This is a genomic window from Streptosporangium sp. NPDC048047 (assembly GCF_040653115.1).
Lineage (GTDB): Bacteria > Actinomycetota > Actinomycetes > Streptosporangiales > Streptosporangiaceae > Streptosporangium.
This window is the reverse complement of sequence record NZ_JBEZNH010000019.1, coordinates 1-54,622: the sequence shown is the minus strand read 5'-3', so window position 1 is coordinate 54,622 and position 54,622 is coordinate 1. Positions and strand designations below refer to the sequence as shown.

Annotated in this window: 56 protein-coding genes and 2 tRNA genes (1 of these 58 cut by a window edge); 31 read left to right on the top strand and 27 right to left on the bottom strand. The window is 71.8% G+C overall.

Annotation, left to right across the window (positions count from 1 at the left end):
- Both AB0D67_RS18590 and AB0D67_RS18585 read left to right on the top strand, forming a co-directional pair.
- A protein-coding gene (locus AB0D67_RS18590) for an amidase family protein (protein WP_362936532.1) crosses the window boundary here: on the top strand, positions 1-544 show its 3' end. It extends 863 nt beyond the left edge of the window; the window shows 544 of its 1,407 coding nt (coding positions 864-1,407); the start codon falls outside the window, past its left edge; it ends in the stop codon at positions 542-544.
- A gap of 119 nt (positions 545-663) precedes the next feature.
- Complete coding sequence (locus AB0D67_RS18585; protein WP_362936529.1) at positions 664-1,053, top strand: hypothetical protein; 390 nt, start codon at positions 664-666, stop codon at positions 1,051-1,053.
- A gap of 145 nt (positions 1,054-1,198) precedes the next feature.
- Here the strand turns inward: AB0D67_RS18585 and AB0D67_RS18580 are convergent, their stop codons facing one another.
- The 3 genes from AB0D67_RS18580 to deoC form a co-directional block, all read right to left on the bottom strand.
- Complete coding sequence (locus tag AB0D67_RS18580) at positions 1,199-2,077, bottom strand: aldehyde dehydrogenase family protein (protein ID WP_362936526.1); 879 nt, start codon at positions 2,075-2,077, stop codon at positions 1,199-1,201.
- 182 nt (positions 2,078-2,259) lie between these two features.
- Positions 2,260-3,684, bottom strand: coding sequence for an aldehyde dehydrogenase family protein (locus tag AB0D67_RS18575; protein WP_362936523.1), 1,425 nt, complete (start codon positions 3,682-3,684; stop codon positions 2,260-2,262).
- 2 nt (positions 3,685-3,686) lie between these two features.
- The gene (deoC, locus tag AB0D67_RS18570) at positions 3,687-4,625 is read right to left on the bottom strand and encodes a deoxyribose-phosphate aldolase (RefSeq protein ID WP_362936751.1); all 939 of its coding nucleotides are present in this window, start codon (positions 4,623-4,625) and stop codon (positions 3,687-3,689) included.
- A gap of 391 nt (positions 4,626-5,016) precedes the next feature.
- On the opposite strand from deoC, the gene AB0D67_RS18565 reads away from it, so the two are divergent.
- A complete protein-coding gene (locus AB0D67_RS18565) occupies positions 5,017-5,178 on the top strand; it encodes a hypothetical protein (protein ID WP_362936520.1) in 162 nt (53 codons plus the stop codon).
- A 133-nt stretch (positions 5,179-5,311) separates the two neighbouring features.
- A complete protein-coding gene (locus tag AB0D67_RS18560; RefSeq protein ID WP_362936517.1) occupies positions 5,312-8,197 on the top strand; it encodes an AAA family ATPase in 2,886 nt (961 codons plus the stop codon).
- A 93-nt stretch (positions 8,198-8,290) separates the two neighbouring features.
- On the opposite strand, the gene AB0D67_RS18555 is transcribed toward AB0D67_RS18560, so the two are convergent.
- From AB0D67_RS18555 to AB0D67_RS18545, 3 genes are all read right to left on the bottom strand, one after another.
- The gene (locus AB0D67_RS18555) at positions 8,291-9,517 is read right to left on the bottom strand and encodes a cytochrome P450 (protein WP_362936514.1); all 1,227 of its coding nucleotides are present in this window, start codon (positions 9,515-9,517) and stop codon (positions 8,291-8,293) included.
- A 301-nt stretch (positions 9,518-9,818) separates the two neighbouring features.
- Positions 9,819-10,784 (bottom strand): MerR family transcriptional regulator, encoded by a 966-nt coding sequence (locus AB0D67_RS18550; protein WP_362936510.1) that lies wholly within the window; start codon positions 10,782-10,784, stop codon positions 9,819-9,821.
- Positions 10,785-10,904: 120 nt separating this feature from the next.
- Positions 10,905-11,333 carry a protein-tyrosine phosphatase family protein gene (locus tag AB0D67_RS18545; RefSeq protein WP_362936507.1) on the bottom strand — a complete coding sequence of 143 codons (429 nt, stop codon included), beginning with the start codon at positions 11,331-11,333 and terminating at the stop codon, positions 10,905-10,907.
- Between the two features lie 794 nt (positions 11,334-12,127).
- Between AB0D67_RS18545 and AB0D67_RS18540 the strand changes: the two genes are divergently transcribed.
- Positions 12,128-14,386, top strand: coding sequence for a cellulose binding domain-containing protein (locus AB0D67_RS18540; protein WP_362936505.1), 2,259 nt, complete (start codon positions 12,128-12,130; stop codon positions 14,384-14,386).
- 127 nt (positions 14,387-14,513) lie between these two features.
- Here AB0D67_RS18540 and AB0D67_RS18535 read toward each other — a convergent pair whose 3' ends face one another.
- Positions 14,514-15,083, bottom strand: coding sequence for a TMEM165/GDT1 family protein (locus tag AB0D67_RS18535; RefSeq protein ID WP_362936503.1), 570 nt, complete (start codon positions 15,081-15,083; stop codon positions 14,514-14,516).
- Between the two features lie 354 nt (positions 15,084-15,437).
- Between AB0D67_RS18535 and AB0D67_RS18530 the strand changes: the two genes are divergently transcribed.
- Positions 15,438-16,742: a hypothetical protein gene (locus AB0D67_RS18530; protein WP_362936501.1), complete on the top strand. Its 1,305-nt coding sequence runs from the start codon at positions 15,438-15,440 to the stop codon at positions 16,740-16,742.
- Positions 16,743-16,926: 184 nt separating this feature from the next.
- On the opposite strand, the gene AB0D67_RS18525 is transcribed toward AB0D67_RS18530, so the two are convergent.
- From AB0D67_RS18525 to AB0D67_RS18500, 6 genes are all read right to left on the bottom strand, one after another.
- Positions 16,927-17,967 carry a UDP-N-acetylmuramate dehydrogenase gene (locus AB0D67_RS18525; RefSeq protein WP_362936498.1) on the bottom strand — a complete coding sequence of 347 codons (1,041 nt, stop codon included), beginning with the start codon at positions 17,965-17,967 and terminating at the stop codon, positions 16,927-16,929.
- A gap of 43 nt (positions 17,968-18,010) precedes the next feature.
- On the bottom strand, positions 18,011-19,363 hold the full coding sequence (locus AB0D67_RS18520) for a glycosyltransferase family A protein (RefSeq protein WP_362936495.1): 1,353 nt from the start codon (positions 19,361-19,363) through the stop codon (positions 18,011-18,013).
- A 134-nt stretch (positions 19,364-19,497) separates the two neighbouring features.
- On the bottom strand, positions 19,498-19,926 hold the full coding sequence (locus AB0D67_RS18515) for a MaoC family dehydratase (RefSeq protein ID WP_362936492.1): 429 nt from the start codon (positions 19,924-19,926) through the stop codon (positions 19,498-19,500).
- 1 nt (position 19,927) lies between these two features.
- Complete coding sequence (locus AB0D67_RS18510; RefSeq protein WP_362936748.1) at positions 19,928-20,374, bottom strand: MaoC family dehydratase N-terminal domain-containing protein; 447 nt, start codon at positions 20,372-20,374, stop codon at positions 19,928-19,930.
- A gap of 471 nt (positions 20,375-20,845) precedes the next feature.
- A complete protein-coding gene (rpmG, locus tag AB0D67_RS18505; protein ID WP_350957462.1) occupies positions 20,846-21,010 on the bottom strand; it encodes a 50S ribosomal protein L33 in 165 nt (54 codons plus the stop codon).
- A 73-nt stretch (positions 21,011-21,083) separates the two neighbouring features.
- Positions 21,084-21,157 (bottom strand) — tRNA-Met (locus AB0D67_RS18500).
- Between the two features lie 433 nt (positions 21,158-21,590).
- Between AB0D67_RS18500 and AB0D67_RS18495 the strand changes: the two genes are divergently transcribed.
- Positions 21,591-22,070, top strand: coding sequence for a nucleoside deaminase (locus AB0D67_RS18495; protein ID WP_362936489.1), 480 nt, complete (start codon positions 21,591-21,593; stop codon positions 22,068-22,070).
- A gap of 39 nt (positions 22,071-22,109) precedes the next feature.
- Here AB0D67_RS18495 and AB0D67_RS18490 read toward each other — a convergent pair whose 3' ends face one another.
- Positions 22,110-22,484 carry a UTRA domain-containing protein gene (locus AB0D67_RS18490; protein ID WP_362936486.1) on the bottom strand — a complete coding sequence of 125 codons (375 nt, stop codon included), beginning with the start codon at positions 22,482-22,484 and terminating at the stop codon, positions 22,110-22,112.
- A gap of 62 nt (positions 22,485-22,546) precedes the next feature.
- On the opposite strand from AB0D67_RS18490, the gene AB0D67_RS18485 reads away from it, so the two are divergent.
- Both AB0D67_RS18485 and AB0D67_RS18480 read left to right on the top strand, forming a co-directional pair.
- Entirely contained in the window at positions 22,547-22,729 is a 183-nt protein-coding gene (locus tag AB0D67_RS18485) for a hypothetical protein (protein ID WP_362936483.1), read from the top strand.
- Positions 22,726-22,917: a hypothetical protein gene (locus AB0D67_RS18480; protein WP_362936480.1), complete on the top strand. Its 192-nt coding sequence runs from the start codon at positions 22,726-22,728 to the stop codon at positions 22,915-22,917. The genes AB0D67_RS18485 and AB0D67_RS18480 overlap by 4 nt, the downstream gene beginning before the upstream one ends.
- A 405-nt stretch (positions 22,918-23,322) precedes the next feature.
- Here AB0D67_RS18480 and AB0D67_RS18475 read toward each other — a convergent pair.
- A tRNA-Thr gene (locus AB0D67_RS18475) sits at positions 23,323-23,398 on the bottom strand.
- Between the two features lie 234 nt (positions 23,399-23,632).
- Between AB0D67_RS18475 and AB0D67_RS18470 the strand changes: the two genes are divergently transcribed.
- A complete protein-coding gene (locus AB0D67_RS18470; RefSeq protein WP_362936477.1) occupies positions 23,633-24,286 on the top strand; it encodes a hemerythrin domain-containing protein in 654 nt (217 codons plus the stop codon).
- A 34-nt stretch (positions 24,287-24,320) separates the two neighbouring features.
- On the opposite strand, the gene AB0D67_RS18465 is transcribed toward AB0D67_RS18470, so the two are convergent.
- Positions 24,321-27,731, bottom strand: a complete 3,411-nt coding sequence (locus tag AB0D67_RS18465; RefSeq protein ID WP_362936473.1) for a BTAD domain-containing putative transcriptional regulator — start codon at positions 27,729-27,731, stop codon at positions 24,321-24,323.
- A gap of 122 nt (positions 27,732-27,853) precedes the next feature.
- Here AB0D67_RS18465 and AB0D67_RS18460 point away from each other — a divergent pair, with 122 nt between their 5' ends.
- Positions 27,854-28,165: a hypothetical protein gene (locus AB0D67_RS18460; RefSeq protein ID WP_362936470.1), complete on the top strand. Its 312-nt coding sequence runs from the start codon at positions 27,854-27,856 to the stop codon at positions 28,163-28,165.
- Positions 28,166-28,351: 186 nt separating this feature from the next.
- Here AB0D67_RS18460 and AB0D67_RS18455 read toward each other — a convergent pair whose 3' ends face one another.
- Complete coding sequence (locus tag AB0D67_RS18455; protein WP_362936468.1) at positions 28,352-28,933, bottom strand: TetR/AcrR family transcriptional regulator; 582 nt, start codon at positions 28,931-28,933, stop codon at positions 28,352-28,354.
- Between the two features lie 59 nt (positions 28,934-28,992).
- On the opposite strand from AB0D67_RS18455, the gene AB0D67_RS18450 reads away from it, so the two are divergent.
- Positions 28,993-30,018, top strand: coding sequence for an ATP-binding cassette domain-containing protein (locus AB0D67_RS18450; protein ID WP_362936465.1), 1,026 nt, complete (start codon positions 28,993-28,995; stop codon positions 30,016-30,018).
- Positions 30,015-30,845, top strand: a complete 831-nt coding sequence (locus AB0D67_RS18445) for an ABC transporter permease (protein WP_362936462.1) — start codon at positions 30,015-30,017, stop codon at positions 30,843-30,845. Before AB0D67_RS18450 ends, AB0D67_RS18445 begins: the two co-directional genes overlap by 4 nt.
- 127 nt (positions 30,846-30,972) lie before the next feature.
- On the opposite strand, the gene AB0D67_RS18440 is transcribed toward AB0D67_RS18445, so the two are convergent.
- On the bottom strand, positions 30,973-31,374 hold the full coding sequence (locus AB0D67_RS18440) for a helix-turn-helix domain-containing protein (protein WP_362936459.1): 402 nt from the start codon (positions 31,372-31,374) through the stop codon (positions 30,973-30,975).
- 92 nt (positions 31,375-31,466) lie between these two features.
- Here AB0D67_RS18440 and AB0D67_RS18435 point away from each other — a divergent pair, with 92 nt between their 5' ends.
- The 5 genes from AB0D67_RS18435 (at position 31,467) to AB0D67_RS18415 (ending at position 35,860) form a co-directional block, all read left to right on the top strand.
- Positions 31,467-32,288, top strand: coding sequence for an NAD(P)H-binding protein (locus AB0D67_RS18435; protein WP_362936456.1), 822 nt, complete (start codon positions 31,467-31,469; stop codon positions 32,286-32,288).
- A gap of 185 nt (positions 32,289-32,473) precedes the next feature.
- Entirely contained in the window at positions 32,474-33,352 is an 879-nt protein-coding gene (locus AB0D67_RS18430; RefSeq protein WP_362936453.1) for a haloalkane dehalogenase, read from the top strand.
- A 125-nt stretch (positions 33,353-33,477) separates the two neighbouring features.
- On the top strand, positions 33,478-34,170 hold the full coding sequence (locus tag AB0D67_RS18425; RefSeq protein WP_362936450.1) for a DUF429 domain-containing protein: 693 nt from the start codon (positions 33,478-33,480) through the stop codon (positions 34,168-34,170).
- Positions 34,171-34,311: 141 nt separating this feature from the next.
- Entirely contained in the window at positions 34,312-34,851 is a 540-nt protein-coding gene (locus AB0D67_RS18420) for a DinB family protein (RefSeq protein ID WP_362936447.1), read from the top strand.
- A 526-nt stretch (positions 34,852-35,377) separates the two neighbouring features.
- Positions 35,378-35,860: a GNAT family N-acetyltransferase gene (locus AB0D67_RS18415; RefSeq protein ID WP_362936445.1), complete on the top strand. Its 483-nt coding sequence runs from the start codon at positions 35,378-35,380 to the stop codon at positions 35,858-35,860.
- 119 nt (positions 35,861-35,979) lie between these two features.
- Here AB0D67_RS18415 and AB0D67_RS18410 read toward each other — a convergent pair whose 3' ends face one another.
- Positions 35,980-36,453, bottom strand: coding sequence for a MarR family transcriptional regulator (locus tag AB0D67_RS18410; RefSeq protein WP_362936442.1), 474 nt, complete (start codon positions 36,451-36,453; stop codon positions 35,980-35,982).
- Positions 36,454-36,504: 51 nt separating this feature from the next.
- On the opposite strand from AB0D67_RS18410, the gene AB0D67_RS18405 reads away from it, so the two are divergent.
- Positions 36,505-37,326, top strand: a complete 822-nt coding sequence (locus AB0D67_RS18405; protein WP_362936439.1) for an alpha/beta hydrolase — start codon at positions 36,505-36,507, stop codon at positions 37,324-37,326.
- 45 nt (positions 37,327-37,371) lie between these two features.
- Here AB0D67_RS18405 and AB0D67_RS18400 read toward each other — a convergent pair whose 3' ends face one another.
- Complete coding sequence (locus AB0D67_RS18400) at positions 37,372-38,013, bottom strand: response regulator transcription factor (RefSeq protein ID WP_362936436.1); 642 nt, start codon at positions 38,011-38,013, stop codon at positions 37,372-37,374.
- Positions 38,010-39,092 carry a histidine kinase gene (locus AB0D67_RS18395; RefSeq protein WP_362936433.1) on the bottom strand — a complete coding sequence of 361 codons (1,083 nt, stop codon included), beginning with the start codon at positions 39,090-39,092 and terminating at the stop codon, positions 38,010-38,012. Before AB0D67_RS18395 ends, AB0D67_RS18400 begins: the two co-directional genes overlap by 4 nt.
- Positions 39,093-39,179: 87 nt before the next feature.
- Between AB0D67_RS18395 and AB0D67_RS18390 the strand changes: the two genes are divergently transcribed.
- Together AB0D67_RS18390 and AB0D67_RS18385 are read left to right on the top strand one after the other, a co-directional pair.
- The gene (locus tag AB0D67_RS18390) at positions 39,180-39,953 is read left to right on the top strand and encodes a hypothetical protein (protein ID WP_362936430.1); all 774 of its coding nucleotides are present in this window, start codon (positions 39,180-39,182) and stop codon (positions 39,951-39,953) included.
- Positions 39,947-40,249 carry a hypothetical protein gene (locus AB0D67_RS18385; protein WP_362936427.1) on the top strand — a complete coding sequence of 101 codons (303 nt, stop codon included), beginning with the start codon at positions 39,947-39,949 and terminating at the stop codon, positions 40,247-40,249. Before AB0D67_RS18390 ends, AB0D67_RS18385 begins: the two co-directional genes overlap by 7 nt.
- 454 nt (positions 40,250-40,703) lie before the next feature.
- Here the strand turns inward: AB0D67_RS18385 and AB0D67_RS18380 are convergent, their stop codons facing one another.
- Positions 40,704-41,483 carry a DUF4352 domain-containing protein gene (locus tag AB0D67_RS18380; RefSeq protein ID WP_362936424.1) on the bottom strand — a complete coding sequence of 260 codons (780 nt, stop codon included), beginning with the start codon at positions 41,481-41,483 and terminating at the stop codon, positions 40,704-40,706.
- Between the two features lie 167 nt (positions 41,484-41,650).
- A complete protein-coding gene (locus tag AB0D67_RS18375; RefSeq protein ID WP_362936421.1) occupies positions 41,651-42,271 on the bottom strand; it encodes a TetR/AcrR family transcriptional regulator C-terminal domain-containing protein in 621 nt (206 codons plus the stop codon).
- A gap of 71 nt (positions 42,272-42,342) precedes the next feature.
- On the opposite strand from AB0D67_RS18375, the gene AB0D67_RS18370 reads away from it, so the two are divergent.
- Positions 42,343-42,948: a peroxiredoxin-like family protein gene (locus AB0D67_RS18370; protein ID WP_362936418.1), complete on the top strand. Its 606-nt coding sequence runs from the start codon at positions 42,343-42,345 to the stop codon at positions 42,946-42,948.
- A 50-nt stretch (positions 42,949-42,998) separates the two neighbouring features.
- Here the strand turns inward: AB0D67_RS18370 and AB0D67_RS18365 are convergent, their stop codons facing one another.
- The gene (locus AB0D67_RS18365; protein WP_362936415.1) at positions 42,999-43,985 is read right to left on the bottom strand and encodes an NAD(P)-dependent alcohol dehydrogenase; all 987 of its coding nucleotides are present in this window, start codon (positions 43,983-43,985) and stop codon (positions 42,999-43,001) included.
- Between the two features lie 165 nt (positions 43,986-44,150).
- Here AB0D67_RS18365 and AB0D67_RS18360 point away from each other — a divergent pair, with 165 nt between their 5' ends.
- Positions 44,151-44,822 (top strand): DUF2306 domain-containing protein, encoded by a 672-nt coding sequence (locus AB0D67_RS18360; RefSeq protein ID WP_362936412.1) that lies wholly within the window; start codon positions 44,151-44,153, stop codon positions 44,820-44,822.
- Positions 44,823-44,979: 157 nt separating this feature from the next.
- Here the strand turns inward: AB0D67_RS18360 and AB0D67_RS18355 are convergent, their stop codons facing one another.
- Together AB0D67_RS18355 and AB0D67_RS18350 are read right to left on the bottom strand one after the other, a co-directional pair.
- Positions 44,980-45,636 (bottom strand): response regulator transcription factor, encoded by a 657-nt coding sequence (locus AB0D67_RS18355; protein WP_362936409.1) that lies wholly within the window; start codon positions 45,634-45,636, stop codon positions 44,980-44,982.
- Positions 45,633-46,766: a histidine kinase gene (locus AB0D67_RS18350; RefSeq protein WP_362936406.1), complete on the bottom strand. Its 1,134-nt coding sequence runs from the start codon at positions 46,764-46,766 to the stop codon at positions 45,633-45,635. The genes AB0D67_RS18355 and AB0D67_RS18350 overlap by 4 nt, the downstream gene beginning before the upstream one ends.
- A gap of 227 nt (positions 46,767-46,993) precedes the next feature.
- Between AB0D67_RS18350 and AB0D67_RS18345 the strand changes: the two genes are divergently transcribed.
- The 8 genes from AB0D67_RS18345 (at position 46,994) to AB0D67_RS18310 (ending at position 54,054) form a co-directional block, all read left to right on the top strand.
- Positions 46,994-47,491, top strand: a complete 498-nt coding sequence (locus AB0D67_RS18345; RefSeq protein ID WP_362936404.1) for a hypothetical protein — start codon at positions 46,994-46,996, stop codon at positions 47,489-47,491.
- Positions 47,492-47,727: 236 nt separating this feature from the next.
- Positions 47,728-48,468 carry a hypothetical protein gene (locus AB0D67_RS18340; protein ID WP_362936401.1) on the top strand — a complete coding sequence of 247 codons (741 nt, stop codon included), beginning with the start codon at positions 47,728-47,730 and terminating at the stop codon, positions 48,466-48,468.
- Between the two features lie 208 nt (positions 48,469-48,676).
- Positions 48,677-49,594 carry a hypothetical protein gene (locus AB0D67_RS18335; RefSeq protein WP_362936397.1) on the top strand — a complete coding sequence of 306 codons (918 nt, stop codon included), beginning with the start codon at positions 48,677-48,679 and terminating at the stop codon, positions 49,592-49,594.
- 286 nt (positions 49,595-49,880) lie between these two features.
- Complete coding sequence (locus AB0D67_RS18330) at positions 49,881-50,687, top strand: phytanoyl-CoA dioxygenase family protein (protein ID WP_362936393.1); 807 nt, start codon at positions 49,881-49,883, stop codon at positions 50,685-50,687.
- A 126-nt stretch (positions 50,688-50,813) separates the two neighbouring features.
- Positions 50,814-51,626 carry a TrmH family RNA methyltransferase gene (locus tag AB0D67_RS18325; RefSeq protein WP_362936390.1) on the top strand — a complete coding sequence of 271 codons (813 nt, stop codon included), beginning with the start codon at positions 50,814-50,816 and terminating at the stop codon, positions 51,624-51,626.
- Positions 51,627-52,062: 436 nt separating this feature from the next.
- Entirely contained in the window at positions 52,063-52,533 is a 471-nt protein-coding gene (locus tag AB0D67_RS18320) for a hypothetical protein (RefSeq protein ID WP_362936387.1), read from the top strand.
- Between the two features lie 177 nt (positions 52,534-52,710).
- Positions 52,711-53,292: a DUF6461 domain-containing protein gene (locus AB0D67_RS18315; RefSeq protein WP_362936383.1), complete on the top strand. Its 582-nt coding sequence runs from the start codon at positions 52,711-52,713 to the stop codon at positions 53,290-53,292.
- A 396-nt stretch (positions 53,293-53,688) separates the two neighbouring features.
- Positions 53,689-54,054, top strand: coding sequence for a hypothetical protein (locus AB0D67_RS18310; RefSeq protein WP_362936380.1), 366 nt, complete (start codon positions 53,689-53,691; stop codon positions 54,052-54,054).
- Between the two features lie 113 nt (positions 54,055-54,167).
- On the opposite strand, the gene AB0D67_RS18305 is transcribed toward AB0D67_RS18310, so the two are convergent.
- Positions 54,168-54,371: a hypothetical protein gene (locus AB0D67_RS18305; protein WP_362936376.1), complete on the bottom strand. Its 204-nt coding sequence runs from the start codon at positions 54,369-54,371 to the stop codon at positions 54,168-54,170.
- Positions 54,372-54,622 lie beyond the last annotated feature (251 nt).

Genomic DNA, 54,622 nt, shown 5'->3' with positions numbered 1-54,622 from the left:
CCACACGCTCGCCGCCGCCGGGCACACCGTGGTGGAGCACGAGCCGAGGATGCCGAGCTGGGTCGGGGCCGCCGCGATCGCCGGCTGGTTCGCGTGCGCCCGTGAGGACACCGAGGACCTGGACCCGCGCCGGCTGGAGCGCCGCACCCGGGCGCTGGCCAAGGCCGGCCGGCTGCTCGCCCGATTCAGGCTGGACGGCTCGGCGGGCCGCGACCGCTGGCGCGCCCACGGCGCCGACCAGTGGTTCGGCAACGCCGATGTGCTGATCACCCCGACGCTCGCCGCCGTCCCGCCGCCCGCCGACCGCTGGGGCGACCGCGGGCTGCTGGCCAACGTGCGGGCCAACGTCACGTACGCCCCGGTCACCGCGGCCTGGAACATGGCCGGCTGGCCCGCCATGAACGTCCCGTACGGCTGGCACTCCACGGGCATGCCCATCGGGGTGCAGCTCGTCGCGCCCCCCGGAGGCGAGTCGCAGCTGCTGGCCCTGGCCGCCTGTCTGGAGACCGCCCACCCCTGGCTGCGCCACGCGCCGATGGACTGACGTTCCCATCCGTTCCTGCCCTTTTCCGGTCATACCCCCGGCCGGGGCCCGCACCGCGAACGATGCGCTGAAGCCGTTCGTCCAACAGATGTCGGACGAAGCGTTCAAAAGGGAGAGACATGCAGCCTTCCCGGCGGTTCACTGAGAAGGCCGCCCTGGCCGGGGCGGGTGTGCTGGCGGCGGGAGCCCTCGTCCTGGGAGGCACCGCCTGGTGGAACGGGCTCCGCGGGCCGGAGGTGACCACCGTGAAGGAGACGCGGAAGATCGCGAAGAGGGGGACCATGCTCACCAACGTGGTGTGCGGGGAAGGCAGGCGCGCCGTGGGCGGCGGCCACGCCTTCCACGGCACCTACAACGTGAGCGAACCGGTGTCCTTCCCGGTGAGCGCCCCCGAGAGCACGAGCGACCGCCCCGGCGCCGTCCAGAACGCGTGGGAGTTCGTCGTGCAGAACCCGACGGCCGAGGAGATCGACGTCGAGCTCTACGCGATCTGCGTCCCCGCCCGCTGACCCGCGTGCGGCCCGGCACGCGCGTGCCCGGAGGGGCCACCGCCCGCGCGGCCCGCGGCGCCGTACCGCCCGCCATGGACGGGACCGCCGGGGCGCGGCGCCGTTACCGGCCCCGGGGCGGACCCCGGAGCCGGTGCGCGGCCCGTCAGACGCCGGTGGGATGCCAGACGGTCTTGGTCTCCAGGAACGCCGTCAGGCGCCGGGTGCCCGGGTCGGCGGCCCAGTCGTCCGCCTGTCCGGCGGGCGCGGGGCGCAGGACCCGCTTGAGGTTCTCGGCCGCCGCCTCCTCGCACGCGACCGCGAGACCGGGGTCGGAGACGCCGGTGAGGTCGAGGGCGTTGACGTCCATGTGCCCGGCCAGCCAGGGCGCGATCTCCTTCGCCGAGCCGGTGAGGATGTTGACCACACCGCCCGGCAGGTCGGAGGTGGCGAGCACCTCGGCCAGGGTGACGGCCGGCAGCGGGGCCCGCTCGCTCGCGACGACCACGCAGGTGTTGCCGGTGACGATCACCGGGGCGATCACCGAGACGAGGCCCAGCAGCGGGTCGTCGGGGGCGACGACCGCCACCACCCCGGTCGGCTCCGGCGAGGAGACGTTGAAGTACGGCCCGGCGACCGGGTTGGCCGACCCCGCCACCGCGGCGATCTTGTCGGACCAGCCTGCGTACCAGACGAGCCGGTCCACGGCCGCGTCCACGACGTCCCCCGGTCGCTTGACCCCGGCGTCGGCCAGCTCGGCGGCGAACTGCGCCCGGCGGCCCTCCAGCATCTCGGCGATCCGGTAGAGGATCTGCCCCCGGTTGTACGGCGTCGCCCCGGACCAGCCGCCGAACGCCTTGCGCGCGGCGGCCACCGCGTCGCGGGCGTCCTTGCGGGACGCCCTGGAGGCGTTGGCCAGGAACTCGCCCTTGGAGGAGGTCACCGCGTAGGACCTTCCGCTCTCCGAACGCGGGAACGCCCCGCCGATGTACAGCTTGTACGTCTTGCGCACGGCCAGCCGTGCGGGCGACTCGGTCCTACTCATCTCCGCGCCCTCTCCGCGAGCTCTCCTGCTGTGCCAGCCTGGCCGGCACGAAGATCTGTCCGCACCGGCTCACCCCGCACCGGTGGGCGAACCAGCCGCGCGGCTCCGGGCGGCCGGCGCGGGCGAAACCGTGGCCCCGCGTCGCCTGGTCGCGACGGGTACGGCGCCGCTTCCGATCGTGGTCACACATCGAGGTACGCCTCCAGCCCATGCCTGCCGCCCTCCCGGCCGTAGCCGGACTCCTTGTAGCCGCCGAACGGGGAGGTCGGGTCGAACCGGTTGAAGGTGTTGGCCCACACGACGCCCGCGCGGAGCCGGTCGGCCATCCACAGGATGCGCGAGCCCTTCTCCGTCCACACGCCCGCCGACAGGCCGTAGGGGGTGTTGTTGGCCTTCTCCACCGCCTCGGCCGGGGTGCGGAAGGTCAGCACGGACAGCACCGGGCCGAACACCTCCTCCCGGGCGATGCGGTGCGACTGCGCGACGCCGGTGAAGATCGTCGGCGGGAACCAGAAGCCCCGCTCGGGCAGCTCGCACGCCGGGGACCAGCGCTCGGCGCCCTCCAGCTCACCGTGGTCGGACAGCTCGCGGATCCTCGCGAGCTGCGCGGCGGAGTTGATCGCGCCGATGTCGGTGTTCTTGTCCAGCGGGTCGCCCAGACGCAGCGTGGACAGGCGCCGCTTGAGCGCCTCCAGCAGCTCCTCGGCGATCGACTCCTGCACCAGCAGCCGGGAGCCCGCGCAGCAGACGTGCCCCTGGTTGAAGAAGATGCCGTTGACGATGCCCTCGACCGCCTGGTCGAGGGCGGCGTCGTCGAAGACGATGTTGGCGGCCTTGCCGCCGAGCTCCAGGGTGACCTTCTTGCGCGTCCCGGCGACGGACCGGGCGATCATCCGGCCGACCTCGGTGGAGCCGGTGAAGGCGACCTTGTCGACGTCCGGGTGGTTCACCAGCGCCGCGCCGGTCTCGCCCGCGCCGGTCACGATGTTGACCACGCCCGGCGGCAGGTCGGCCTGGCGGCAGATCTCGGCGAACAGCAGCGCGGTCAGCGGGGTGGTCTCGGCGGGCTTCAGCACGACCGTGTTGCCGCAGGCCAGCGCCGGGGCGATCTTCCACGCCAGCATCAGCAGCGGGAAGTTCCACGGGATGACCTGGCCGGCCACGCCCAGCGGCCGGGGGCTGGGACCGTACCCGGCGTAGGGGAGCTTGTCGGCCCAGCCGGCGTAGTAGAAGAAGTGCGCCGCGACCAGGGGGAGGTCCACGTCGCGCGACTCCCGGATCGGCTTGCCGTTGTCCAGCGACTCCAGCACGGCCAGCTCGCGGGAGCGCTCCTGGATGATGCGGGCGATCCGGAAGAGGTACTTGGCCCGTTCGGAGCCGGGCATCGCCGACCAGGCGCCGAACGCCTCGCGCGCGGCCCGGACGGCCCGGTCCACGTCGTCGGCGGACGCGGACGCCACCTCGGCCAGGACCTCCTCGGAGGCGGGGTTGACCGTCTTGAACGACGGGCCCGCGCCGTCGGTGAACTCGCCGCCGATGAACAGCCCGTAGGACGGCTTGATGTCGACGACGTCGCGGGACTCGGGGGCCGGTGCGTATTCGAACATCGTCAGTCCAGGGTGAAGTAGTCGGGGCCCGCGTACCGGCCGGTGGCCATCTTCTGGCGCTGCATCAGCAGGTCGTTGAGCAGGGAGGAGGCGCCGAGGCGGAACAGGTCCGGGGTGAGCCAGCCGTCGCCGGCGACCTCGTTGACCAGGACGAGCATCTTGATCGCGTCCTTGGTGGTGCGGATGCCGCCCGCGGGCTTGACGCCGACCGTGCGGCCGGTGGCGGCCAGGAAGTCGCGGACCGCCTCCAGCATGACCATCGTCACGGGATAGGTCGCGGCCGGCTGCACCTTGCCGGTGGAGGTCTTGATGAAGTCGCCGCCGGCCATCATGGCCAGCCAGGACGCCCGCCGTACGTTGTCGTAGGTCGCGAGCTCGCCGGTCTCCAGGATCACCTTCAGGTGCGCCTCGCCACAGGCTTCCTTGATCGCGACGATCTCCTCGAAGACCTTGACGTAGTCGCCGGACAGGAACGCGCCGCGGTCGATCACCATGTCGATCTCGTCGGCGCCCGCCTCGACGGCCAGCCGGGTGTCGGCCACCTTGACGTCGAGGGAGGAACGCCCGCTGGGGAACGCCGTGGCGACGCTGGCCACCTTCACACCCGACCCGGCGAGCGCGCCGACGGCCCCCGCCACCATGTCGGGGTAGACGCACACCGCGGCCACCTTGGGGACGGCCGGGTCGGCCGGATCGGGGTGGACCGCCTTGGCGCACATCGCGCGGACCTTGCCCGGCGTGTCGGCGCCTTCGAGGGTGGTCAGGTCCACCATGCGGATGGCCAGGTCGATGGCCTCCGCCTTGGCGGTCGTCTTGATGGAGCGGGTGCCGAGCATCGCGGCCCGCTGGTCGGCGCCGACACGGTCGACACCGGGCAGGCCGTGGAGGAAGGTTCGCAGCGCGACGTTGGACGAGGCCACGTCGGCGAACGAGGTAGTCACAGTTGACACCTCTACAGCATGCCGACTGGCGTGATTAGTTCCAAACCGGACACCGCCCAGGTCCGGGTCCGGGTTTCGGCAATGTTCGCCGAGGACGGCGGGAACACCTCCGGAACCGGGCGGGAACGAACCGGGACGAGGCCGGAGCCACCTGGAACCGATGGGAGGGAACAGCCCGACCTTGAGTGAAAAGGACATAGCGGACGGAGCGGCCCGACCCCCGGGCATGCCTAGGTACCCCCTAGGCATGCCCGGACCTGCCTAGGCATCCCCGTGGCGCGGAAGGCCTCCGGAGATAGGGCATCCGTCCGATGTGAGGGCGGGGGCCTTAGGCCGAATCTTGAGAGTGCAAGGAGAAAGCACCGCTCAAGAACGCCAGGAGGCGTCGACCATGAACCCCGAGCTTCACCACCAGCTCATCAGCGACCGCACCGCCGAGCTCCACCGGCAGGCCCGTGAGCACCGCCTCGCCCGCGAGGCGAAGGCCACCTCGGAGGGCCGGTCCGGCGGCGAGCGCCGCCGGAGCCTCCTCTCCCGGATCCTCCCCGCATGACCACGCCCCGAGAGCCCGGCCGCCACCCTCAGCCCGGCCGGGCTCAGCGGCCTCCCTGAGCCGTACGGCGGGCCCGCCTGCCGTACGGCAAATGGGGAGATAACTACCCATAAGGCGTGACATGCTAGAGCTCATGATGGGTCGGACGGTGAGCCCCGTCTTCGTGGGGCGGCAGGCCGAACTCGCGGCGCTGACGGAGGCTTTCGCGCAGGCGTGCGAGGGTACGGCCGCGACCGTCCTCCTCGGCGGCGAGGCGGGCGTCGGCAAGACCCGGCTGACCGGTTCCTTCGCCGAACGCGTCACCCGCGACGGCGCCCACGTACTCCTCGGGGGCTGCGTGGAGCTGTCCGCCGAGGGCCTCGCCTACGCGCCGTTCACCGCCGTGATCCGCCAGCTCGTCCGCGAGTGCGGCGCCGAGAAGGTCGCCGCCCTGCTGCCCGAGGGCGGCGCGCGGGACCTGGCCCGGCTGCTGCCCGAGTTCGGCGAGCCGAGCGGCGACGCCGACGGGGAGACGGCACGCGCCCGGCTCTTCGAACAGGTCCTCACCCTCCTGGAACGGCTGGCCGAGCGCCGCCCGGTCGTCCTGGTCATCGAGGACATCCACTGGGCCGACCGCTCCAGCCGCGACCTGATCGCCTTCCTCAGCCGCAACCTGCGCGCCATACCGGTCCTGATGGTCCTCACCTACCGCTCCGACGAGCTGCACCGCCAGCACCCGCTGCGTCCGGTGCTCGCCGAGCTGGGCCGGGTCGAGGGCGTGCTCCGGCTGGACCTGCCCCGCCTCACCCAGGACGAGGTGGCCGCCCAGATGGCCGGCATCCTCGGCACGACGCCCGAGTTCGCCCAGGTCGGCAAGGTCTTCGAACGCAGCGAGGGCATCCCCCTGTTCGTCGAGGCGCTCGTCGAGTGCGGCGGCGAGTGCTCCTTCCCGGACTCCCTGCACGACCTGATCATCGGCTCCGTCGAGCAGCTCCCCGACGAGACCCAGCGGGTGCTGCGCATCGCCGCCGCCGGGGGAAACCGGGTGGGCCACGCGCTGCTCGCCGCGGTCAGCGGCCTGTCCGACATCGACCTGGAGGACGCGCTGCGGCCCGCCGTCGCCGCCAACGTGCTCCAGATCGCCGACGGCCGCGCCTACGCCTTCCGGCACGCCCTGATCCGCGAGGCCGTACACGACGAGCTCCTGCCCGGCGAGCACATGCGGCTGCACGCCCGCTTCGCCGAGGAGATCAGCCGGGACCGCACGATGGTCCCGCCCGGCCGGGCCGCCGTCGAGATCGCCCACCACTGGTACTCCGCCCGCGACGACAAGTGGGCCCTCATCTCAGCCTGGGAGGCCGCGGGCAAGGCCGCCAAGAGCTTCGCCTACAACGAGGAGATGCAGCTCCTGGAGCGGGTCCTCCAGCTGTGGGGCAAGGTGCCCGACGCCGCCGAACTGATCGGCGCCGACCACACCACGGTCCTGGAGCAGGCGTCGGCGGCGGCCAACGCCTGCGGCGAACTGGAGCGTGGGACGAAGTTCGTCAAGGCCGCGCTGTCCGAGCTGGACGAGGGGACCGAACCCGCGCGGGTGGCCGAGCTGGTCGTGCGGCTCTCCCAGTTCAAAACGGCCAAGCGCAAGCCCGGGGCGCTCGACGACCTCCGCTACGCCGAACGACTGGTCCCCGGCCCCGGCCCGCACCGTGCCGCCGTCCTGACCAGGCTCGGCTCCCACCTGATGTTCGGCGGCGAGGTCGCCGAGGGGACCGCGCTCACCGAGGAGGCGCTCGGCATCGCCCGTGAGCACGGCGACGAGGGCCTGGAGGCCGACCTGCTGCTCAACCTCGCCCTCGGCCACTCGATCGCCGGACGCATGAACGAGACGATCACCGTCAACATGACCGCCAAGACGATCGGCGAGCGCGTCGGCTCCGGCCGCGTCGTCCTGCGGTCGATCGCCAACACCGTGGACGCGCTCAACAACATGGGCCGCTCCGCGGAGGCGGTCGAGATGGCGCTGGAGGGGGAACGGCTGGCCAGGGAGTACGGCCGCTACCGCACCCAGGGCACCTTCATCGCCAACAACCGGGCCGAGGCGCTGGAGGCGCTGGGCCGCTTCGACGAGGCCGCCCGGGTCGCCGAGCAGGGACTCACCATGGACCCGACCCTGCGCACCCGCCACCACCTGCGCAGGATCCGCGCCGACGTGGCGATCGCCCGCGGCGAGACCGACCTGGTCGCGTCCGTGCTGAACGAGGTCGGCGCCTTCTCCACGCAGGAGGAGTTCACCCAGGAGCTGACCGCGAACATCCGGCTCCGCGTCGGACTGCACCTGCTGAACGGCGAGCCGCTCGCCGCCCTGGAGGTCGCCGAGGAGGCCGTCCGTGCGGCCCTGATCACGAGCAAGCCCATGCTGGGCTGGCGCACCCTCGCCCTGCTGGCCGGGGTCTGCGAGGTCGCCGAGCCCGTCGCGCCCGAGCGGGCGGCGGCGCTGCGGCCCCAGGTCGAGAAGGCTGCCACGTCGCTGACCGTGGACAGCCCGGTCTCGGAGGCCTACCGCTTCTCCGTCAACCGCGACCACGACGCCGCGGCCGCCGTCTGGGAGAAGCTGGACCGCCCCTTCCTGCGCGCGAAATCGCTGCTGCAGGCGGCACGGGCCGCGGCCTCCGCCGGTGACCGCGAGGGCGCCGCCGTACGGCTGCGCGCGGCGCACCCGGCCGCGGCCGCGCTGGGCGCCCGGCCCCTGACCACCGAGATCGAGTCCCTGGCGCGCCGGCTGGGGGTGACGCTGGACCGCGAACCCGCCGCCGGCGCGGCCTCCTCCCCCGCGGCGGACGCTCCCGCGGCTCCGCTGACCCCGCGCGAGCAGGAGGTGCTCCGGCTGGTCGCCCAGGGCCGGTCCAACCGCGAGATCGCCGCCGAGCTGTTCATCTCCGCCAAGACGGTCAGCGTCCACGTCTCCAACATCCTCGCCAAACTGGGCGTCGCCACCCGCGGCGAGGCCGCCGCGGCCGCGCACCGTCTCGCCCTGATCGGCTGACCTCACCGGGTACGGCGACGCCGGAGGCCGGCCTCGCCGTACCCGGTGACGCCGACGGGCCGGCCCACCGAGTGTGGCGGGGGGGTCAGCCCGTCACGTCCACCTCACCGGCAGCGAGGCCACCCCCTTGATGGCGTGCCCGGTCCTGCGGGGGATCTCCTCGGAGGGGACGGCCAGCCGCAGGCGGGGCAGCTCCCGGGTGAGCAGGCCGATCGCGACGACGATCTCCAGGTGGCCGAGGTGGCGGCCGAGGCAGTGATGCGGACCGTGCCCGAACGACAGGTGATGGTTGTAGGGACGATCGAAGATCATCCGGTGCGGGTCGGGGAAGACCCGCGGGTCGTAGCTGCCCGCGTCGGTCGAGGCGATCACTATCTCGCCGGGCCGCACCTCGGCGCCGCTGGGCAGCGTCACCCGCCGCGTCGCCCGGCGGGGCATAGTGTCGGCTCCCGTGGTGGAGAACATCCGCGTGAGCTCGGTGACCGCCGACGGGATCATCTCCGGGTGGTCGATGAGGTAGGCGTAGGCCGTCTCGTATCCCTCGTAGGGGTGGGTGAGCAGGACCTGGACGAAGGTCCCGATGGAACTCGCCGTGGTCTCCCAGCCGCCCAGCACCAGGGCGATCGGCAGCATGATCTGCTGCGCGGGGGGCAGATCCGCGCCGGCGACGGCGATCCGGCCCAGCAGGTCCGGTCCGGGCCGCTGCCGCCGCTGTTCGATGAGGCCGGCCAGGTAGCCGGCCATCGCCGCCGACGAGGCCTGGGCCTCCTCCCCGGCCACGATGGTGTGGGCCAGGAACGACTCGCCCCAGTGGCGGAACCGCGCCCGGTCCTCATGGGGCAGCCCCAGCAGGTCGGAGATGGTGTCCAGCGCCAGTGGCAGCGCGAAGTCCTCGACCAGGTCCGCGGGCTCCCCGTTCTCCGTCATCTCCTTCAGCCGCGCCGCCGCGCTCATCTCGACGTCGCCCCGATGCCGCTCCACGGCCCGCGGGGTGAACAGCGCCTTGACGACGTTGCGCACGGCCGCGTGACGCTCCCCGTCCAGCCCCAGAATGGTGTCCTCCAGGCCGACGTCGTCGGCGTCGAGGGCGGCCTCCCGGGAGAACGCCGCCTGGTTCCGCAGCACCTCCTTGACGTCGTCATAGCGGGTGACGAGCTTGCCCGTGCCGGTGGGACGGATGACCTCGGTGACGCCCGTCCCCGTCTCGCGGATCCGGTGGTACAGCTCGTTCGGGTACAGGCCGGGCCGGTTGACTCCGGCGGCGTCCTGGTCGAGCGGGTGCCTCGGGCAGGCGGCGTTCTCGGAGGCGGCGGCGGTCATATGGATCCCTTCGTACACATGTGGGTGTGTGCAGCGGATCAAAAAAAGATCGCCAAGGCAACCATGAATACGGACTCCCGTCCCCTGTCCCCCTGGAATCGACTTATCACGTGCTATCCACCTATAAGTGCATAAATAGCGATATATGGCGATATTTAAAAGCGATGATTCACCGGCCGCACCCCCACCCCGCCGTACCCGCGCTCCGGCGGATGGACGCCTCCCGGACCGGCGCGCCTCCTCAGAGCCCAGAGCCCAGGCGGGCCGGTACCCACCCGGGCTCACCCGGGCTCTTTCAGGATCATCCGGGCCGGTCGGAGGCGCATGCCGCAGTGGGCGGGATCCGGGAACGCAGGGCCTGGATGGACCAGTCGAGTGCCGGGGTCGGGTCCTCCGGGGCCGGCCAGCCGTTGACCACCGCGAGCAGTTCCAGGTACCGCTGCCTGCGGGGGTCGTTCGCGGTCTCCAGCCGGGTCAGCAGCCGGCGGCGGAGCCCGTCGTCGTCGGGGAGACCGACGACACGGGCGTAATGAGCCGTCAGCGCCGCGACGATCGGGACGGCCTGAGACGAGGCGGGCGCGACGCCGGCGTCCAACGCCGGACGGGCCCCGTCCCGGACGGCCGCGACGGGGTCGCGTCGGGGGACCGCGGCGCCGCCCGCGGCGCGTTCGGCCGCGTGGTCCTCGGCCGTGCGCCGTACGGCGGCGCGGAAGCCGGGGTCCCGGGACAGTTCCGCCAGCTCCACCCAGGCCCGGACCTGCTCCGTGCCGGGGTCGTCGGGCAGTTCGGGGGTCATCGAGCGCCGGATCCCCGCGAAGTGGGGGTCGGCGAGTCCGCCGAAGACGGCGTCGAGGAAGTCGTCGACCAGGCGCCGGCGTTCGTCCTCGGAGAGCTTGGCCAGCTTGTGCATGAGATCCATCTCCTCGGGAGTGGCCCCGCGCTCGGCCACCGCCGTCAGCACCGCGCGCCGCAGACGCAGGGCGCTGATCTGCGTCGCCAGGGCTTCGGCGTGCGTCGCCGCGACCTCGGTGAGCGAGAGCTCCCGGTCCACGACCTTGCGGATCGTGGCGAGGTCCAGTCCCAGGTCCCGCAACGTGCACACGAGGTCCAGGCGGGCGGCGGCCTCGACGTCGTAGAGGCGGTGACCGGCCGGGCTGCGGTCGGTCGGCGTCACGATCCCGCGATCGGAGTAGAACCGGATGGTCTTGACCGTCAGCCCGGTCCGCCGGGCCAGGTCACCGATCGAGTGGAGCGTGCCGCCGTTCATGGCCCCTACCTTCGCGGCTCCCCTTGGGGGAGGCGCAAGCCCCCGGCCGCCGACGGGCGGACCGCCCCCGTCCCACGAACCCTGCGGTTCATCACGGCGCCGGCGGACGGGATGAGGCCCTTACCGGAATCGGGCGACGAAACGGCGCTGCCAGGGGGTCTCCACGGCGCGGGCCGCATAGTGCCGCCTGACGTAGGCGACCGCCTCACCGGCCGGCACCCCGTCCAGTACGGCGAGGCAGGCGAGCGCCGTACCGGTCCGGCCCTGTCCGCCCCAGCAGGCGACCTCGACGCGCTCGGTCGCGGCACGCTCCCACGCCTCGTGGAACGCGTCCCGCGCGGCGGCGCGGTCGGACGGCAGCCGGAAGTCCGGCCAGCGCAGCCAGCGGGCCTCCCAGGAGACGGGCGGCGGCTCCTTGCCCAGCAGGTACAGCGCGAAGGCGGGCTCCCGCCCTTCCGGAAGCGGGCGCCTGAGCCCCCGGCCGCGAACCAGCCGGCCCGAGGGTAGCTTCAGCACGCCCGGCGCTGCGGGTTCCCAGAAGTCGACCATGAAAAGAGCCTAGCCTCAGCGGCCCGGAAGAGAGCGGCTACGGCGCCCGGCCCTGCGCTCTCCCCCGCCAGTGTGGCCGCAAGGCCACGGCGACCAGCCCTGAACGAGAAGCAGGGCGGCTTCAGCATCGGCGGGGACCGTGGGCTGCCGGAAAGCGAGAAGCCACGGCGAGCGGGCCGTACGACCGAAGCAGGCATGGCGCGGAGGTGGGTGGGTGTTCCGGCCGGCTTCAAAACGCCAGAAACCATCGCGCCCGGGACCAGGCCGGAGGCCGGTCGACACCGGAGCCCGGCCACAGCGCCGGCCGGAACACCCACCCACCGCAGCGCGCGCATCCGACCAGCACGGCAAGCATGGACCCGCCCAAGCCCCCGGGGAACCGCCCCGCACCCTGAAAAGCCCCAGCCGCAGCGCGCCGTCGTCCAGCCCGGCAAGCGTGCACCCGCCCAAACCCGGGGAAACACCCCGCACCAGAAGGCCCACCCCACCGACCCTCACTCAGATGAATCCACGGGACCCGTTGATTACTTAATCGATTAAGTTCTACGATACCGAAGTCATCGCCATTCCCGCTTTCGCAAGGATGCACTCCGAAGGGTGCGGTCAGGGCCCCTTCGCCCGGGTATCCGCTGGTGAACGCGGCGGTTTCGGGCTGCCCCACGCCCGGCGAGAGGAGATTCTCGCATTCCGCCGACGCGCCAGCGGATGCCGTCACACCGCAGACCGGACGGCCGTCACTGAATCAGTTAACCGTACCGCTGCCAGGAACGGCCGGCAGACCCACGAGGAGAGCCATGGCACCATCTTCCCCACCGCGACGCCGCGCCGTGCTCGCGACGCTGCTGGCCGTATCGGCGCTGCTGGCGGGCGGTACGGCGACGACCGCGCACGCCGCCCCGTCCGCGTGCGCGGTGGCCTACAAGGTCACCTCCGCCTGGGGCGGCGGGGCGACGGCCGACGTCACCCTCACCAACAACGGGCCGTCCGTCACCTCCTGGACGCTCGGCTGGTCCTTCACCGGCGACCAGAAGATCACTTCAGGGTGGAACGGCGTCTTCCAGCAGTCCGGGACCGCGGTGACGGTGCGCGACGCGGGCTACAACGGCTCGCTGGCCGGCGGCGCCTCCACCGGCGTCGGCTTCACCGTCTCCTACACCGGGACCAACACCGCCCCGGCGGGCTTCACCTTCAACGGCCTCCCCTGCGACGACGGCTCGTCCCCCACACCGAGCCCGACGGCGACCCCGAGCCCGACGGCCACCGCCACACCGGACCCGACCCCCACCACCACGCCGACCCCGACCCCCACCCCGACCCCGACCCCGACAGCCGAGCCGATCAGCCGGGTGACCAGGCAGGGCACGAAGCTCATGCTGGACGGCAGGCCCTTCAGGTTCGGCGGCGTCAACCTCTCCTGGCTCGGGCTGGACGAGAACGTCGGCGGAATCGCCTACCCCACGAAGTTCCGGATCGACGACGGCCTGGACACCGCCAAGGCCATGGGCTCGACGGTGGTGCGCTCGCACACGCTCGGCATCTCGACCGGGCACCCGCTGACGCTGGAGCCTCGTCTCGGGCAGTGGAACGACGGCGCGTTCGCCACCATCGACTACGCCGTGGCCGCCGCCAGGGCCCGCGGCCTGCGCCTGGTGGTCCCGCTGACCGACAACTGGCACTGGTACCACGGCGGGCGGCACGACTTCACCGACTGGCTCGGCCTGCCGGAGGACGCCTTCTACACCGACCCGCGTGCGATCGACGCGTTCAAGCAGTACATCGACCACCTGCTCAACCACGTGAACCCGTACACCGGGACGGCGTTCAAGGACGAGCCGGGCGTGCTGGCGTGGGAGCTGGGCAACGAGCTCACCGGCGTCAACACGAACTGGATCCGCACCATCGCCCAGCATCTCAAGCGCCTGTCACCGGACACCCTGGTCGCCACGCACTGGAGCGGCCAGGAGTACGGGGTGAGCGAGATCGACATCGTCGACGCGCACTACTACCCGCTGTCCTCCGGCGACGCGGTCCGCAACGACGCCCGCGACATCACCGGGCACGGCAAGGTGTACATCGCCGGGGAGTACGGCTCCACCGACGCCGACAGCGGGAAGCTCTCCGCGATCGCCGGGGACTCCGATGTCAGCGGCGCGCTGTTCTGGCAGATCTTCCCGCACCGCGACGACCACGGGTACGTGCAGCACAACGACGGGTTCACCATGCACTATCCGGGCGACGACGCCACCATGAGGCAGCGGGCCACGGCCATCCGGCAGTTCCACTTCCAGATGAGCGGGACGCCGGTGCCCGCCGTACCCGCGCCGGGCAGGCCGCTGGTCACCTCGGTGCAGCGGAGGAGCGGCGGGGTGTCGGTGGCCTGGCGCGGATCGACGACCGCGGCCACGTACTCGGTACGGCGCGCCACCGCCGGCGCCGGCGGCCCGTGGACGACGGTCTGCGACCGCTGCGTCTCGGACAACGGCACGCCGTGGACGGACTCCTCGGCCCCCTCCGGGGACGTCTGGTACACCGTGACCGGCCACACCGCCGAGGGCACGGCCGGGCCGGTCTCGGAGGCCGTCGAGGTCGGCACCGGCGGCCAGACCGGCACGACCCTGTACGACTTCGAGTCGGACACGGACGGCTGGACCGGCGCCGGGGTCACCGGAGGTCCCTGGTCCGTCGGCGAGTGGGCCGCCTCCGGGAGCAGGTCCCTCAAGGCGGACGTCACCCTCAACGGCACCGCCTACCTGGCGCGTACCGGCTCGGCGAACCTCAGCGGACGCGCCACGCTGCGCGCCGTCGCCAGGCTGGCGCCCTGGGGTGACGCGGGCAGCGGCGTCCAGGCGAAGTTGTACGTGAAGACCGGTCCGTCGTGGGCCTGGCACGACGGCGGGCCCGTTCCGGTGACCTCCGCCGGCGCCGTCCTCACGCTGGACCTCGCCGGACTGACCGATCTGGGCGACGTCCGGGAGATCGGCGTGCAGTTCGTCAGCCCGTCCGACAGCGGCGGCGGCTCGGCGGTCTACGTCGACGACGTCACGGTGAGCTGACGGCCGCCGCCGCACAGACCTCCCGGGGTGGGAGACAGGAAGCGCCCCCGTCCCCTGACACAGGGGGCGGGGGCGCTCGCCCGTCGGGCTTCGGTCGCGGATGCCCGCCCGGGTCGTGGCCCGTCCGTCAGGCGAACAGCGGTTCGAGCAGGAGGATGATCCCGAAGACCGCGAACGCCGCGGCGGCGCCGTACCGGATGACCTTCTCGGGGAGGTGCTTGCCGAGCATGCGGCCGACGAGGATGGCGAGCGCGTCGGCGGCGACCATGCCGACCGTGGAACCGACCCAGGTGCCGAACCAGCCGTGCTGGGTGGCCAGGGTGATGGTGGCGAGCATGGTCTTGTCGCCCAGTTCGGCGAGGAAGAAGGCGACGGTCACCGCGATGAGGGCCGACCGGGTGGTGCGCTGCGCCTTCTGCGCCTCATCCTCGGTCAGCTCGTCGCCCCGCAGCGTCCACACGGCGAAGCCGAGGAACGCGATGCCCGCGACGATGGTGATCGCCGTGGTGGGGATGAGGTCCCCGGCGACCTTGCCCACTCCCACGCTGACCAGGTGGACGACGGCGGTGGCCAGGGTGATGCCCGCGAGCACCGGCCACGGCTTGAACCGGGTCGCGAAGGTCATCGCCATGAGCTGGCTCTTGTCGCCGAGCTCGGCGACGAAGATCACAGCGAGGCTGATCCAGAACGCTTCCAACGAGAGTGCCCTTCCGCGTGCGCGGCCGGGCCGGAAGGGAGGCACCCGGGGAGACGGGCACGGCTTCGGCCCGGCAGCGTGAACGTACGACTGCCAGACCGAAGGTCTCGTCCGCCTGATCGGCGCGGATACCGCTCCGCGATCAGGCCCGCGCGACCGGGCGCCGGAGCGCCAGTATGTCGATCACGCGATTGGGACTACTCCCCCTCGGATGTTTCACCTGACCTTAACAGGTGGGAACCGTTACCCATTCCCGGGATGGGCGTTTCCTTACCCTCAGCCCGGCAGCCGGGCGATTCCGGGGAATCCCCCGAATACCGGATCTTCATCGGTGACGGGAGCTATCTTGCCCCAATGCCGATCACCAAGCGCCGGCGGCGGACGGCGATCCTCCTCGGAGCGTCCGTGCTGGTCGCGTGCACTCCCGGCCCCGCGGAGACATCACCGGGCCGCCCCGGCGGCGACCGGGCATCAGCCCCGACGGCGAACCGTACGGCTCGGGCCGGCCCCGGAGCGCAGGCGAGCCCGGTCCCGAGCAGCAGGCCCGTTCCCGTCTCGGCCGCGTGGAGCCGCGTCACGGTCCCGAAGACGGCCTTCGGCGCGCAACTGCTCGACATCACGGCGACCGGGCCCCGCGAGGCGTGGGCGGCCGGGGTGGAGGACGCCGGCGAGAACCGGCCCGGGGACCCCGTGGCACTGCGGTGGGACGGAATCCGCTGGCACCGGATGCCGAGCCTGGACGTGCCGCACGACGAGAACGACTTCTCCTTCGAGACCGTCAACTCCCTCGACGGAGTCGGGGCGAGCGGGCCGGACGACGTGTGGGTGACGGGCGGGGGAGGATCCAGGGCCTTCGCCGCGCACTGGGACGGGCACCGCTGGAGGAAAGAGCGCCCCTTCGGGGTGTCGCACGACCACTTCCTGTTCGACGTCGAGACGGCCGGCCGGAAGGCGTGGTTCGCCGGATCCGGTCCGTCCGGGCCGATGATCGTCAGGTGGGACGGCCATCGCTTCACCGAACCGGAGGACCTGGGCGAGAGGGGCGACAGGGGGATGCTCCGCGACATCGCGGTCCGCGACGGACATCTCTGGGCCGTCGGCGGGACCGAGTCCGACGCCTCGGCCACGGGGAACCCGCTGGTCTACCACAGGCCCCCTGACGACAGCCTGTACGCCGAGCCGTCGGTGCTCAAGGAATACCGGGGCAGGCTCGACGGCGTCTGGCCGGTCTCGAAGACCGACGTATGGGCCGTCGGGCTGTCGTACCCCGAGCCCGGGGGCGACGGTGAGCGGCCGCTGATCGTGCGCTGGGACGGTTCACGGTGGAACCGGGTGGATCCGCCGTTCTCGCGGGGCGTTCTGCGGAGTGTCACCGCCACCGGACCGGACGACGTCTGGTTCGCCGGAGTCGACGCCGATCACCCGAGGCAGCCGCTCTTCCTCCACTTCGACGGCGCGGGATGGTCACGCGAGTACGGCCCGCCCTCCCATCCCTACCGGGACGGGGGTCATCCCGCGCGCGAGGAACTCCACCCCGTCTGGAATGTCCGCCTCATCCGTGTGCCGGGCACCACCGAGTTGTGGGCGGCCGGTTCGTCCGAGGAGGGCGGCTACGGGGAAGGGAAGCCGTTCGTCCTCCGGCGCCGGCCGGTGAGCTGACTCGCGGACCGGCCGGTGGGGCCGGGACCGGCGCCGGGTGTGAGACGACGGACCGGCCCGCACCGCCCACGGCACGGCGGATCACCGCCGGATGTGAAGCGGAGGGCCGGCCTGTGCCGTACACGGCGCCGCGGATCACCGCCGGGCCCGGAGGATCACGGCCGGGCCCGGCACCGCGTGCGGATCAGAGCCGGACGCCCACCATGACGGGCTCGTTGACCAGCGTGACGCCGAACCTCTCCCGCACCCCGTCGCGGACCTCCCTGGCCAGGTCGAGCAGGTCGGCGGTCGTGGCCGACAGCTCGGGGTTCGTCAGGGCGAGGGTGTGCTTGGTGGAGATGCGCGCCGCGCCGCGGCGGTACCCCTTGGGGAACCCGGCGTTCTCGATCAGCCACGCCGCCGGGACCTTGACCGACCCGTCCGGCATGTCGAAGCGGGGGAACCCGGGAACGCGCCGTTCCAGCTCGGCCGCCTCGGCCGCGGACAGCAGCGCATTGGTGAAGAACGAGCCCGCGCTGCGGCTGTCGGGGTCGGCGGCGTCGAGCACCATCCCCTTGCCCCGGCGCAGATCCAGCACGGCCTCGCGGGCCCTCGCCACCGGCACCCGCTCACCGAGGGCGACGCCCAGCCGTACGGCCAGCTCGCGGTAGGCGACCGGACCGGACAGCCCGCCCGCCGCCGGAAGCTCGTAGGCGACGGCGAGGACGACGTATCGTCCCGGCTCCTCCTTGAACACGCTGTGCCGGTAGGCGAACCGGCACTCGTGCGCGGGCAGCTCGGTCACGTCGCCGTTCTTGCGGTCGTAGACCCGGACGCCGGCGATGGTCTGCGACACGTCCTGCCCGTAGGCGCCGACGTTCTGGATCGGGGTGGAGCCGACCTGGCCGGGGATCCCGGCCAGGCACTCGATGCCGGAACGCCCCTCGGCCACCGCGCGGGCGACCAGCGCGTCCCAGTCCTCCCCGGCCTGGACGACGACCCGGTCGCCGTCGGCCTCGATCCCGCGGGAGGCGACCCGGACGACCAGCCCGTCGAAGCCGTCGTCGGACACGACGAGGTTGCTGCCGCCGCCGAGCACCAGGACCGGCTCACCGGCCCGGTCCGCGGCGGAGACCAGCTCGACGATCTCCTCCGCCGACCCGGCCTCCGCGAACGCCCCGGCCGGTCCGCCCAGCCCCAACGTCGTGTACGGCGCCAGCCGCACCCCTGCCACCCGCTCAGCCATGCACTTTCCCCAAAAAACGCCGGTCCCGGACCTCGCGACCAGCCTACGGGGAACCCAGCAGCCTCAGCACGCGCTCATAGGTCCGGCGCGACTCGCGCTCACGGTATTCGGGATCGACGTCGTGGTAGCCGCGGTGCCGTCCCTCGTGGACCGGGAGCTCGTCGCCGAGGGCGACGACGGTGCCCGGGATCGTGAGGGAGAACTCCAGGTCGGCGTTGCGGTAGTAGCGCGCCCCCGAGGGGAAGCCTCCCACCGACAGCGCGGCGTCCCGCCGGACCGCGAACAGGTGGCCGAGCACCGCCCGCACGTCGCCGGGCCCGGCGTCCTTCCACTCGCGGCGGTCCTCGCCCGGGTCCACGCCCTTCCATCCCGCGGCGCTCACCTTGTCGTTCAGCGCCCCGGCCAGCGGGGTGATCGCGTCGCCGTCGAGGACGACGGAGGTCTCCATCACCACGTGCACGTCGGAGTCGTCGAGTTCCAGCAGCTTGTTGCGGCTCTCGCCCCAGCCGGCCGTGCCGCCCCGCCAGTGCGGGGTCTCGGCCACGTGCCACGCCTGGATCCGCCCGGGGTCGGCGTCGGCGAGCTCCTGCAGGACGGCGCCGGCGCCGTCCACGTCGCCCAGGTCCAGCGCGACGATCTTCGCGTCGGTGTGGGCGAGCAGGGCGCGGACGCACTCGCGCAGGTCGTCGGGCCAACCGTCCACGACGAGTCCGACCGTGACGGTCGGCGAGGTCATCGGCTTGCGCCCCTCGACCGGGGTGATCTCCTCGTCCACCCGGGAGACGGCCAGGCTGGAGTCCCACAGCAGCTGGGAGGAGACCATGCGCTCGGGGGCGCGTTCGACGTCGTCGGACCGGCCGAGGAGCTCGGCGCCCTCGGGTCGCGGCCGGGGGGCCGCCTCGGCCTCGCCGACCCGTTCGGCGTCGAGCTGGCCCACCTCCTCGGGACGGGCGCCCGGCTCGGCGGCCGCGGCGACCCGTTCGGCGTCGGGCGCGTCGCCCCGGCCGACGTCCGCGACGGCCCCGCGCCCGGTCCCCGCCGCGGCTCCGGTGGAACCGGCCGGTTCACCGGAAGCGGCGGCGTCACGGCCGGTGCCGGCGTCGGTGTCGCGGTTCGTGGCCGCGGGGATACCATGCCCCTCCGGGCGGAGCCCCGCCTCGGCGGACCGCTCCGGCTGCCTGCCGCCCGCACCCGTCACGGGTACGGAGCTCACCGTGGGCCAGACCTTGAAGGACGGCCTGGGGGTGAGCTCGAACCCGTCGCCGACGTCGCGGACGGTCCAGCCCTCGGCTTCGATATCGTCGCGGAGCGCGTCCGCCCCCGCGTAGTCGCGGTCGGCGCGGGCCCTGGCCCGCCGCTCGGCGAGCTCCGTCACGTGAGGTGGTACATCGCTCATGCCGGGACGCTACCCACGGACCGGGCGAAGTATCGCCCGGCCCGCCCACCGGTGGACCTTTCCGTGCGGCGGAGCCGGACGTGCCCGCCGTACGGCCCGCGCTCCGGAGACGATCCGGCGCGGGCCGGAAGCGGTCAGGAGAGCTGAACCACCGCGCGGGCCCGGGAGAGCACGCGGGAGTCGCCGGACCGGGCGGTCAGCCCGACCAGCACGCGCTTGTCGTCGAGCTTCTCCTCGACGACACCGCTCACCGTGATGGTCGCCCCCTCGTCGTCGTCCGGGACGACCACCATCGAGGAGAAGCGCACGCCGTAGTCGACGACCGCGCCGGGGTCGCCCGCCCAGTCGGTGAGGAACCGGCCCGCCTGCGCCATGGTGTACATCCCGTGCGCGATGACGTCGGGCAGGCCGACCGCCCTGGCGAACCGCTCGTTCCAGTGGATGGGGTTGAAGTCGCCGGAGGCCCCGGCGTACATCACCAGGTTGGCGCGGCGGACCTGGTAGTCGGCGGCCGGGATCTCCTGGCCCTGCTCGACCTCGTCGTACCTGACAGTCGCGGCCATCTCAGCTCGCCCCTCCGCGCTCGACGATGGTGTTGTAGGTCGTGCAGACGGGCTCGCCGCCGACCGTGGTGACGTCGCTTCTGACCGTGATGAGCTCGTTGCGGCCCACGCTGCGGATGTCGGTCACGGTGGAGACGCTGACCAGCTCGTCACCGGCGTGGATCGGCCGGTGGTACTCGAAGCGCTGCTCGCCGTGGACCACCATGGCGAAGTTCAGGCCCAGCTCGGGGTCGGCCAGGATCGACCCGCCGGAGAGGCTGAACACGATGGGGAAGGTGGGCGGCGCGATCACGTCGGGGTGGCCGGCGGCCTGGGCCGCCTCACGGTCGCGGTAGACCGGGTTGTTGTCGCCGATCGCCGCCGCGAACTCCTTGATCTTCACGCGGCTGACCTCGTAGGGCGGGGAGGGCGCGGACGCCCGACCGACGAAATCGCGGTTCAGAGCCATCATGCTCCTTTACGGTTACCGAGCTGGTGGGACCGACGGTAACAAGAGTCCTGCGCTCCCGCCCCGCGACCGGTCATCCAGAAACGGTAGCCCGGTCCGCGGGCGGCACCGGCTGTCGGGCGCGGTCAACGCCCGGCCGGGAAAGCTGTCCGGACACGACAACCGCCCGGACCCGGTGGCCGGTCACCTATGGGACACGACGACCGGCTCGGCCGCGACGGCCATCCGGATGCGGCGACCTCCGGATGCGGCGACCGCCCGGCGCGGCGACCGGTCTGAACGCGGTGATCACCTGGACGCGGTGATCACCTGGACGCGACGGTCGCCTGAACACGGCATCCGGCTCAACGCGGCGGTCACCCGGACACGACGAACCGGCGCCCGATGTCGGGACGCCGGTTCGTCGTCGGTATGGAGTGCCGCTGAAGCGGGCCTCGCCCGGTGGAAGACCGGTGGGCCTCGCCCGGAGACCTAGCGGGTCTCGCGGTGCGCCTGGTGCGCCTTGCAGTTGGGGCAGTACTTCTTCAGCTCAAGCCGATCCGGGTCGTTGCGCCGGTTCTTCCGCGTGATGTAGTTGCGGTGCTTGCACTCCTGGCAGGCCAGCGTGATCTTCGGCCTAACGTCGGTGGCAGCCACTTGGGAGTGCCTTTCTACGTTCGGGACTGGGACAACCCACACCGATGCCCCTGTTGGGAGACCGGGAAGGTAGTAGCGGAGGCCGGACTTGAACCGGCGACACAACGATTATGAGCCGTTTGCTCTGCCTGACTGAGCTACTCCGCCTTGAGGCCGACTGACATCGGCCGACCCCGATAGGATACCTGACCCGCGGAGTGACTGCGCACTCGTGCAGGTCGGGACCCTTGCTTCCGGGTTTCCCCAGTATGCCCGCCCGCACGCCGGGAGTCACCGGAGTTCTCCGGCCTCGCGAGCCCCGCCCGGACCGGGCTCCCGCCGTCGGCGAGTCCTCCCTGATCGCGGGCCAGGTTACCAGCGGCAGGAGATCGGCGCGAACCACCGCGCCCCGCCGTACGCCGCCGTCCGGGGGTCCGGCACCGCGCCCCGGCCGGCCCCGGACCCCCGGAACCCCGGACCGGCGTACGGCGGGCGCCCGTCCCGCGAGCCGCCGGTCGATAGGATCCGGCCGTACACGATCAAGAAAGCGCACGATCGGAGAATCCGGCGCCGGGCCGGAGATCCCGTCCGGGAGGTCACCGTGATCGACGAGACCGAGCTGCGGCACCTGCGCCGCTGCGTGGAACTGGCGGCCGAGGCCCTGGACGAGGGGGACGAGCCGTTCGGCTCCGTGCTCGTCGCCGCCGACGGCACCGTCCTCGGCGAGGACCACAACCGGGTGGCCTCCGGCGACCACACCCGTCACCCCGAATTCGAGCTGGCGCGCTGGGCCGCCGCGAACATGACCCCGGAGGAGCGGGCCGCCGCGACCGTCTACACCTCGGGCGAGCACTGCCCGATGTGCGCCGCCGCGCACGCCTGGGTCGGCCTGGGCCGCATCGTCTACGTGAGCTCCTCCGAACAGCTGTCGGCCTGGCTCGCCGAGCTCGGGGTCCCCGCGCCGCCGGTGCGGACGCTGCCGATCCACGAGATCGCCCCGGGCGTCGTCGTGGAGGGCCCGGTCCCCGACCTGGCGGATCGGGTCCACGACCTCCACCGCCGCTTCCACTCCCCCCGCTGATCCGCTCCCCCGGTCCGCCGATCGCTCCGGCCCGGCAGGTCAGCTCTCTCCGACCGGCCCGGAGTAACCGAGACGAGAGGTCTCCGCGGGGACGACCATGTCGGCGATCTCGACCGGCCTGCCTTCGGCGAGGTAGGTCCGCTCGACGGTCAGGACGATGGATCCGGCCGCGATGCCGAGTTCCTTCGCCTCGTGCGGACTGGCGGGGCGAGCACCGACATCCTCAACCCAGTCGTCCACGGCGATGCCTATCTCAGCCATGCGGTGTGTCACTCCGTGACCGGCGAACGGCCCGTCCTCAGGGAAGGCGATGACCGTGCCTTTGGTGAGGTTGAGCGGTTCGTAGGAGTCCGACAGCATCCACGGTTGGTCGTCCGCGGCGAAGACATAGTGGGTGTGCATGACATCGGGCATGTCACCCTGCGGATCATCGAGACCGAGCCGGGCCCGAGGGCAATATCAGCCTCATCACGACGGTGACCTCCAACAAGATCCGCTTTGAGATCCACGATTCCGACACCCCCGTCCCAGGGGCGGAGATCGATCCCGAAGCGCATCGCGTCATCTCCGGCCTGGCCGACCGGTACGGCTCCCAGGCGACCCGCGCCGGGCACATGGCATGGGCCGAGTTGCACAACCGTCGGGCGGTGACCACGTGACCCGCGGTGAACCGATCGCGGAGTGCCGGAACTGCGGCTGCGAGCTGGAGCGCATCCCCGGCCGGAACGGACCCGTCCATCTCCGGCGGATCCGCCGTGGCGACGTCGACCGGGTGCTCTGCGAGGGTGAAGGCTCGCTGGACCGGAAGCATGAGCCGGGAACGTCCTCCGTGAACGACACCGAGTGAGCCGTCGAGGACCGTCCCGCGATCGGTTGCGCGGTCCTCTCAGAACGTCCGGCGCGCGGAACGCCCCCGTTGCCCATGCGCCGGGCCCGGCCCGCCTCACATCCCCCGAGGCGAGCCGCGCCGGGCGTCCGGCGCGCGTCTTCCCCGATCTCGCGCGCGCCGGACGTCCGGCCATCGGCGACCGGCGGCATCGGCGGCACGGCATGCGGGACCGCACGAGGCTCCGGATCGCCCGGCCCTGCGGACCGGATGGGAGTCAGTGGTGCGAAGGTGTCGTGAAAAGCGAACACCCGACCCCCATGATCTCGCGGTCCGAGCGGGTTGAAGATCGTCACACAGATCTCGCACAAACAAGAAACGCCCGGCCCCGCGATATCGCGGTCCGGGCGGTCTGTCCTGCTGGAGTGGAGCCCCTTTACGGAATCGAACCGTAGACCTTCTCCTTACCATGGAGACGCTCTGCCGACTGAGCTAAAGGGGCCTGTCCGCTGCGCTTTCGCGCCTGCCGACAGGTGTAACCATACACGGCTCCGGACCGGGATGCGAAATCAAACGGGAGCCACCGGATCGCGCGGTCCCGGGGGCTCCGTCCCCACGTGCCGCCCTTGAGCGGCGTCCTTAAGTGGCGTCCTCAGTGACCTCCAAGTAGCCCATAAGTGGGTCCCCGCAGTCTGGATCCGGCACCCCGTCCGGATCGACCGAGGAGACCCCCGCCATGACCGCCGACGCCATGACCCCCGAGCTTCTGGGCTTCCAGCTCACCCACCGCGCCATGCGGGGCGACACCCGCCGCCTGGCCACGCTGGCGGCGGAGCTGACCGAAGGCCGGCAGACCGCCGACCCGGCCCGCGCCCGGACCGTCTCCGAGTACATCAGGACCCTGTGCGCGGGCATCCACCACCATCACACGATGGAGGACCGCGTCCTGTGGCCCGTCCTCGAACGGTCCGCCGGGGCCGAGGTGGACCTGCGCGACCTGAGCGACGACCATTCCTCGCTGGACCCGCTGCTGAACGAGATCGACGGCCAGGCCGCCGCGTTCGCCACGACCCGGGACGCCTCCGCCCTGGCCTCGTCGCTGACCCGGCTCGCCGACCTCCTCGACGAGCACATCGAGGAGGAGGAACGGCTGCTCTTCCCCGTCATCGCGAAGTACGTCTCCGTGGCCGACTGGAAGAGGGTGGAGGACGCGGTCCGCAAGGGCACCAAGCCCGGTGTCGAGCTTCCCAGGATCGAGCAGTACGCCCGGCCCGAGGAGCTTGCCCGGCTGCGCAAGTTGGCCGGGCCGATGCTGACGGTGCTGCTCGCGGTGTTCCGCGGCGGCCACCGCCGCCGCCAGCGGCAGATCTTCGGCCCTCTGGCCGCATGAACCGGGAGGCCGGTGACCGTACCTGCCTGCCTCGTCACCCGCCCGGGCGGATCCCGTCCGGGCGGCCTCCGCTCCGGCGGGCCGCCTCGGCCGCCCGGCGGGCCCAGTGCGGGGAGCCGAGCCGTTCGGCGACCCGTTCCGCCGCGGCGTAGTGGGCGGACCCGTCCCGGCCCAGCGCCTCGGCCAGGTCGCCCAGGATGTGGGCGACCGGCCCGAGGGTGACCGACCCGCAGTGCAGCCCGGCCGCCTCGCCGTCCCAGGGCAGCAGCTCCTCGTAGCAGCGCCCGGCCGTCGGCAGGTCGCCCAGCGCGACGGCGTTCTCGGCCCGCAGCGCCGTCTGAACCAGCCAGTAGTAGTCCTTCCTGACCCGCCGGTCCGGCTCCCAGAACGTCCGGGCCTCCTCCGGCCGGCCCTCTGCCACCAGGGCCCGGGTCAGGATCTCCGAGACGTCGGACGGGACGAGGCGGTACATCGCCATGATCTCCGGGATGTCCTGCGGCAGGCCGCCCGCCAGCCGGGCGACGAAGCGGCCCATGACGCCCGCGCCGGCCGCGTTGGCGCCTCCGGCGGCGGCCATCCGCTCGGCCGCCGCCGCGTAGGACCGCTCGGCCCCCGTGAAGTCGCCCGCGATCAGCAGGAGCAGGGTGTCGAGCATCGACAGCACGCTCAGCGCCAGCCCGAGCTGGCCGCCGGTGGAGTGTTCGAGCGCCCGGTCGGCGTGGTGGCGGGCGGCGGCGAGGTCGCCACGGCCCAGGCTCACCATGTACAGGGCGTGGTGGCCCTGCATCTCGTAGCCGGGCAGCCCGGCCTCCCCGCCGAGCTCCACCAGCTCCCGGCCCACCGCCTCCAGCTCGTCGCGCCGGTGCGGCGTCAGCAGGACGAAGTAGCGGGCGTTGAGCGCCAGGCAGACCAGCTCGGCGCGGCCCAGCCGCCGGGCCAGCCGCAGCGCCTCCGCGCCGGCCCGCTCGCAGGTGTCGTCGTCGTGCCCCTCCAGCTCGAAGGTGAGCGTCGCGAGCAGCCGGCAGCGGGTCTCGTCGTCGGTCCCGGCGGGGTCCGCCAGCGCCTCCCGAACCGCCGCGACGAACACCTCGTCGACCTGCCGGTACGGCTGGATGGACCAGGTCACCGGGGCCTCGTAGCAGGTCAGCGCCCGGGTCATGCCGGCGCCGAGCCGACGCGCCGCCTCCATCGCCCGTTCCCGGTGGCACCGGGCGGCCATCACGTCGCCCTCGTGGGCCTGGACGCCGACCAGGCCGCAGAGCAGGTCGAGCCGCCGGTCGTCGTCGTCCCCGACGAGGTCGAGCGCGCCCCGGTAGAGGAACCCCGCCTCCCGGTAGGCGTGCATGGCCGCCGCCTTCCGGGCCGCCGCCACCACGTACGGCACGGCCCGCCCGGCCGTTCCCGGCGTGGCCGCGGCGAGCGCGTGGTGGCCCAGCGCCGAGACGTCCCCCGGCCGGACCCGCTCCAGCGCGTCGAGGACCCTGCCGTGCAGCCGGGTACGGCGGATGCGGGGGGTGTCCTCGTAGAGCGTCTCGCGCACCAGCACGTGGGCGAACCGGACCCGGCCCGGGGCGGGCTCGTCCAGCAGCCCGGTCAGCACGCCGGCCTCCAGCCCCTCCAGCAGCGCGTCCTCGTCGGAGCCCGTCATCGCGAGCAGCACGTCCACGTCCACGTCCCGGCCGACGATCGCCGCGTCCCGCAGCGCGGTCGCGGCCGTGGCGGGCAGCCGGGCGATCCTGCGCCGGATCAGGTCGCGCACCCCGGGCGGCAGCGCCCTGGCCGCCGCCATCCCGTCCGTGCTGATCAGCCGGGCGGTCTCGGACACGAAGAGGGGGTTGCCGCCGGTCCGCTCGGCCACCGTACGGGCGATGACCGGGTCGACGTCCAGCCCGGAGCGTTCCCGCAGCAGCAGGGCCACCTCGTCGCCGTCCAGCCCGCCCAGGTCGAGCCGGTGGCTGCCGTGCCCGGCCAGCGCCGCCCAGGTCGCGCCGAGGTGATCGGTGGCCTCGGCCGGGCGGTAGGTGGCCAGGAACATGATCCGCGCCGCGGCGGGCCGTACCGCGAGGTGCCGCAGCAGGCCGAGCGTCTCGTCGTCGGCGCGGTGCACGTCCTCCAGGACGACCAGCACGCGGACGTCCTCCCGTACGGCCCGCGAGAGGTAGTCCTCCACGGCCCTGGCGAGGTGGAACCGGCCCGTCGCCGGGGCGTCGTCGGTCAGCAGGGGCGCGAGCCGCGCCGCCATGTCGTCTCCGGGGGGCAGCTCCGCGGTCAGGCGGCGCAGGATCTCGCTCCACGCCCACGCGGGCGGCGCCCCGCCGTCGGTCTCCGGGCACTGCCCGGTGGCGGTCAGCCATCCGCGGCCCGCCAGCCTCCGCGCGAACGCGCCGGCCAGGGCGCTCTTGCCCGCCCCCGCCTCGCCGCCCAGCCAGACGGTGCTCGGCCCGGGGGCCTCGGAGACGGCTTCCAGCCGGGCGAGCTCCGCCGTACGGCCGACCAGCCCGCCGTCCGGCTCCCCCTGCCCGGGGGCGCGCGGCGCGGCCGGGGAGGGGGCGGGCGCGTCTCGGCGGGGGAAGACCGCCACCCCCCGGCCGTGCGGGGGGACGTCGGAGTCGCGGCGGCGGGGGAGGACGGTCCGTTCCCGGGGACGGGGGGAGCCGGCGTGGCGCGGGGAGCCGTGATGCGAGGAGTGGTGGCGGAGGGAGTCGGCGTGGCGCAGTATGTCGGCCTCCATCGCGCGCAGCGCGGGCCCGGGATCGACCCCCAGCTCGTCGGCGAGGGTCGCGCGGGCCCGGCGCAGCGCGGCCAGCGCGTCGGCCTGCCGTCCGGCCCGGTAGTGCGCCAGCGCGAGCAGCCGGACGGCGTTCTCCCGCAGCGGGTGGGCCCGGACGTGCCGTTCGAGTTCGACCCCGGCCTCGCGGCCGAGCGCCAGCAGCGCCTCGGCCCGGTGCTCCACCGCGACCAGGCGCAGCTCCTCCAGCCGCGCCGCCTCCGGTTCGGCCCACCGCTCGTCGGCGAACTCGGCGTAGGCCGGTCCCTGCCACAGCCCCAGCGCCCGGTCGGCGAGGTCGAGCGCCCGGTCCCCGTCGTCCTCGGTGAGCGCGGCCGCGGCCGCGTCGATCAGCCCCGGCAGCAGCCAGGCGTCCACCCCCTCCGGTTCCAGGCGGAGGCGGTAGCCGGGCGCGGCGCTGACCAGGACGGTGGCGGGCGCCCGGGGCGGACGGTCGGGTTCGAGGACCCTGCGCAGGTTGGACACGTACACCTGGAGGGCGGCCAGCGCCCTGGGAGGGGGGTGTCCGCGCCAGAGGTCGTCGATGAAACGGTCGGTGGAGACCACGTGCCCGCCCGCGGCGACGAGCCGGGCCACCACGGCTCGCTGCCGGAAGGGGCCGAGGTCCGCCGGACCACCGTTGATCTCCGCCTGGAGCGGACCGAGAACGCGCAACATAGCAAGGGCAGCGTAAGCGGTCCGGATTGCCGTTGGATTGACGTCGTCCGGCAGCATGATGCCGTACGGTTCCGGGATCCGGCCCGGGGATCCGGCTCAGGGATTCGACAGCGAGGAGCGAGATGCCGCACGACCGGCGCGTGGAGACGATCCGGGCGCTCGACGAGAGCGACCGGCGGCACTGGTACTGGCACGGCGTGGACGACGACGGCCACGTGTGGCTGTTCGAGGCCGTCATCGACGACGGCGGGGAGTACTGGCCGGTCAGGCATGCCGAGCTGGGGTCCGACGGGGTGGCCCGGCGATACTCGTGGCGGCACATCGAGGACGAGCACGGCTTCCTGGCCGAGGGGCCGATCTATCCCGACGACTGCGGCCTGACCAAGCTGACCGCCGAGGAGTTCGCCACGCTGTGGGCCGCGCTCGACCGCTGACGGTTTCGACCGCTGACGGGCCTGACCGCTGACGGGCCTGACCGCTGACGGGCCTGACCGCTGACGGGGACGGCAGAGGCGGAGACGGCAGAGGCGGAGACGGCAGACGGCGGCGAGGGACGGAGAACCGGCGACGGGCACGGACCGGGAGAAGGGTCGCGGAAGTGGAAGAGGGGACGGGAGTCCTCATCTCTTCCCGGTGACGACTCCGTTCTCGAAGGTCCGGATCACGGCCGGGGTGACGCCGTGGCGGGGAAGCTGCCCCTTCTCCGCCGCCTCCCAGCCGGTGTAGACGAGCGCCCACAGCACCTGCTGGATCCACTCCGCGCCGAGTTCGGGGTCGAAGACCCCCTCGGCCTGGCCGCGTTCGATGAGGCCGATCGTGGTCGGCACCGACGGGTCGGGCTCGAACTCGAAACAGTCCGTCGCCTCCTCCAGCACGCGCGGGTCGCCGAACAGGAACGCCAGCCGGTCGCCGACGTCCACCATGGCCGCGATCAGCCTGCGCATGGCCTCCAGCGGCGGCCCCTGGTCGATCGCCGCCCCCGCCGTCGATCTCTCGACCACCTGGAAGGAGTCGGTGACGGCCGCGTCGACGAGCACCTTGCGGTCGGGGAAGTAGCGGTGCAGCGTGCTGCGGCCGACCTGGGCGGCCTCGGCGATGTCGGCCAGCGTGGCGCCGCGGTCGCGGGCGAGGACCGAGGCCGCGGCGCCGAGGATGGCGCGGCGCGTGCGGCTACGGGTTCCGGACTCCGGAGTGTCGCTCACCAGCGAAGAGTAACAGTACGCTCCATAAGGAGACATCAGCGCTTGTTTTTGGAACATCAATGTCTCATTATGGAGCGATGACATCCTTCGCAGTCGTCGCCGAGGGCTTGCGCAAGCGCTACGGCGACGCCGACGCCCTCGACGGATTCGACCTGGCCGTGCCGGAGGGCACGGTGTACGGCCTGCTCGGCCCGAACGGCGCCGGCAAGACCACGGCCGTCCGGATCCTGACCACGCTGCTGCGCCCCGACGCGGGCCGCGCCGTCGTCGCCGGGTTCGACGTGGTCACGCAGCCCGACCGGGTACGGCACGGCATCGGCCTGGCCGGACAGCAGCCGACCGTGGACGAGATCCTCACCGGCCGGGAGAACCTGGAGATGTGGGGACGGCTGTACCACCTCGGCGCGGCCACCGCCCGCCGCCGGGCCGGGGAGCTGCTGGAGCGGTTCGGGCTGGCCGAGGCGGCCGGGAAGCGGGTCAGGCACTACTCCGGCGGCATGCGCCGCCGCCTCGACCTGGCCGCCGCCTTCATCCTGGCCCCGCGCGTGCTGTTCCTCGACGAGCCCACCACCGGGCTGGACCCGCGCAACCGCAACGAGGTGTGGCAGGCCGTACGCGGTCTGGCAGAGGCGGGCAGCACGGTGCTGATGACCACGCAGTACCTGTTCGAGGCCGACCAGCTCGCCCACCGGGTCGCGGTGGTCGACGCGGGCCGGGTGATCGCCGAGGACACCCCCGAGCGGCTCAAGTCCACGGTCGGCGGCGACCACGTCGACCTGGTCCTGCGCCACGCCGCCGACCTGGCCGAGGCCGCGCGCGTCCTGGCCGGGGTCGTCGGCGCCGATCCGGTGACCGACCGCGACGCCCTGCGCCTGACCGTCCCCGTCCGCGACCGGATCGCCGCCCTGACCCGGATCATGCGGGAGCTGGAGGAGGGCGGCGTCGAGGTGGAGGACGTCGCCCTGCGCCGTCCGACGCTGGACGAGGTGTTCCTCAGCGTCACCGGCGCTCCCGGCGGCGGTGCTCCCGGCAGCGGCGGCGGCGCCACCGGAGGAAGGACCACGGCGGGGAGGACCGCGGCATGACCGTCCTCCCCCTCACCCCCGCGCTCCCCCGCACGCGCCGCGAGCGGCTGAGCTGGACGCTGGCCGACGGGTGGACGATCGCCCGGAGCAACCTCGTCCACTGGACGCGCAACCCCGCCGCCGTCCTCAACGTGCTGCTGTATCCGATCGTGATGGTGCTGCTGTTCGGCTACGTCTTCGGCAGCGCGATGAACGTCGCCGGGGGCGGCGACTACCGCGAGTTCCTGATGCCCGGGATGTACGCCCAGTCGATGACCATGGGCGTGATGACCACCATGATCGTCGTCGCCACGAGCTCCGCCCGCGGCGTCACCGACCGGTTCCGCTCGATGCCGATCTCCCAGGCCGGGGTGGTGCTGGGCCGTTCCTTCGCCGACATGGTCAACTCCGTGCTGGAACTGGCCGTCCTGCTCGCCTGCGGGCTGGTGGTCGGCTGGGGCTGGCACCGGGGCGCGGGCGCCGCCCTGGCCGCCGTCGGCCTGCTGCTCCTGCTGCGCTTCGCGCTCATCTGGGTCGGCATCTACGTCGGGCTGGTGCTCACCCCCGAGTCGGCGAGCGCGGCCTGGATGCCGCTGCTGCCGATCACCATGCTCGCCAACACCTTCGTCTCCCCCGCGCTGATGCCCGGCTGGATGAGGGTGATCGCTGAGTGGAACCCGCTGTCGGCCACGGTGGCCGCCTGCCGGGAGCTGTTCGGCAACCCGGGCTGGGGCGGCGACTCCTGGGCCGCCCAGCACGCGCTGTGGCTGGCGATCGGCTGGCCGGTGCTGATCACACTGGTCTTCCTGCCACTGTCGGCGCGCCGCTACCGGCGGCTGAACAGCTGATCCCCGCTGTCGGCGCGCCGCTACCGGCGGCTGAACAGCTGATCCCCCGCTCCCGCCGGCCACCGACCGGCGGCGGCTCTCCCGATCGCGCCCACCCATGACGGGCGCGGTCACCCCGCCGGCGCGGTCACTTTCCTCCGACGCGGTCGAACTCGGCCTGGGTGTCGAGGATCTCGAACGCGTGGTCCCGGATCCAGCCGAACAGCTCGGCCAGCGGCTCGCCGGTGCCCCTGCCGAGCGGGGTCAGGCCGTAGGTGACCTTCGGCGGCGTGGACGGCTCCACCTCGCGCCAGACCAGGCCGTCGCGGACGAGTGTGCGCAGCGTCTGGGAGAGCATCTTCTCGCTGATCCCCTCGATGCGCTCACGCAGCTCGTAGAACCGGAGGTCCCCCCGCTGCAGTGCCATCAGGACCCACACCCCCCACCTGCTGGTGACGTGGTCGAGCACGACCCGCGCCGGGCAGTCGCTGTGAAACACCTCACTCATCGTGCCGGGCGTCCACTCGGTGACCTGCATGCGTCCCTCCATGTCGTGAGCTTACCTTGAGGTACGTACTTCCCGAAAGTAAGCCCCCTCCCTAGCGTGAGCTTCCACACCACACGCCTGCTGAGGAGCTTTTCATGATCGTAGTAACGGGAGCCACCGGGAACGTCGGCCGTTCGCTCGTGCGGGCGCTCACCGAGGCCGGCGAGCGGGTCACGGCCGTCTCGCGGCGGCCCGCCGACGGGGGCCTGCCGGAGGGCGTCCGGCACGTCCCGGCCGACCTCGCCGACCCCGAGAGCCTCCGCCCCGCGCTGGACGGCGCCGACGCGCTGTTCCTCCTCGTCGCCGGGGAGGACCCGGACGGCGTTCTCAAGGTCGCCGGCGCGGGCGGCGTCCGGCGGGTCGTCCTGCTGTCCTCCCAGGGCGCCGGGACGCGCCCGGATGCCTACCCCCACCCCCGGACGTTCGAGGACGCCGTACGGCGGTCCGGCCTGGAGTGGACGATCCTGCGGCCGGGCGGCTTCGCCTCCAACGCGTTCGCCTGGATCGAGCCGATCCGCGCGGCGCGGACGGCCGCCGCGCCGTTCGGCGACGTCGGGATCCCTTTCGTCGACCCGCAGGACATCGCCGAGGTCGCGGCCACCGTCCTCCGCGAGGAGGGGCACGCGGGCCGTACGTACGAGCTGACCGGGCCCGCGCCGACCACCCCGCGGGAGCGGGCGCGGGCCATCGGCGACGCGCTGGGGACCCCGGTGCGGTTCGTGGAGCAGAGCCGCGAGGAGGCCCGGGAGCAGATGCTGCGGTTCATGCCCGAGCCCGTGGTGGAGGGCACCCTGTCCATCCTGGGCGAGCCGTCGGAGGCCGAGCGCCGGGTGAGCCCGGACGTCGAGCGGATCCTCGGCCGAGCTCCGCGGTCCTTCGCCGACTGGGCCGCCCGCAACGCCGCCGCCTTCCGCTGACCACCGCGCACCGCGCCCTCCAGCGGCCCGCGCACCCCTGACGCTCCGGCCTCCGCGTCCCCCACCCGCCCCGCGCATCCCGGCGCCGGGTGTCCCCCGCCCGTCCGGAGGGTCCTCCCGAGGGCCCGTCCGGCCACCCCACCCGCACATCGACAGTTCGCGCGCCAGGCGCGGAAAGGCACGGCATGCCCACCGCACACGTTCTCGACTCGACGATCTCCTACCGGGAGACCGGTGAGGGGACCCCGATGGTCTTCCTGCACGGCAACCCGACGTCCTCCCACCTCTGGCGGCACGTCCTGCCCGCCGTCGGCGGCCCCGGCCGTCTGCTCGCACCCGACCTGATCGGCATGGGAGACTCCGGCAAGCCGGACATCGGCTACTCCTTCGACGACCACTCCCGCTACCTGGACGCGTGGTTCGACGCGCTCGGCCTCGGCGACGTCGTGCTGGTCGGGCACGACTGGGGCGGCGCCCTCGCCTTCGACTGGGCCGCCCGCCACCCCGGCCGGGTCCGGGGCGTCGCGTTCACCGAGACCATCGTCAAGCCCATGACCTGGGAGGAGTTCCCCGAGGGCGGCCGCCCGCTCTTCCAGGCGATCAAGACACCGGGCGTGGGCGAGACGATGATCCTGGACGACAACGCCTTCATCGAGCAGGCGCTGCCCGGCACCGTGGCGACCCCGCTGACCGGGGAGGACCTCGACGTCTACCGCGCGCCGTACCCCACCCGGGAGAGCCGGCGGCCACTGCTGAGCTGGCCGCGGGCGATGCCGCTGGGCGGGGAGCCCGCCGACGTCGTGGCCAGGGTCGCGGCCTACGGCGAGTGGCTGGCGGCCAGTGCCGACGTGCCCAAGCTGCTCGTCACGTTCGAGCCCGGTCCCGGGACGATGATGGGCCCGGAGATGATCGACTGGTGCGCCGCGAACATGGCCGCCCTCGACGTCGACAGGCGCCCCGGGGTCGCCGGCCACCACACCCCGGAGGACCGGCCCGCCGCCCTCGCCGAGGCGATCGCCGCCTGGTCCGACCGGTACGGCCTGCGCCGGGCCGTACGGGACTGACCACGGCCTGCGTCCGGCCGTGAGGAGGCCCGGGGCTCGGGCACGGGACCACGCGGGAACCGCGGCGGAGGACGGGGCCGCCGACCCGGTTCACACGGCGCTTCCCCCCAGGACAGGATGGCGTGATGGACGGTGAGCGGGTACTGGGTGTGGACGCCTGCAAGAAGGGCTGGGTCGGCGTCGCGCTCGCCGGTGGACGGCTGGAGGCGTACTTCGCCACGCACATCGAGGATCTCGTCTCCCGGGCCGAGGCGGACGGCGAGGTCGGGGTGGTGGCCGTCGACATGCCGATCGGTCTGCCCGACCGCGGCCGCCGCCGGGCCGACGTGCTGACCCGTCTGGAGGTCGGCCCCCGGCGGAACTCGGTGTTCATGACGCCGTCCCGGCCCGCGCTGGAGGCGGGTGACCACGTGTCGGCCGTCGCGATCAACAACCGGCTGGCCGGGGAAGGGGTGTCCCGGCAGGCGTTCGCCCTACGGGAGAAGCTGCTCCAGGTGGATGAGTGGGTGCGCCGGCTGCGGCGGCGGGTGGTCGAGGTCCATCCCGAGCTCTGCTTCGCCCGTCTGGCCGGGTCCCCTCTCCCGCACGCCAAGTCCACATGGGCCGGTGTGGAGCACCGCCGCGCGCTGCTCGCCTCGGCCGGCATCGCGATTCCCGGGGACATCGGCATGGCCGGTGAGACGGCGGGCGTCGACGACGTCCTGGACGCGGCGGTGGCGGCGTGGACGGCACGACGTGTCGCCGCGGGCACGGCCCGTCCCCTCCCCGACCCGCCCGAGGTCTTCGGCGACGGCCTGCCCTGCGCGATCTGGGCCTGACGCACATCACCCGGCCATGGGCGGTACGCCCCCGAGCCCGTGGACGCCTCCCGCCAGGCGCTCCATCGTGAGGCCGGACGACCGGAGCGTGCCCGTGAAATCCCGTGGAGCCGGGACCTCCCGTCGGACTAGGTTTCCGTCATGCCCGAACTCGAGCGGCTCCGCTGGCAGCTGGACGTGTCCTGGTCGTTGCTCTCCCATCACCTGGAGCGGGTGACCGACGAGGAGGCCCTGTGGGAACCCGCGTCGAACTGCTGGAACGTCCGTCGCCGGCCGGACGGGACGTGGACGGCCGACTGGGCCGTGCCGGAGCCCGAGCCGATCCCGGTGACGTCGATCGGGTGGGTGATGTGGCATATCGGCTTCTGGTGGAGTCACGCGCACGAGCAGTGCTTCGGGGACCCCGGCGCGGCGGCCGACTGGTCGCGGGCCGCGGTGGTGACACCGTGGCCGGGAGACGTGGCGTCGGCGATCGGATGGCTGAACGGGTGCCGTGACCGGTGGGCCTCCGCACTGGACTCCCTGAGCGGGACGGAGCTCGACTCCACCGGGCGAAGCCGCTGGTTCGCCGACGGGACGCTCTCCCTGGGGCACGTGCTCGCGTGGGCGAACATCGAGCTGATGAAGAACGCCGCGGAGATCGGCTCGCTGCGCCACCTGTACAACGCGGACCGGGCCTGACGAACGGCACCGGCGACGCAGTCCGTGGCTGGGAAGAGCTGTGCCGCCACGCCTTGGCCGATACGCGCCGATGCTTCGAGGTACTGCGGGTCGATCCACGTTCACGCTCCAGCCATGACCGGCAACATCGCCTGCGCGGCGATCTCACGACTCATCGCCACAACGGCAGGGACCTGGAGCAGTGGGAGTTCGAGGTCACCAGTGGTGGTCGTGTGCGCTATGTCATCGATGACGTCGCCCGTACCGTCTGGGTGATCCATGCACCGCCACGACACCCCAAGGGCACCGAACAGCCCTGAACTGCCGCATGAAACCGCGTGCTACCGCAAGCGCCGCATGCAAGGGTCGATGGCCGGGTCTGTACCGTCGGCCAGTGGGGCGTTACCATCGCTGGCCATGGAATGTTTCGCCGCTTGTCGCACCCGCCGCTGAGGGCCTGCTCGCCGCCGACACCAGGCCGTGAGCGGGTCGACCGATGCCCTTCTCCATCCGGGTGTCAAACCCTCAGCCTGAAAGGCGCACTTCCATGATCATTCGCCCGTTCGTCCAGCACGACCTGGCGCGGCTCACCGAACTGACCATCGAGACGTTCGGACCGTTCTACGAGGACCACTTCCGCCCCCTGGTGGGCGAGGTCGTCTTCGCCACCCAGCACGGTACCTGGCGCGACGACTACCGCGAGCAGGTCGCCGAGCTCCACGACCCGAGCCGGCACAGGTACGTCGCGCTCGCCGAGGTCGACGACGCCATCGTCGGTTACGTGGCCTGGAGCGTCGACCAGGCTCGCAGGAACGGAGCCGTCACGCACCTCGCCGTCTCGGCCGGGCACCGCCGGCACCACACGGGTACCGCGCTGTGCGAGCACGCCTTCGGTGAGATGCGTGCCCTCGGAGCCGAGGTGGTCGAGATCGGCACCGGGGGCGACCCCTTCCACGCACCCGCCAGAGCCCTCTACGAGAAGCTCGGCTGCACCCCGCTTCCGGTGGTCGTCTACTACCGGAAGCTCTGACCGCACCCCTCCGGGACAGCATCCCCACCGTCTGTCCCGGAGGGGACCGGCACCTGTCCGGCACCGCTTTCGAGCGGGCTCCAGCGTGATCCCCGACCGCCGCCGCGCCCTTGTCCAGGTCACTCGGCAACCCCCGCCGCGGGCCCGCCGGGTTCCCGGGGACGCCCCGGGGAGAGACGGGCGGCGACGGTCTCCAGGAGGGCGACCACCTCGGCGACCCGCGCAGGGTCGTCCGTGTCCAGTGCCTTGGCGAGCGGGCCGTCGATCGGTGCGGCCCGCACCTCGGTCACCCTCTCCGGCACCTCGGGAGCGACCTGGACGAGGGTGCGGCGGCGGTCGGCGGGATCGGCGCGGGTCACGACGGCGCCGACCGTCCGCAGCCGCCCCACGGCGGCGGAGACCGCGCTCTGCGGCAGGCCGGTGCGCGCGGCGATCTCGCCGATGGAGGTCTCGGCATGGCCGCGCAGGTCGGCGACGACCACCAGGACGGTGCGGGTGCCGGTGGTCTGCGGCCCTATGCCCTCGACAGGCATGGCTTCCTCGCCGATCTTCATCAGCGTGCGGCCGAGCAGGAAGAGGTCGACTCCGTTCATGCCGCCAAATTTACATCAAAAAAGATGCATCAATTCTGATATATTCCGGCCATGAACGGAATCCTCCGCGTCCCCGGCGCCCGTCTCTACTACGAAGTCCGCGGTACCGGCCCGGTGCTGCTCATCTCCCAGAGCGGCGAGGGCGACGCCCGCCGTACGGTCGACCTGGTGGACCGGCTCGTCGCCGACCACACCGTGGTCACCTACGACCGGCGCGGCCTGTCACGCAGCGTCCTGGACGACCCCGGCGCCGGCGCCACCATGGCCGAGCACGCCGACGACGTCCACCGGCTGCTCGCGGAGGTCACGGACGCGCCCGCCGACATGCTCGGCTGCAGCTTCGGCGCGGTCCTCGGCCTGCACGTGGCCGTCGACCACCCCGGCAGGATCGGCACGCTCATCGCCCACGAACCCGTCGCCCCCGCCCTGCTCCCGCCCGCGGAGCGCGACCACCACCGGCGGGAGCTCGCGGACCTGCAGCGGCTCTACCGCGATCAGGGGCTCGCCGGAGCCGTCGCCGAGATCGCCGCGGTCCTCGGCATCAGGCTCGGCGAACAGCAGACCGAGCCGGGGCTCACCCCGCACCCGATGGACGACCGGCGCCGGGCCGACTTCGACTTCTTCATCCGCAACGACTTCGGCGCGGTCATCGAGGACACGCTGGACGCCGCCGGGCTCAAGGACACCGCCACCCGCGTCGTCCCCGCCGCCGGGCGCACCACCCCGCGCCACGTGTTCGACCACCGGTGCGCGCACGAGCTGGCGGCCCTCGTCGGCACCGGGGTGGCGGAGTTCCCCGGCGGGCACAACGGCAACCTCACCCACCCGCGCGCCTACGCCGCACGCGTCCGCGAACTGCTCCACCCCTCCTGATCCGGCCACCGTACGGTTCCCCGCGGCATCCCGCACGTGAGGGGATCAGGGCTCGATCCCGGCCGGCACCAGGCCCAGCTCGTACGCGAGGACCGCCGCGTGCGTGCGGTCACGGGCGCCGAGCTTGCCCAGGACGTTGGTCACGTGGGTCTTGACCGTCTCCCTCGACACGTGCAGCACGGCGGCGATCTCCGGGTTCGCCTCTCCCAGCGTGATGTGCCGCAGCACCTCCAGCTCGCGCGGGGTCAGAGCCACCCGGGGCCGCCGGCCGGCGCCGCGCGCGTGGGCCGAGGCGATACGGCGGAGCGCGCCCGGGAAGAACACCGCGTCACGCGAGTGCACCAGGCGGACTGCCTCCACCAGCTCGCTCGCGGGGGCGCGTTTGAGCACGTAACCGGCGGCTCCGGCGCGCAGCGCCCCCCACACGAGCCGGTCGTGCTCGAAGGTGGTGACCACGACGACGCGGGTGGAGGGGGAACGGCGGGACAGCTCGGCGGTGGCGGCCAGGCCGTCCATCACCGGCATGCGGACGTCCATCAACACGACGTCGGCTCCCGCGCCCGCCTCGACGGCCTCGCGTCCGTCCGCGGCCTCGCCCACGACGGTGAGGTCGTCGTGCAGGGAGAGCAGCGCGGACCACCCCTCGCGGATCAGCCGGTCGTCGTCGGCCAGCACGACGCGGATCACAGGGGAAGCCTCGCCCGGACGCGCCAGGTGGCGTCCGCCCGTTCCAGCGTGCACGTCCCTCCGGCCAGGCGGGCCCGCATGTGCATGCCGAGCAGGCCGCGCCTCCTTCCGTCGGGAGCGGACCCGGCCCCGGCGACCGCGTTCTCCACGGTCAGCACCAGGTCGCCGGCCACGGCGACGTCGAGGGTGATCGGGCCGCGCCCGTGGCGCAACGCATTGGTGAGCGCCTCCCTGGCGATGGCGTAGGCGGCGCGCGAGGTCGTCTCCGGGATTCCGTCGAGCCGTCCGGCGCTGACCCGCACGTCGAGCCCGCGGGTGAGGGTGTGGAGCGAGCCGAGCGTGGGCGTCCGCGCGGCGTCCCCGTCATCGAGGACACCGAGCACCACATCGAGCTGTTCCTGGGCCGAGCGTGCCGCGTCCACCAGGTGATCCAGCGACCGCGCCGCCCGCTCCGGGTCCGGATCCGGTCCGGGCCGCCGCAGCGCGGCCTGCGCCGCCATGCCCTGCACCAGAACGACGCTCAACGCGTGACCGACCGAGTCGTGCAACTCCAGCGCGAGGGACTGACGGCGGCCGAGCTCCTCCAGCGCGCCGGACGGCTCGGCGCGCAGCAGACGACGGGCCGTCCACCGCTGGCCGAGTCCGGCGGCGGCCAGGAGGGCCAGCACGACGGCGGCCAGGGCGAGCGTCCCGGCCGCCTCGGCGGGGTTCCCACGCCACCGCTCGACGTCGCCCAGCCTGACCAGCCCGGGAGACAACAGCAGCACACCGGCGCCCAGCGTGGCGCCGCCGTACAGGTGGAGACCGGTCAGTGCGACCAGGTACAGCCGGTCGGCCCTCGGGGGGACCTCGACATCGAGGAGTTCCTGCAGCGCGACCGCCTCGATGCGCCGTACCAGCGGCACGGTGGCGAGCAGCGCGGCGGCGGGCAGGCACACCGCCCACAGCACCAGGACGCGCGCCGGCGTCCGCTCGGCGAGGACCACCAGGCCGAGCACCACCGCCACCGGGGTCAGCAGGGCCGCGCCGAGTACCTGGTAGACCGCCGCCCGCACGACACGTCCGGTGGGTCCGTTCACGACGCCGATGCTAGCCGCGCCGCCGGGACGCGCCCTCCCCCGGCAGGGGGAGGTGACGCCCCGGATGCGTTCCTAGCGTGGGACGGCGTGATGAGAAACGTTCGGATCGCCGTCGCGCTGCTGTCGTCCGCCGTGACCGTCGTCGGCCTGCTGTGGTGGATGAGCCCGGCGAGCTACCCCTTCGGGGCGCGCGACCGTGTCACCGTGTCGCTGTCGCATCTGATCGAACACGACGTGGCCGGCCCGATGACCGTCGTGGCGGGGCTGGCCGGGCTGGCGCTGTCGTTCACCTCGGGCAGGGTGCTGAGGGCGGGCGCGGTCGCGCAGGCGCTCTTCTTCGGCGTGGTGCTGTCCGACGCCGGCATCATGTCCCTGCTGGGCTACGGCATGGCGCTGCTCGGGCCCGTCGCCCTGGTGGCGGGCCTGGTCATGGCGGGACTACGCGGCAGGCCGTGGGGGTTTCCCGCGCTGGGAGCCCTGCTCGTCCTGGCGGTGGGCGGCGCGCTCAGCGGGGTGATCTCGCCGGGAGGGTTCGCGGCCAACGTGGTCGCGAGCTTCGGCTCGTACGCCGGGCGGCTGGCCTGGACGCTGGCCGACGCCGTCGCCTGCGCGGTCTGGGTGGCGACGGCGGTGGCGGCCTTCGGAACCGGCCGGCCGATGCGGTGGACGCGCCCGGAGGCCGTCGCCCGCTGGGGACGCGTCGCCACGATCGGAGCGGCCCTGTGCCCGCTGCCCTACGCGCTGTACCGGCTGACCTGGCTGACGCCATGGCCCACGGACGTCGATCCGGCGGTGCTGGACATGGCCCCGGGGCGCAGGGCCTGGCCCTCGCGTTCGCCGGCGTCGGCGGCGCGGTGCTGACGCTCGGGCTGGTCAGCGGGTGGGGCGAGGTGTGGCCGCGGTGGGTGCCGGTCGTGCACGACCGTCCGGTCCCTGTGCGCCTGCCCGTCACGACGGGAGGGCTCATCGCCGGCGCCTGCTGCCTGGCCTCTCCCGGCCTGGTGGTCAACACCGTGGAGGACGGTAACCCGGTCATCCTGCTGCTGTGGCCGTATCCGCTGTGGGGGGTGCTCCTGGGCGCCGCGGTGTTCGCCTACTGGCTGCGCAGACGGCGGCCCATCGCCGGGGCGCCGGAGACGGCCGGCCTGCGAAGGTGACGGACCGCTCAGGAGCCGGTGCGCGCCGACCTGGCGACGACCGGCCTGACCGTTCAGGGGCCGGGGGCGCGCCGTATGCCGTGCAGTACGGCGGCCAGGCCGTCGTCGGATGATCGGCGGCCGGCTCTTTCGAGCCTGGTTCGATCAGGGTGCTCCCGGCACCTGCGTCACACAGCCCGGACAAGCCGTCCGCCCCCTGGCCTCCGCTTCGGCGACCGTCATCCGCTCGACGTCATGGAGGCGACTACCCTGGCTCTCACTGCCACGCCGACCCGCTAGGAAGAGCACGCAGTCCTCGGCAGCGTGATACCGGTCGCTGGCCGCGGTGGTGATCACCTCGTTGACCTCTGTCACAGCCTTCGCCTTCCGGAGCCGTCGTCGACCGCCTCGCCTGACGTTAGGACGGGAGAGGCGGTCGCGTCCCCCGAATGGCCTGGTACGGCCGTCTTCCGAACTACTTGATCAGCACCCACTCGCCCTTCTGGTCGGCGAACCCGCTGTCCAGCGCGAACTGAAGCTTGGCCGGCTTCACGTTTTCCGGAAGCTCGAACACAAGAACCCCCTTCCGGCGGTCGCCGGTGGTGACCGTCACCCCGCCTCGCAGATCGACCCCTTCCCTGACATCGCCGAACGTGGATCGGTACTGCTGGCCCTGGTCATCAATGAGCATCGCCCCATTGGAAGGACTGTCGTCATAGACGGCCCGACCTTTGTTCTCAAGACGAAGCTCAACGGCGACATAACGGCTTCCCGTCTTCGGCTTGATAAAATCGTTCGCCGGCGTGGCTTTGTCGAAGACATTGGTGACCATCACATCCACCACGAGCTCCGGATCTCTGCCGTGCAAGGTGAGCGTTCCACCGATCCCCGCCGGAGACTGGGCGGCTGAAGACTCCTGCTCGGCGACCTGGTCCTGCGGTTTCGTCTGGTCCATCGGCTTCGCTTCGTCCTGTTGCGCGCTTCGGGCGGGAGGTACGGATGCGGTGGCCGTAACGACGTCCGGCGTGTCGCTGTTCGCAAGCGCGAGCACGACCGAACAACCGCCCAACATGAGTAAGGCCACGGCGCCGACCACGATCAGGATGAGTGGCGCGTTGCTCTTCTTGGGGGGCTGCGGGGGCATGTAGCCGTAGCCGTACCCGGGGGGCAGGCCGTGATGCGGCTGGAAATCCGGCTGGCCCGGTTGCGTCTGCCACTGCTGTGGATACTGCGGGCCTTGCTGCTGGTGCGCCATTTTGGGAATCCCGAGTCGTCCGAATCATGGGTGCTTCCCTGGACGTACGATCCACTCGTGTGGGTTACCGGCTCCAGCCGCAGAGACTGAATCGTTAACTCATGAAGGAAAGGTCCTCTCAGCCGTAGGCATGCCTCGCCGGACCTGACAACGACCGAGTCGGCCGTTCAGGGGCCGGGGGCGCGCCGTATGCCGTGCAGTACGGCGGTCAGGCCGTCGTCGAACTCGGTCTCGGCGTCGACGCCGCGGGACTCCCGGGCGGTCTCGGCCAGGAGGGGGAACTCCGGCAGGCCGGCGATGACGCCCGTGCCGGAGCCGGCCAGCGGGCCGAGGTGGTCGAGCTGGAGCGCCCCGATGACGTAGGCGAGCAGGCAGCGCAGCGCGACCACCCGCCGAGGCCCGTCGAGGCCCGCCTCCTTAAGGATTCCGACGAGCGTCTCCGACCATCCCAGCAGTCGCTCGGACCGGTGCCGCTGGGCGACGACCAGGGGGATCACCGGTGGATGCGCCCCCACGGCGTCGCGCAGCCGCCGGACCATGACGGTCACCCGGCCGGTCCAGGGCCCGGCGGGGTCGGGCGGGGCGGTGTCCATCCGGGACAGGACCAGGTCGACGACGAGTTGTTCCAGCTCGGCGCGGTCGGTGACGTACCGGTAGAGCCCCATGGTGCTCATGCCGACCTCTTTGGCGACGGTGCGCATCGTGAGCCCGGCGAGGCCGTCGCGGTCGATGACGGCGAGCGCGGCGGCGGCCAGCGCGGTCGGGGTGAGCGAGCGGGGACGAGGCATGGCCCTTGACAGCGTACGGCATACGCTTATCCTCGTAGGCGTATGCCGTACGCCAAAGAGCGGAAAGGCCCATGAGCTCATTCACCCACCCCCGGACCGTCGGCTCACGTGTGCTGACCCCCGTCAACCAGCCGCCGCTCGCCGTCCCCTCCCCCGACCGGCTGATCCACCTGCAGTTCCGGCGGTTCGCCGGCTGCCCGGTCTGCAATCTGCACCTGCGCTCGGTGGCGCGGCGGCACGACGAGATCGAGGCGGCCGGCATCCGTGAGATCGCGGTGTTCCACTCGCCGGCGGACGAGCTGGCGCGGCACGCCGAAGGGCTGCCGTTCGCCATGGTCGCCGACCCGGACCAGCGGCTCTACCGGGAGTTCGGCGTGGAGCCGTCCGTCCGCGCGCTGCTCGACCCGCGGGTGTGGCCGGCGATCGTCCGCGGCGTCGCGGTGAGCACGTGGCGGATGCTGCGGGGACGGGACCGCGCGCCGTCGGCCTTCCCGCACGGCGGGCGGTTCGGTCTTCCCGGCGACTTCCTGATCGCCGGCGACGGCCGGGTGCTCGCTTCCAAGCTCGGCCGCCACGCCTACGACCAGTGGTCGGTCGACGAGCTGCTCGCGCTCGCCGCCCGCGTTCCCCGGACCGAACCGGAGGCCGGCGTCACAGGGAAGAGGGAGCACGCCTGACACCCCTCGCCGGTCGTCGCACGTGGGACGCCTTCCGGTGAGGGCTCCGCTCAGAAGGAGATGACGACCTTGCCGGGGACGTGGCCCTCCTCCAGGTAGGCGATCGCCCGGGGGATCTCCTCGAAGGGATGGCGGCGGTCGATGACCGGGATCACCCGTTTGTCGTCCAGGAACGCGCTCAGCGTCAGCAGGTTCTGCTTGGGGCTGGGGCAGCTGAGGGCGTCGGCCACCGATATCCGATGGCCGGCGAAACGGGACGCCGCCAGGGCGGAGAGCACCTGGCCCATGGGCTGTATCCAGCGGCCGGGCGGGCCGCCGACCACCACGTAGGCCCCCTTGGGGACCAGGGTGCGGCGGGAGACGGAGACCGGCCGGCTTCCGGCGATGTCCACGAACAGGTCGTAGCGCCGGGTCTCGCGGGTGAAGTCCTGGGTGGTGTAGTCGATGACCCTGGTCGCGCCGAGGGAGTGGACCAGGTCGGCGTTCCGGGCGCTGCAGACGCCGGTGACCTCGGCGCCGAGGGCGCGGGCGAGCTGCACGGCGAACGTGCCGACCCCGCCGGACGCGCCGTTGATGAGAACACGCTGGCCGGGCAGGATGTGGCCCTCGTCGCGCAGGGCGAGGAGGGCGGTGTTGGCGGCCATCGGAACCGCGGCGGCCTCCTCGTAGGAGAGGTTCTCCGGCTTCGGGGCGAGGTCGGATTCGCGGACGCAGACGTATTCGGCGAAGCCGCCGCCGTTGATGACGGCGAAGACGTCGTCGCCGGTGCGGAACTCCGTGACGTTCCGGCCGACGGCTTCGACCCGGCCGGAGACGTCGGCGCCCAGGATGGTGACCTTGGGGACGCGGAGCCCCAGGCCGCCGGGCATCAGGCGTGCCAGGTACGGCTCGCCGCGCATGTTGTGCCAGTCGTACGGGTTGACGGAGCCGGCGCGTACCCGGACCAGGACCTCGTCGTCGCGAGGAACGGGGACGGGGATCTCGGTGAGCGTCAGGACATCGGGGGGACCGTACGAGCGTGAGACGAACGCCTTCATCGCCATCTCCCTGTGCGAGTCGGTGCCGGGGTGATTGAAAGGCTAGGAAACGCGATCGCACCCACGAATCAGCCGAAAGTACGCCTGATCGCTGGATGATCGGCCGACCTGAATCGGGCCTTTCGTGCGATGAGCGGAGACGGGCGAAGAAGTCACGATCCCCTCATGACCGAAAGCAGCGTGAGGGGCGCGAAGCCCGAGAAGGTACGGCCCGGCGGACGGGGCGCCGGAGCCCCCGGCTGGATGGTCCCCACCGGCCTGATCATGCTCAGCGCGATTCCGGTGGTCGCCGGCGCGCTGCGCCTGGGGGAACTGGCGGGCGGCCCGACGGGCGATCCCGCCGACGCGCGGTTCTTCGCCGCGCCGCTGCCCGTGGTGGCGCACATCATCGGAGCGTCGCTCTACGGCATCGTGGGCGCCTTCCAGTTCGCGCGGAGGTTCCGCCGCAGGAGGCCGGCCTGGCACCGCATGGCGGGACGGGTTCTCATCGTCTGCGGACTCGTCACCGCCCTCTCCGGGCTGTGGATGACCGTGTTCTACCCCCGCCCGGAAGGCGACGGCGATCTCCTCGCGGCGTTCCGCCTCGTGTTCGGCACGGCGATGGCGGTCTCCATCGTGCTCGGTTTCGCCGCCGTCCGGCGGAGGGACCTCCGCCGCCACCGCGCCTGGATGACCCGCGCCTACGCGATCGGCGTGGCCGCGGGCACCCAGGCGTTCACCCAGCTCCCCTGGATGCTCCTCGTCGGACCCCTCACCGAGACCCCCAGGGCGCTGCTCGTGGCCGCCGGATGGTTCATCAACCTCGCCGTGGCCGAATGGGTCATCCGCAGACGCTAGGTGCTGTTTTGTGGATCTTTTCGCCTACTGCGGTCGCCCAGGCGGCCCCTCGCCGCGTTGCCGTCGTCACCCATAGCTCCGCTATGGGCTTCCTCCTCCGCCTTGCGAGGGACCACCTGGACGATCCTCGCCACGGCGAAGATCCACAAAACAGCACCTAGCTCCTGATCCGGTGGGTCTCGTACGCCCACATGGCGATCTCCACCCGGTTCCGGGCGCCGAGCTTGGCCATCAGGCTGGCGATGTGGGTCTTGACGGTGCTGAGTGAGATGTGGAGTTCGTCGGCGATCTCACTGTTGGTGCGTCCCCGGGCCACCGTGACGAGGATCTGCTCCTCACGCTCGGTGAGCGCCTCGATGGGACGGACCGGCGGCGCGGCGGGCCCGGCGTGCGCGAAGGCGGTGAGCAGGCGGGCGGTGACGCTCGGAGCGATGAGGGCGTCACCGGCCGCCGCGGCGTGAACGGCCTGGGAGAGCAGCTCGGCGCCGGCGTTCTTCAGCAGGAACCCCCGCGCTCCCGCGCGCAGCGCCGCGTAGACGTACTCGTCGAGGTCGAAGGTGGTGATGACCACGACGGCGAGCGGGTCGTCGACGGCGGGCCCGGCGAGCATCCGGGTGGCCTCGATGCCGTTGAGCACGGGCATCCGGATGTCGAAGAGGCACACGTCCGGCCGGAGCCGCCGGGCGAGCTCGACCGCTCGCCGCCCGTCGGGGGCCTCGCCGACCACCTCGATCCCCGGCTGCGCGTCGAGGATCATCACCAGCCCGGTACGGACGATCTCCTGGTCATCGGCGACCAGCACCCGGACGCTCATCCGGCCACCCCGGTACGCGGAAGCACGGCGGTCACGCTCCACCCCCGGCCGGGATCGGGGCCCGCCACACAGGTGCCCCCGAGGAGATCGGCTCGTTCCATCATGCCGATGATCCCGTACCCGGGTGCCCCCGTGGGACGGGCGGGATCGCCGTCGTCGCTCACGTGCAGACGGACCGACGTGTCACCGGCGCTGACCCGGACCAGGACGCGGGTGGCGTGCCGCGCGTGACGCCGGGCGTTGGTGACCGACTCCTGGGCGAGGCGGTAGATCGCGGCCTCGACGGGAGGGGAGAGACCGGCGGTGTCGCCCTCGACCTCCACCCGGACGGACGGGCCGGACCGTCCCGGGCTTTCGAGCTGGGAGAGGTCGGCGATGCTCCGTCCGGGCGCCAGGTCCGCGGGCGCGTTCCGGCGGAGGACGTGGACCATGGCGCGCATCTCGGCGAGCGCCTGGGCCGCCTCGGCCTCGATCACCCGCAACGCCTCGGTGGCGGCGTCCGGCCGCGACGCCGCCGTCGCCAGCCCCGCCTGCGCCCGGATCGCCATCGCCGAGACGTGATGGGCGACGGTGTCATGCAGATCCCGGGCCAGTTGCTCGCGTTCGAGCAGTTTGGCCTGGTCGAGCTCCCGCGTCCGCGCCCTCGTCCGGTACCGGAACGCCGCCCCCAGGGCGGTCACCGCGAGCACGACGGCGAAGGCGGCGGCGGTGTCGGCGGGACCGGGATGGTCCACGACCACGGAGAACGCGGCCTTGACGAGAATGATCGCCAACCCGGCGACCGCCTCCCGCCCGGACCCCCACCGGAACAACGCGTAGGGCAGGAGAAGCAGATAGACCATGGTGTTGGACTCGGGTGAGTCACCGCCCAGCAGCACCTGGGCCACACCCGACGCGCCGAACGCGATCGCGACCATCAGCAGCGGCCGGGTGCGGCGCCACAGCAGGGTGGGGACCAGCCCCACCGCGAGGATCACCGAGACGACCCGCGAGGGCATGTCCGGCCGTACCACCCCTTCGAGCAGCGCGACCGGCAGCAACACGCCGACGAGCACCCAGTCTCGCCACACCCGCCGCGGTGCGCCGGGGGGACGGGGCTCGTACCACACGGAGCGAATGAGGCCGTGCACGAAGTCATGGTACGAGAGGCTCCGCCACTTACAATCAGCCCAAAGTACGAGACATTTCGCCCACCGAACCGATAGCCGCCACGGACGACGCCTCAAAAGCGGGTCGAACGGTTCATTGGAGCGACGCGCCCTTGGTTTCACCCCGACCCGGGAGCAGCTGCGATGGAGATCATTCCGTGCGTGCTCCGCAGCGGTCGCGCCCGTACGCTTCGGAAGGTCGTCGGCGCATGAGATACGTCGATCTCAACGCCACGATGAACCTGCCCGGCGGGGTCGTCCACGGCGTCATCAGCCCGGCCGAGTACCTGGAACGACTTCCCGGGTTCGCCGACGCACTGCCGGCGGGTGCTCGTGCGTTCGCGACGGATCCCCGGCACTACGACTTCCACGGCTCACGATGCGTGAAGGACCTCGACCTGGAGCGGATCTCGTTCGCCGAGACCGACGGCGAGAACCGCATGGAGATCGCCTTCCGGCACAACTGCTGGAAGCACGAAGAGGACCTCGTCATCCGCTACGAGGGCGTGACGGACTACAGGCTCGACATCGCCGCACCCTCCGGGACCGCGCCACGCAGCGTGGTGATCCTCGACGAGATCCTGCCGCACCCCGGCGGATGCACCCACGAGATCGCCTTCCGGCCGGGAACGGTCATGGTGACCTGCCGGGACCTGACCGCCACGTGGGTGGAGGCCGACTGTCCTGAGAAGCCCCCTCACGGTTGAAGTCACCAGCGGAGCGCCCCGACGGCCGACGGTGACAATGGTTCCGAGAGGCCGCGTTCCCGGTTGAACACCCTCTCACCGGGACCGAACCGTTCCTCTCCTCCCCTACCGCTTCACCGGCGTCCACCCGCACGGCACACTCGGTGTGGTGGACCTGATCACCTCCGAGATCGCCACCCTGTGGGGACACCTCCACCGTGGTCGCGGTGGAACACGACCCGGGAGAGAGGTTGCCCATGCGTCTGCATCCGGGTGAGACCGAGGCCGTCGGCTGGAGGGTGACGACCGTTCTTGACGCCGTCCGGCGGTTGTGTGACGCGTCACCCGACGTCACCGGACGGGCGAGGGTGATCGCGATCGACGGCCGAGGGGGAGCCGGCAAAACGACCCTGGCCGAGCGGCTCCGCGCGGTGGTTCCCGACTCCGCCATCGTGCATACCGACGACATCGCATGGAACCACGCCTACTTCGACTGGGGCACCGTACTCGTCGAGAACATCCTCCGCCCCCTGCACCGTGGTGAGGCGGTGGACTTCCGCCCCGATGCCTGGATCACCCACGGCCGTCCCGGATCGATCACCGTCCCTGCCGGTGCCGACTTCGTCTGGGTCGAGGGCACCGGCATCATCCGCGAAGAGCTCGCCCCGTGGCTGGACGCCTCGGTATGGATGCAGGGCGACCTCGACGAGCAGGAGCGCCTACTCGTCGTCCGTGACGGGGACTCCCCCGAGCAGATGGAGCATGTGGCGAACTGGCTCTTGGAAGAGATACCGTTCCTGGCGCGTGAACGGCCGTGGGACCGGGCCACCATGATCGTCGCCGGCCCTCCACGGATCGACCACGACCCGGCCACCGAGCTGGTCATCGCCCCGCCCACGGGTTCCCAGGCCGCCATCGCCGTCGAATACGCCCCGGCCGCCGAGAAACCGGTACGAGCGAACCCGCCGAGTCCTCTCTCGCCTCACGAGGAGACCTGACGTACGGCTCAGCCTCGCCGCAGAACCCGCTCTCCCGACCGGCAGGCCGTACGGCCTGAAGCACAGGTGGTGGTGGCCGGTCCCGGCGGGCACCGGTTTCGGCTGATCCGTCACGCCGGGTTCTCACCCGATTTCCCGGCTCACGCCGGTTCCGGGCGGCTATGGTGCGCCGTACACGATTTGATCTAGACAGCAGGAGCGCGCGGTGATGAACGCGAGGGAGCCCGACTGGGCGTACGTGGCCAGGTCCCTCGCCAAGGTCGTGGCCGTCGCCTCGGTGTTGTTCCTGGCTCTCAGCGTGGCCGAACGGGTTCTGGCGATGTTCGTCGACTTCGACGACGAGCGGATGGCCCGGGTGTACGGCACGGCCGCTCACGTCGTGAACCCGGACATTCGCCTAACGGATGGCCACAGCGATGGCGGAGGGCTGCTGGAGACGACCTACACGCTGTGGGGGGAGCCGCGCCAGGCCGGCCGCGGCGAGGGCTGGGCAGGGTACGGGATCACGAAGAACCTGTTCGGCACCGTCCGGACCTCCTCCCTCGGTGATTCGTCGTCCGGCGACCTGGACGGTGCGATCACCGCCGTGGATGCGGACCTCGACGTCGACAGGGAACTGGCGGAGAAGGCCCGGAAGACCCTCGACGGGCTCCCCCAGACGCTCGACGCCGTCGCGGTCGTCGAGTTCGCACACGTGATGACCACCGAGCAGCTCGTCGCCTTCAACCGGAGACACGGACTCTGCGGAGGGGCGGACGTCGCCTACATCTACTCCCCGTCCTTCTACGACGACTCCAGCAGCGTTCCTTCGTTGAACGCGGTCGTCTGGAACCGCGCCATGACCGAGGACCGCATCCGGACGGACCTCACCTATCAGTGCGAGACCGAGCCCGAGGCGGCGCTGAAGGAGTTCCGCAGATGGGTCGGCCTGCTCGACGAGGGAGATGACCTCAGCGCGTTCGAGCTGGACTACCAGTCGCTCAGCGGGACTGCCAAGGAGGGCGTCGTGTACGGGCTCGTCGTCGACCGCTGGAGCCTCGCCGCCCTGCGCAAGCTCATCGACGACCCCGAGGTGGGAACGATTCATCTCGCCGATGTCGCCTTCGACCTCGGCGAGATCAGGTAGCGGTCTCCGGATCGCGACGCGTCCTCCTCGCGTCCTCGTCGCGTCCTCGTCGCGTCCTCGTCGCGTCCTCGTCGCGTCCTCGTCGCGTCCGATGGATGACATCGGCGGAGTCGGTCGGACCGAGATCATCAGGCCTCCCCGACTCGGCCTCGGTTAAAGGCGCACCGGTCGCGGCCGATCACCGCGGCTCGATCCGATCGCGTGCCGGCGCCGTCGCCGCACACCCGACGGAAGCGGTGCGGAAAGTGTCGGGTGACCGGGGCCGATGTCACCGCACGATGGAGGCATGGATGACACGACCCTGGTATCCCGCTTTCTTCGCGACGGCTTCGTGAAGCTGGAGGGCGCCGTCGCGCCGCGCGTGGCCGCGGACTGCGCGCGGCTCCTGTGGCGGGAGACGGGCTGCGACCCGGACGACCCGGCGACGTGGACACAGCCCGTGCACTGGGTGGCCGGCCTGGCCCAGGGGCCGTTCGCCGCCGCACCCAACTCCCCGTTCCTCCACCACGCGTACGACCTCCTCGTCGGCGCGGGACGCTGGGAGCCGCGCTACTCGCTGGGCTCGTTCCCGCTGCGCTTCCCGCACCCGGAAGAGCCGGACGACGCGGGCTGGCACATCGAGGGCAGCTATATGCCGGAGGGCGAGACCTGGTACTTCACGAATGTGAACTCCCGCGGCCGGGCGCTGCTGATGCTGTTCCTGTTCAGCGAGGTCGGTGAGGAGGACGCCCCGACCCGGATCCGGGTCGGCTCGCACCTCGACGCGCCGAAGGTGCTGGAGAAGTACGGGGAGGACGGGGCGAGCGGGCTGACCCTCGCGCCCGATCTGGTGGCGGCGTCCGACCACCGGCCGCTCGCCCTCGCCACCGGATCCCCGGGCGACGTCTTCCTGTGCCATCCGTTCCTGGTGCACGCGGCGCAACCACACCACGGGGCGCGGCCCCGCTTCATGGCCCAGCCGCCGCTGATGCCGGCCGCGCCGTACGAGCTGGAGCGGGCCGACGGCGCGTACTCGCCCGTGGAGATCGCGATCCGCCGGGGCCTGGGACGGGACACCCCCGGCCCGGACGGCGCCGACGACAGCGCCGGATAGACGCGCTCGGCGCGGCAGGCGGGACACGGGTGGGTCATGTACGGCGTCGGACAGACGCGTCCGGCGCGGCAGGCGGGACACGGGTGGGTCATGTACGGCGGAGGCGGGACAGCGGTGGGTCTGCGGGTGAGCGGCCGCAATGCGCGATTCCAGCGGTGGGAGGCTCTTCTGCGGAGCCGGACCAAGCGGCAGCGTCACGGTGAGTTCCTCGTACAGGGCGTGCGCCCGATCACCATGGCCGTCGAACACGGCTGGCAGATCCGGGAACTGCTCTACGACGCCGGCGCTCAGCTCTCCGGCTGGGCACGCGATGCCCTGGACACGGTCCGGGCCGAGAAGATCGCCGTCTCCCGTGAGCTGATGCACGAGCTGGGAGGCAAGGCGGACACGGTTCCGGAGCTGCTGGCCGTGGTCGCGCTGCCGGAGGACGACCTGCGCCGGATCCCGGCCGCGCCGACCATGCTCACCGTCGTGTTCGATCGGCCTGCCAGCCCCGGCAACATCGGGACCCTCGTCCGGTCCGCGGACGCCTTCGGCGCCTCCGGGGTCATCATCACCGGCCATGCCGCCGACGTGTACGACCCGAAGACGGTCCGGGCGAGCACCGGCTCGCTGTTCGCCCTGCCCGTGGTCCGGGCGCCCTCCCACCAGGCCGTTCTGTCCTGGGTCGATGAGATCCGTGCCGACGGCATCGGCATGAGCGTCGTGGGAACCGATGAGCACGGCGCACTGGATGCCGCCGAGTACGACTTCACGCAGCCCACGCTGACCTTGATCGGCAACGAGACCACCGGCCTCAGCTCCGGCTGGCGTGAAGCCTGCGACCGGCTCGTCCGGATCCCGATGTCCGGGTCCGCCAGCTCCCTGAACGCGGCGACCGCCGCGACCGTCGTGCTGTACGAATCGGCACGCCAGCGGACCGCCGCCACCCGGCGGTAGCGCGCCGGCGTTCCAGAGCCGCCTCCCGTTCGCGGACCACCCGAAGGACCTGGTGCGACCAGCGCCCCGAGATCATTGCGTGTGCATCGGTGGGCCGGCGACAGACGGCGGCTCAGAGTGGCGTACGGCTGCATGGCCCGGAACAGCAGAAGAGTCCCCGTAGGGCCTCTGAGCCGCCGTTCGGCTGGTGGCAGGCGCAGGACCTGAACCTGCGCAGGCTGAGCAGACGGTTTTACAGAGGGCCGTGTTCTGGGTGGCGGCAGAGCCCCTGATCAGGACGGGAGCACCTTCCGGCACCTCAATCACAAAAGATCACCCCGCATATGTCCCGCGCACTTCTCAGCCCTCGCCTACCAGGAACCTGCGGTGGCCGCACATGTCGCTGGCGAGGACTTTCCTCCCAGCTCTTGACCTGTTCCGCCCACCATCCGGGAGCATGTCGATCATGCTGTTTCTTCGTTTCTCGGCCATCGGGCTTCTCTGCGGGGTCGCACTGGTCCCCTTCTTCTGGATCCAGCGGGGCGATGAATTCGAGCATCTGCGCCTGGCCGCACTGATGGGCCTGGACGTCGCCCAGATCGTCACGGTCTCGATCGCGCTGGCGGTCGGAGCCTGGAAGGCTCGCCCCTGGAGCAAGCGCCCCCGGCCGTCGCCTCCAGGCTTCGCCCTCGGAGGGATCACCTTCGCGTTCGGCGTTCTGGTCATGACCCAGGCGCTGGCCACGACCAGATGGCTCGGCGGCCGCCCCGCCGGGGTCGGCGATCCGGACGGCGAATCCTTCATGGCGATGCTCGCCGCGCTTTCGGGAGGAGTGACCCTGCTCATCAGCGCAGTGATCCTGATCAAGCGGAGCGCGGCCTTGAGGCGTTCCCCGAAGGTAGACGTCCCGATGCCCGCAGGTCGCTGATCAAACAGAGAGCGCTACGGATACGGAAATCCTGAGCTTCTGACACCCTGCTTGCAAACGGCCGGATCTTCAGGCACAACGGCTTCGACCTGCGCGGAAGACGGTCCGCAAGGGACCATGAGCGACCGCTGCCGGCCGCCCTTAATGGCACGACGATCAACGGATGAGGTGCCACGGATGGTGTTCACCTACGACGATGTTGCCTGGCTGGCCGAAGACGATGAGCTGGGTGATCTGTGGTGTCTGACCTTCGTGCGCGGACTCAGCGAAGTGGAGGCGCTTCGCCGACTGGGGGCCGACCAGCAGAGCTTTCGGCCGCTCACCTATGACGAGTTGATAGACGAGAACCTCTTTCCTGAGACGGTGCTCGCGGGGCGGGTGGGCGACTGGACAGTGCTCATCGAGGAGAGCGGGTGGAGGTGCACGGAAGCCGACAGGGCCCAGGCGCTTTCGGCCGGAACCGTGGCCGTCGCGGTGCTACGACACGACTACGCGTCCGACGACTTCGTCTACGCGGTGGACGGGGAACTGGTCACGTACTTCAACCCCAAGATTCCACAGTGGCGGCACGGCAATGATCCTGATCGGCTCAACGATCTGATGCGGGAAGCGGGACTTGATCCCGATGACGTACCCGGAGCCGGCACAAAGGCGCCGTCATCCGTGTCCGGAGCGCTTCTCCTCGCGGCCCGGTTGACCGGCGTGGCGCTGCTCCCGGAGACCGTCAAAGGGCCTCTCATGAGCGGCGTCGTCGGCTGACCTGTCCTCGACGTCCGGCAGCCAGCGTTGGGGGCGGGTGCCAGATGAGATCCTGCCTCCGCGGCCCAGAATCGGTCGCCTGTGTGACACCTGCGCTACATCAGGGCCCAACTCAAACCTGCGGATTAAAAGAAGTCGATTCGATCGAGGTCCGGGGCTTCGACCTGGCGGACGGGTGTCCGGAGGCGTTCGCCGAGTTCCGCCGTCGTTTACCCCTCTTGGCTGTACTGGTGGCTGTACAGCCAAGGCTCCCTCAATCGCCTGATCACTCCCCTACCGGGACTGTCTCGGCCATGCTTCAGGGCTCGGAATCCGGTCCGGATCGGCGCTGGTGTGGACATGAGCCGTTGCCTGCCCCTGTTGCGGTACCTCGGCGCCGTGGCCAGAGTGAGCCACATGATCGAGATCGACGGCCCCTTCTACCGGGTCAGCGAACCCGGCTTCGAGATGCTGATCCCCCGATGGGAAGGGCACGAGCCTGAGACCGCCGAGGAGGCCGACGCGACCATCACGCTTCCCGACGGCACTCGTCGCTACGCCACCTTCATGACCCTCGATGCCGTCGGCAGGGTCATGAAGCGCTGGAAGGACACAGGTGAGTGCCTCAACGGGCGGTATTTCCGGTGCTTCGACCTGATCATCATCCGTGAGTCGGGCTTCGCTTCCATGATCGATGCCGTGCGAGACATGATCGCGACCGGAGAGATCGACAGCGCTTGCAGCCTGCTTCCACCCGACGGCAAAGAACAACATGCGGATTAAAATCGGAGGGCTTCTCATCGAGTGATCGGCGCTCTGACCTGATGGCTGGCTGGGTGATCTGACCAGAAACGCCAGGAGCATTCCGAGCATGTTCCGGATCTTGATGGACGCGCCTACGAGTAGAAGCCTCGCCCATACTCCTCACGAGGCTTTGTGAAGGCATCTGGGCGGGCCGTACGGAGGACCTCGTAACGCTCGGCGAACCTGTCGATGGCTTCAGGGATTGAATCGCCGAACTCCTCTCGCATGATCGACAAGGTGGGGAGGATACGTTCGTTGACGATGTGATCGTCTATGGCCTTCCAGGGGTCTTCCACGAGCACATCCTCTCGAACTATCAGCTTGGGAAGTCTCTAACGCGCCTGGCCCCTGATCTGGGAAGACGCTGGCCTGCGGGGGAGCGAGGCGAGTAACCGTGATTCCCCGTGAGTCCCCCTTGATCACCCTCCTGACGGGCACGCAACGGGCACGGACGCGGGTCTGGGTCACGTCCAGCGAAGTGGTGTATGAGCCGCCCTTCGCGTGATCCTGTTTCTGCAGGTTAAGCGGTGAGTGTCTGCGGGAGGGG

Excerpts from the sequence above, each read along its gene's own strand:
- AB0D67_RS18520 (WP_362936495.1), bottom strand. The coding sequence starts at position 19,363 with ATGAGCGATGTACCACCTCACGTGACGGAGCTCGCCGAGCGGCGGGCC.
- AB0D67_RS18450 (WP_362936465.1), top strand. The coding sequence starts at position 28,993 with ATGTCTCATTATGGAGCGATGACATCCTTCGCAGTCGTCGCCGAGGGC.
- AB0D67_RS18565 (WP_362936520.1), top strand. The coding sequence starts at position 5,017 with ATGAACCCCGAGCTTCACCACCAGCTCATCAGCGACCGCACCGCCGAG.
- AB0D67_RS18550 (WP_362936510.1), bottom strand. The coding sequence starts at position 10,784 with ATGAACGGCGGCACGCTCCACTCGATCGGTGACCTGGCCCGGCGGACC.
- AB0D67_RS18560 (WP_362936517.1), top strand. The coding sequence starts at position 5,312 with ATGATGGGTCGGACGGTGAGCCCCGTCTTCGTGGGGCGGCAGGCCGAA.
- AB0D67_RS18530 (WP_362936501.1), top strand. The coding sequence starts at position 15,438 with ATGCCGATCACCAAGCGCCGGCGGCGGACGGCGATCCTCCTCGGAGCG.
- AB0D67_RS18430 (WP_362936453.1), top strand. The coding sequence starts at position 32,474 with ATGCCCACCGCACACGTTCTCGACTCGACGATCTCCTACCGGGAGACC.
- AB0D67_RS18315 (WP_362936383.1), top strand. The coding sequence starts at position 52,711 with ATGGTGTTCACCTACGACGATGTTGCCTGGCTGGCCGAAGACGATGAG.
- AB0D67_RS18465 (WP_362936473.1), bottom strand. The coding sequence starts at position 27,731 with ATGTTGCGCGTTCTCGGTCCGCTCCAGGCGGAGATCAACGGTGGTCCG.
- AB0D67_RS18515 (WP_362936492.1), bottom strand. The coding sequence starts at position 19,926 with ATGGCCGCGACTGTCAGGTACGACGAGGTCGAGCAGGGCCAGGAGATC.
- AB0D67_RS18490 (WP_362936486.1), bottom strand. The coding sequence starts at position 22,484 with ATGCCCGATGTCATGCACACCCACTATGTCTTCGCCGCGGACGACCAA.
- AB0D67_RS18415 (WP_362936445.1), top strand. The coding sequence starts at position 35,378 with ATGATCATTCGCCCGTTCGTCCAGCACGACCTGGCGCGGCTCACCGAA.
- AB0D67_RS18555 (WP_362936514.1), bottom strand. The coding sequence starts at position 9,517 with ATGACCGCCGCCGCCTCCGAGAACGCCGCCTGCCCGAGGCACCCGCTC.
- AB0D67_RS18580 (WP_362936526.1), bottom strand. The coding sequence starts at position 2,077 with ATGAGTAGGACCGAGTCGCCCGCACGGCTGGCCGTGCGCAAGACGTAC.
- AB0D67_RS18525 (WP_362936498.1), bottom strand. The coding sequence starts at position 17,967 with ATGGCTGAGCGGGTGGCAGGGGTGCGGCTGGCGCCGTACACGACGTTG.
- AB0D67_RS18345 (WP_362936404.1), top strand. The coding sequence starts at position 46,994 with ATGAGATACGTCGATCTCAACGCCACGATGAACCTGCCCGGCGGGGTC.
- AB0D67_RS18420 (WP_362936447.1), top strand. The coding sequence starts at position 34,312 with ATGCCCGAACTCGAGCGGCTCCGCTGGCAGCTGGACGTGTCCTGGTCG.
- AB0D67_RS18435 (WP_362936456.1), top strand. The coding sequence starts at position 31,467 with ATGATCGTAGTAACGGGAGCCACCGGGAACGTCGGCCGTTCGCTCGTG.
- AB0D67_RS18370 (WP_362936418.1), top strand. The coding sequence starts at position 42,343 with ATGAGCTCATTCACCCACCCCCGGACCGTCGGCTCACGTGTGCTGACC.
- AB0D67_RS18440 (WP_362936459.1), bottom strand. The coding sequence starts at position 31,374 with ATGGAGGGACGCATGCAGGTCACCGAGTGGACGCCCGGCACGATGAGT.
- AB0D67_RS18585 (WP_362936529.1), top strand. The coding sequence starts at position 664 with ATGCAGCCTTCCCGGCGGTTCACTGAGAAGGCCGCCCTGGCCGGGGCG.
- AB0D67_RS18375 (WP_362936421.1), bottom strand. The coding sequence starts at position 42,271 with ATGCCTCGTCCCCGCTCGCTCACCCCGACCGCGCTGGCCGCCGCCGCG.
- AB0D67_RS18545 (WP_362936507.1), bottom strand. The coding sequence starts at position 11,333 with ATGGTCGACTTCTGGGAACCCGCAGCGCCGGGCGTGCTGAAGCTACCC.
- AB0D67_RS18310 (WP_362936380.1), top strand. The coding sequence starts at position 53,689 with ATGATCGAGATCGACGGCCCCTTCTACCGGGTCAGCGAACCCGGCTTC.
- AB0D67_RS18445 (WP_362936462.1), top strand. The coding sequence starts at position 30,015 with ATGACCGTCCTCCCCCTCACCCCCGCGCTCCCCCGCACGCGCCGCGAG.
- AB0D67_RS18460 (WP_362936470.1), top strand. The coding sequence starts at position 27,854 with ATGCCGCACGACCGGCGCGTGGAGACGATCCGGGCGCTCGACGAGAGC.
- AB0D67_RS18575 (WP_362936523.1), bottom strand. The coding sequence starts at position 3,684 with ATGTTCGAATACGCACCGGCCCCCGAGTCCCGCGACGTCGTCGACATC.
- AB0D67_RS18540 (WP_362936505.1), top strand. The coding sequence starts at position 12,128 with ATGGCACCATCTTCCCCACCGCGACGCCGCGCCGTGCTCGCGACGCTG.
- AB0D67_RS18470 (WP_362936477.1), top strand. The coding sequence starts at position 23,633 with ATGACCGCCGACGCCATGACCCCCGAGCTTCTGGGCTTCCAGCTCACC.
- AB0D67_RS18510 (WP_362936748.1), bottom strand. The coding sequence starts at position 20,374 with ATGGCTCTGAACCGCGATTTCGTCGGTCGGGCGTCCGCGCCCTCCCCG.
- AB0D67_RS18330 (WP_362936393.1), top strand. The coding sequence starts at position 49,881 with ATGGATGACACGACCCTGGTATCCCGCTTTCTTCGCGACGGCTTCGTG.
- AB0D67_RS18425 (WP_362936450.1), top strand. The coding sequence starts at position 33,478 with ATGGACGGTGAGCGGGTACTGGGTGTGGACGCCTGCAAGAAGGGCTGG.
- AB0D67_RS18335 (WP_362936397.1), top strand. The coding sequence starts at position 48,677 with ATGAACGCGAGGGAGCCCGACTGGGCGTACGTGGCCAGGTCCCTCGCC.
- AB0D67_RS18365 (WP_362936415.1), bottom strand. The coding sequence starts at position 43,985 with ATGAAGGCGTTCGTCTCACGCTCGTACGGTCCCCCCGATGTCCTGACG.
- AB0D67_RS18410 (WP_362936442.1), bottom strand. The coding sequence starts at position 36,453 with ATGAACGGAGTCGACCTCTTCCTGCTCGGCCGCACGCTGATGAAGATC.
- AB0D67_RS18360 (WP_362936412.1), top strand. The coding sequence starts at position 44,151 with ATGACCGAAAGCAGCGTGAGGGGCGCGAAGCCCGAGAAGGTACGGCCC.
- AB0D67_RS18340 (WP_362936401.1), top strand. The coding sequence starts at position 47,728 with ATGCGTCTGCATCCGGGTGAGACCGAGGCCGTCGGCTGGAGGGTGACG.
- AB0D67_RS18380 (WP_362936424.1), bottom strand. The coding sequence starts at position 41,483 with ATGGCGCACCAGCAGCAAGGCCCGCAGTATCCACAGCAGTGGCAGACG.
- AB0D67_RS18355 (WP_362936409.1), bottom strand. The coding sequence starts at position 45,636 with ATGAGCGTCCGGGTGCTGGTCGCCGATGACCAGGAGATCGTCCGTACC.
- AB0D67_RS18320 (WP_362936387.1), top strand. The coding sequence starts at position 52,063 with ATGTCGATCATGCTGTTTCTTCGTTTCTCGGCCATCGGGCTTCTCTGC.
- AB0D67_RS18405 (WP_362936439.1), top strand. The coding sequence starts at position 36,505 with ATGAACGGAATCCTCCGCGTCCCCGGCGCCCGTCTCTACTACGAAGTC.